The organism is Campylobacter sp. US33a (assembly GCF_004378855.1).
Lineage (GTDB): Bacteria > Campylobacterota > Campylobacteria > Campylobacterales > Campylobacteraceae > Campylobacter_D.
This window is the reverse complement of record NZ_RYYL01000013.1, coordinates 1-43342: the sequence shown is the minus strand read 5'-3', so window position 1 is coordinate 43342 and position 43342 is coordinate 1. Positions and strand designations below refer to the sequence as shown.

The 43342-nt window shown below is 27.8% G+C and carries 58 protein-coding genes; 11 read left to right on the top strand and 47 right to left on the bottom strand.

The features are described from left to right. Positions 1-44: 44 nt before the first annotated feature. Positions 45-455, top strand: coding sequence for a hypothetical protein (locus tag ELQ16_RS08895; protein WP_134239191.1), 411 nt, complete (start codon positions 45-47; stop codon positions 453-455). Between the two features lie 628 nt (positions 456-1083). Here ELQ16_RS08895 and ELQ16_RS08890 read toward each other — a convergent pair. From ELQ16_RS08890 to ELQ16_RS08880, 3 genes are read right to left on the bottom strand one after another with little or no spacing between them, the layout of a single operon-like run. Further along, a complete protein-coding gene (locus ELQ16_RS08890; RefSeq protein WP_134239190.1) occupies positions 1084-1290 on the bottom strand; it encodes a hypothetical protein in 207 nt (68 codons plus the stop codon). 18 nt (positions 1291-1308) lie between these two features. Continuing rightward, on the bottom strand, positions 1309-2043 hold the full coding sequence (locus ELQ16_RS08885; protein ID WP_134239189.1) for a nucleotidyl transferase AbiEii/AbiGii toxin family protein: 735 nt from the start codon (positions 2041-2043) through the stop codon (positions 1309-1311). After that, positions 2006-2422 carry a hypothetical protein gene (locus ELQ16_RS08880; protein ID WP_134239188.1) on the bottom strand — a complete coding sequence of 139 codons (417 nt, stop codon included), beginning with the start codon at positions 2420-2422 and terminating at the stop codon, positions 2006-2008. The genes ELQ16_RS08885 and ELQ16_RS08880 overlap by 38 nt, the downstream gene beginning before the upstream one ends. A gap of 150 nt (positions 2423-2572) precedes the next feature. On the opposite strand from ELQ16_RS08880, the gene ELQ16_RS08875 reads away from it, so the two are divergent. Beyond that, positions 2573-2908 (top strand): type II toxin-antitoxin system RelE/ParE family toxin, encoded by a 336-nt coding sequence (locus ELQ16_RS08875; protein ID WP_208335093.1) that lies wholly within the window; start codon positions 2573-2575, stop codon positions 2906-2908. Beyond that, entirely contained in the window at positions 2905-3183 is a 279-nt protein-coding gene (locus ELQ16_RS08870; RefSeq protein ID WP_134239186.1) for a helix-turn-helix domain-containing protein, read from the top strand. The genes ELQ16_RS08875 and ELQ16_RS08870 overlap by 4 nt, the downstream gene beginning before the upstream one ends. A 124-nt stretch (positions 3184-3307) precedes the next feature. Here the strand turns inward: ELQ16_RS08870 and ELQ16_RS08865 are convergent, their stop codons facing one another. The 37 genes from ELQ16_RS08865 to ELQ16_RS08685 all read right to left on the bottom strand — a co-directional run bounded on the left by ELQ16_RS08865 (position 3308) and on the right by ELQ16_RS08685 (position 31009). After that, the gene (locus ELQ16_RS08865; protein WP_134239185.1) at positions 3308-5644 is read right to left on the bottom strand and encodes a hypothetical protein; all 2337 of its coding nucleotides are present in this window, start codon (positions 5642-5644) and stop codon (positions 3308-3310) included. 2 nt (positions 5645-5646) lie between these two features. Further along, positions 5647-6384 (bottom strand): thioredoxin fold domain-containing protein, encoded by a 738-nt coding sequence (locus ELQ16_RS08860; protein ID WP_134239184.1) that lies wholly within the window; start codon positions 6382-6384, stop codon positions 5647-5649. Between the two features lie 9 nt (positions 6385-6393). After that, positions 6394-7542, bottom strand: coding sequence for a BspA family leucine-rich repeat surface protein (locus tag ELQ16_RS08855; RefSeq protein ID WP_134239183.1), 1149 nt, complete (start codon positions 7540-7542; stop codon positions 6394-6396). Continuing rightward, positions 7539-7889: a hypothetical protein gene (locus ELQ16_RS08850; protein ID WP_134239182.1), complete on the bottom strand. Its 351-nt coding sequence runs from the start codon at positions 7887-7889 to the stop codon at positions 7539-7541. The genes ELQ16_RS08855 and ELQ16_RS08850 overlap by 4 nt, the downstream gene beginning before the upstream one ends. Positions 7890-7900: 11 nt before the next feature. Then, the gene (locus ELQ16_RS08845) at positions 7901-8152 is read right to left on the bottom strand and encodes a hypothetical protein (RefSeq protein ID WP_134239181.1); all 252 of its coding nucleotides are present in this window, start codon (positions 8150-8152) and stop codon (positions 7901-7903) included. A 14-nt stretch (positions 8153-8166) separates the two neighbouring features. Further along, entirely contained in the window at positions 8167-8454 is a 288-nt protein-coding gene (locus ELQ16_RS08840; RefSeq protein WP_134239180.1) for a hypothetical protein, read from the bottom strand. Further along, on the bottom strand, positions 8454-8678 hold the full coding sequence (locus ELQ16_RS08835; protein WP_134239179.1) for a hypothetical protein: 225 nt from the start codon (positions 8676-8678) through the stop codon (positions 8454-8456). Before ELQ16_RS08835 ends, ELQ16_RS08840 begins: the two co-directional genes overlap by 1 nt. 9 nt (positions 8679-8687) lie before the next feature. Then, a complete protein-coding gene (locus ELQ16_RS08830) occupies positions 8688-9389 on the bottom strand; it encodes a hypothetical protein (RefSeq protein WP_134239178.1) in 702 nt (233 codons plus the stop codon). A 12-nt stretch (positions 9390-9401) separates the two neighbouring features. Continuing rightward, entirely contained in the window at positions 9402-9818 is a 417-nt protein-coding gene (locus tag ELQ16_RS08825) for a hypothetical protein (protein ID WP_134239177.1), read from the bottom strand. Between the two features lie 9 nt (positions 9819-9827). After that, positions 9828-10940 carry a hypothetical protein gene (locus ELQ16_RS08820; protein WP_134239176.1) on the bottom strand — a complete coding sequence of 371 codons (1113 nt, stop codon included), beginning with the start codon at positions 10938-10940 and terminating at the stop codon, positions 9828-9830. Between the two features lie 12 nt (positions 10941-10952). Further along, on the bottom strand, positions 10953-11291 hold the full coding sequence (locus tag ELQ16_RS08815; RefSeq protein ID WP_134239175.1) for a hypothetical protein: 339 nt from the start codon (positions 11289-11291) through the stop codon (positions 10953-10955). Between the two features lie 12 nt (positions 11292-11303). After that, positions 11304-11645, bottom strand: a complete 342-nt coding sequence (locus tag ELQ16_RS08810) for a hypothetical protein (RefSeq protein WP_134239174.1) — start codon at positions 11643-11645, stop codon at positions 11304-11306. Then, complete coding sequence (locus ELQ16_RS08805; RefSeq protein WP_134239173.1) at positions 11646-12044, bottom strand: hypothetical protein; 399 nt, start codon at positions 12042-12044, stop codon at positions 11646-11648. It lies immediately after the preceding gene. 20 nt (positions 12045-12064) lie between these two features. Next, a complete protein-coding gene (locus tag ELQ16_RS08800) occupies positions 12065-12400 on the bottom strand; it encodes a hypothetical protein (RefSeq protein ID WP_134239172.1) in 336 nt (111 codons plus the stop codon). Positions 12401-12414: 14 nt separating this feature from the next. Beyond that, a complete protein-coding gene (locus tag ELQ16_RS08795) occupies positions 12415-13062 on the bottom strand; it encodes a hypothetical protein (protein WP_134239171.1) in 648 nt (215 codons plus the stop codon). 12 nt (positions 13063-13074) lie between these two features. Beyond that, entirely contained in the window at positions 13075-13416 is a 342-nt protein-coding gene (locus ELQ16_RS08790) for a hypothetical protein (RefSeq protein WP_134239170.1), read from the bottom strand. Positions 13417-13429: 13 nt separating this feature from the next. Next, positions 13430-15835 (bottom strand): ATP-binding protein, encoded by a 2406-nt coding sequence (locus ELQ16_RS08785; RefSeq protein WP_134239169.1) that lies wholly within the window; start codon positions 15833-15835, stop codon positions 13430-13432. Then, the gene (locus ELQ16_RS08780; protein ID WP_134239168.1) at positions 15832-16401 is read right to left on the bottom strand and encodes a transglycosylase SLT domain-containing protein; all 570 of its coding nucleotides are present in this window, start codon (positions 16399-16401) and stop codon (positions 15832-15834) included. Before ELQ16_RS08780 ends, ELQ16_RS08785 begins: the two co-directional genes overlap by 4 nt. Continuing rightward, on the bottom strand, positions 16401-17213 hold the full coding sequence (locus ELQ16_RS08775; protein WP_134239167.1) for a hypothetical protein: 813 nt from the start codon (positions 17211-17213) through the stop codon (positions 16401-16403). The genes ELQ16_RS08780 and ELQ16_RS08775 overlap by 1 nt, the downstream gene beginning before the upstream one ends. A 14-nt stretch (positions 17214-17227) precedes the next feature. Continuing rightward, positions 17228-17863 carry a hypothetical protein gene (locus ELQ16_RS08770; RefSeq protein ID WP_134239166.1) on the bottom strand — a complete coding sequence of 212 codons (636 nt, stop codon included), beginning with the start codon at positions 17861-17863 and terminating at the stop codon, positions 17228-17230. Continuing rightward, on the bottom strand, positions 17860-18792 hold the full coding sequence (locus tag ELQ16_RS08765; protein ID WP_134239165.1) for a hypothetical protein: 933 nt from the start codon (positions 18790-18792) through the stop codon (positions 17860-17862). The genes ELQ16_RS08770 and ELQ16_RS08765 overlap by 4 nt, the downstream gene beginning before the upstream one ends. Next, positions 18785-19042, bottom strand: coding sequence for a hypothetical protein (locus ELQ16_RS08760; RefSeq protein ID WP_134239164.1), 258 nt, complete (start codon positions 19040-19042; stop codon positions 18785-18787). Before ELQ16_RS08760 ends, ELQ16_RS08765 begins: the two co-directional genes overlap by 8 nt. 9 nt (positions 19043-19051) lie before the next feature. Beyond that, the gene (locus tag ELQ16_RS08755; RefSeq protein ID WP_134239163.1) at positions 19052-19858 is read right to left on the bottom strand and encodes a hypothetical protein; all 807 of its coding nucleotides are present in this window, start codon (positions 19856-19858) and stop codon (positions 19052-19054) included. Between the two features lie 9 nt (positions 19859-19867). After that, complete coding sequence (locus tag ELQ16_RS08750) at positions 19868-20497, bottom strand: hypothetical protein (protein ID WP_134239162.1); 630 nt, start codon at positions 20495-20497, stop codon at positions 19868-19870. A 13-nt stretch (positions 20498-20510) separates the two neighbouring features. After that, complete coding sequence (locus ELQ16_RS08745) at positions 20511-20993, bottom strand: hypothetical protein (protein WP_134239161.1); 483 nt, start codon at positions 20991-20993, stop codon at positions 20511-20513. Beyond that, complete coding sequence (locus ELQ16_RS08740; RefSeq protein ID WP_134239160.1) at positions 20947-21681, bottom strand: hypothetical protein; 735 nt, start codon at positions 21679-21681, stop codon at positions 20947-20949. The genes ELQ16_RS08745 and ELQ16_RS08740 overlap by 47 nt, the downstream gene beginning before the upstream one ends. Then, on the bottom strand, positions 21678-22217 hold the full coding sequence (locus ELQ16_RS08735; protein ID WP_134239159.1) for a hypothetical protein: 540 nt from the start codon (positions 22215-22217) through the stop codon (positions 21678-21680). The genes ELQ16_RS08740 and ELQ16_RS08735 overlap by 4 nt, the downstream gene beginning before the upstream one ends. Next, positions 22214-22948: a hypothetical protein gene (locus ELQ16_RS08730; protein ID WP_134239158.1), complete on the bottom strand. Its 735-nt coding sequence runs from the start codon at positions 22946-22948 to the stop codon at positions 22214-22216. The genes ELQ16_RS08735 and ELQ16_RS08730 overlap by 4 nt, the downstream gene beginning before the upstream one ends. A gap of 12 nt (positions 22949-22960) precedes the next feature. Then, complete coding sequence (locus ELQ16_RS08725) at positions 22961-23827, bottom strand: ATP-binding protein (protein ID WP_166739679.1); 867 nt, start codon at positions 23825-23827, stop codon at positions 22961-22963. Positions 23828-24468: 641 nt separating this feature from the next. Beyond that, entirely contained in the window at positions 24469-26424 is a 1956-nt protein-coding gene (locus ELQ16_RS08720) for a hypothetical protein (RefSeq protein ID WP_134239156.1), read from the bottom strand. A 13-nt stretch (positions 26425-26437) separates the two neighbouring features. Beyond that, positions 26438-27217, bottom strand: coding sequence for a hypothetical protein (locus ELQ16_RS08715; protein WP_134239155.1), 780 nt, complete (start codon positions 27215-27217; stop codon positions 26438-26440). Further along, the gene (locus ELQ16_RS08710) at positions 27214-27516 is read right to left on the bottom strand and encodes a hypothetical protein (RefSeq protein ID WP_134239154.1); all 303 of its coding nucleotides are present in this window, start codon (positions 27514-27516) and stop codon (positions 27214-27216) included. Before ELQ16_RS08710 ends, ELQ16_RS08715 begins: the two co-directional genes overlap by 4 nt. Before the next feature lie 112 nt (positions 27517-27628). After that, the gene (locus ELQ16_RS08705; RefSeq protein WP_134239153.1) at positions 27629-27838 is read right to left on the bottom strand and encodes a hypothetical protein; all 210 of its coding nucleotides are present in this window, start codon (positions 27836-27838) and stop codon (positions 27629-27631) included. Between the two features lie 68 nt (positions 27839-27906). Further along, a complete protein-coding gene (locus tag ELQ16_RS08700; protein ID WP_134239152.1) occupies positions 27907-28278 on the bottom strand; it encodes a hypothetical protein in 372 nt (123 codons plus the stop codon). Between the two features lie 169 nt (positions 28279-28447). Next, positions 28448-29800: a BspA family leucine-rich repeat surface protein gene (locus tag ELQ16_RS08695; RefSeq protein ID WP_134239151.1), complete on the bottom strand. Its 1353-nt coding sequence runs from the start codon at positions 29798-29800 to the stop codon at positions 28448-28450. 10 nt (positions 29801-29810) lie between these two features. Next, entirely contained in the window at positions 29811-30752 is a 942-nt protein-coding gene (locus ELQ16_RS10340; RefSeq protein ID WP_243832621.1) for a BspA family leucine-rich repeat surface protein, read from the bottom strand. A 32-nt stretch (positions 30753-30784) separates the two neighbouring features. Further along, positions 30785-31009 carry a hypothetical protein gene (locus tag ELQ16_RS08685; RefSeq protein WP_134239150.1) on the bottom strand — a complete coding sequence of 75 codons (225 nt, stop codon included), beginning with the start codon at positions 31007-31009 and terminating at the stop codon, positions 30785-30787. A gap of 439 nt (positions 31010-31448) precedes the next feature. Between ELQ16_RS08685 and ELQ16_RS08680 the strand changes: the two genes are divergently transcribed. The 8 genes from ELQ16_RS08680 to ELQ16_RS08645 all read left to right on the top strand — a co-directional run bounded on the left by ELQ16_RS08680 (position 31449) and on the right by ELQ16_RS08645 (position 35092). Continuing rightward, positions 31449-31871, top strand: a complete 423-nt coding sequence (locus ELQ16_RS08680; RefSeq protein ID WP_134239149.1) for a YopX family protein — start codon at positions 31449-31451, stop codon at positions 31869-31871. Beyond that, on the top strand, positions 31868-32218 hold the full coding sequence (locus ELQ16_RS08675; RefSeq protein ID WP_134239148.1) for a hypothetical protein: 351 nt from the start codon (positions 31868-31870) through the stop codon (positions 32216-32218). Before ELQ16_RS08680 ends, ELQ16_RS08675 begins: the two co-directional genes overlap by 4 nt. A 1-nt stretch (position 32219) precedes the next feature. After that, positions 32220-32420, top strand: a complete 201-nt coding sequence (locus tag ELQ16_RS08670; RefSeq protein ID WP_134239147.1) for a hypothetical protein — start codon at positions 32220-32222, stop codon at positions 32418-32420. A 270-nt stretch (positions 32421-32690) separates the two neighbouring features. Then, entirely contained in the window at positions 32691-33227 is a 537-nt protein-coding gene (locus ELQ16_RS08665) for a hypothetical protein (RefSeq protein ID WP_134239146.1), read from the top strand. Position 33228: 1 nt separating this feature from the next. Next, positions 33229-33813 (top strand): hypothetical protein, encoded by a 585-nt coding sequence (locus tag ELQ16_RS08660; RefSeq protein WP_134239145.1) that lies wholly within the window; start codon positions 33229-33231, stop codon positions 33811-33813. An 11-nt stretch (positions 33814-33824) separates the two neighbouring features. Continuing rightward, positions 33825-34328, top strand: a complete 504-nt coding sequence (locus ELQ16_RS08655) for a hypothetical protein (RefSeq protein WP_134239144.1) — start codon at positions 33825-33827, stop codon at positions 34326-34328. Between the two features lie 43 nt (positions 34329-34371). After that, on the top strand, positions 34372-34869 hold the full coding sequence (locus ELQ16_RS08650) for a hypothetical protein (RefSeq protein ID WP_134239143.1): 498 nt from the start codon (positions 34372-34374) through the stop codon (positions 34867-34869). Further along, a complete protein-coding gene (locus ELQ16_RS08645) occupies positions 34859-35092 on the top strand; it encodes a hypothetical protein (protein ID WP_134239142.1) in 234 nt (77 codons plus the stop codon). The genes ELQ16_RS08650 and ELQ16_RS08645 overlap by 11 nt, the downstream gene beginning before the upstream one ends. A 19-nt stretch (positions 35093-35111) precedes the next feature. Here ELQ16_RS08645 and ELQ16_RS08640 read toward each other — a convergent pair whose 3' ends face one another. Genes ELQ16_RS08640 through ELQ16_RS08610 form a run of 7 tightly spaced genes read right to left on the bottom strand, consistent with a single transcriptional unit; the run spans position 35112 to position 43252 of the window. After that, a complete protein-coding gene (locus tag ELQ16_RS08640) occupies positions 35112-36974 on the bottom strand; it encodes a type IV secretory system conjugative DNA transfer family protein (RefSeq protein ID WP_134239141.1) in 1863 nt (620 codons plus the stop codon). A 10-nt stretch (positions 36975-36984) separates the two neighbouring features. Continuing rightward, entirely contained in the window at positions 36985-37539 is a 555-nt protein-coding gene (locus ELQ16_RS08635) for a BspA family leucine-rich repeat surface protein (protein ID WP_208335092.1), read from the bottom strand. A 10-nt stretch (positions 37540-37549) separates the two neighbouring features. Beyond that, on the bottom strand, positions 37550-38929 hold the full coding sequence (locus ELQ16_RS08630; RefSeq protein WP_208335091.1) for a BspA family leucine-rich repeat surface protein: 1380 nt from the start codon (positions 38927-38929) through the stop codon (positions 37550-37552). Beyond that, complete coding sequence (locus tag ELQ16_RS08625) at positions 38926-39777, bottom strand: hypothetical protein (protein ID WP_134239140.1); 852 nt, start codon at positions 39775-39777, stop codon at positions 38926-38928. The genes ELQ16_RS08630 and ELQ16_RS08625 overlap by 4 nt, the downstream gene beginning before the upstream one ends. Before the next feature lie 11 nt (positions 39778-39788). Next, positions 39789-40520 carry a BspA family leucine-rich repeat surface protein gene (locus tag ELQ16_RS08620; protein WP_134239139.1) on the bottom strand — a complete coding sequence of 244 codons (732 nt, stop codon included), beginning with the start codon at positions 40518-40520 and terminating at the stop codon, positions 39789-39791. A 10-nt stretch (positions 40521-40530) separates the two neighbouring features. Further along, positions 40531-42093, bottom strand: a complete 1563-nt coding sequence (locus ELQ16_RS08615; protein ID WP_208335090.1) for a BspA family leucine-rich repeat surface protein — start codon at positions 42091-42093, stop codon at positions 40531-40533. A 1-nt stretch (position 42094) separates the two neighbouring features. After that, positions 42095-43252, bottom strand: coding sequence for a hypothetical protein (locus ELQ16_RS08610; protein ID WP_134239138.1), 1158 nt, complete (start codon positions 43250-43252; stop codon positions 42095-42097). Positions 43253-43342 lie beyond the last annotated feature (90 nt).

The following is a 43342-nucleotide window of genomic DNA, read 5'->3' as shown; positions in this document are numbered from 1 at the left end:
GATAATAAATGAAAGTGAACTTTAAATTAGCGATAGGCTCTGTTTTGCTAAGTAGTTTTTTAGTTGGTTGTGGAGCAGAAAACGGAGTTGAGCTACCAGAAAAAATTGACAAAAGTATCTGCACTAATCCTATAGTTGTTCAAAAAGTAATCATCGATGATATTGAACCTGATTTAGCAAAAAAATTAAAAGAAGCTAAAATAGAAAAACTTGAGCTTAAGGATGTTACTAGTGAGTTTTACCTTACTACTAACTCAGAAAAAGATGCGAAATTATATGGACTTAAAAATACGGATATGAGAACTGGAGATTTTAAGACTTGTCATTATATTATTCCTAAAATTAAATTTGTTAAAAGCTTTGGTGTGTATCAAACAGAAGATGGTAAATATATAGGACTCAAAGGCAAATATTGGGAAGGTAAAGATAAGGCTCAAATTACAGAAATCAATTAAGTTTTTTCGATTTTTGCTTGTAATTTCCGCAGAGAGTGAAACACGCTCTAGATAATAAAAAGAACAAAGAGTAAGAAAATTTTTTTCAAACTAAAGCAAGCGAGATTTCTACTTAAATGATTTTAAATTATAGAGTTTTTGAACCACAAAAATATGTATTTTTAACTATTTTTTGCATATTTTTATGTAATAATTACTATATTTTAGTAAAAATTACATATTTTTAACTATTTTTTACATATTTTTATGTATTTTTATGTAATAATTACTATATTTTATGATATAATAATAAGAAAATTAATAGGAGGTAAGTTAATGAAAGGAATATTAATCATAATAGGTGTAATGTTTATATTAACATCAAATCCTGGTCATAAATTAATATTAACATATTCGATACTTATTGCTTTGGTGTTATTATTATTTTTAATATTTTGGCTAATAGAAAAATCATCAGTATTTTATCCCAATTCATTCGCTGGGTATAAAGATGATGTAATTCTACCGAAACTTATTGCATCTATTTGGTATTTATTTATTACGATAACCATAGCTCTCATAGTTCTAGGAATGGCACATTTTTTCCTAAACTGACCTCTTCTTTGAACATATCAAAAAATCTAAGTAGCTATTTGTTTCGTTTTTCCGCATCGCTTTTAAGCATCAAAACTAATATTTCTAAGTTATCTGCCAAATCTTTAATTTCATTTTTTGTGATAACTTCTTCATTATATTCAATCATTTTCAAAGAAATTACCCTCAAAGTATCATAAGTTTGAAACCATTCTTTACCATAATTTTCTACCTCCATTCTTTTTAGTATATTTGTGTCCATTTTTCCTCCTTATTGAAACTATATTCTCTTGTGCCTCGTAAAATTATTCTTTTCTTTGAGTTCTAAGTTTTTTTCCTCTTCTAAAGTATTTAAAAGAGTTTCTGATTTTTTTAAAATCTTTTTCGCATAATCATCAACTTCTATTTTTCTATCAGTTCCTATTAATTTATGTTCTTCTATTTCCTCTAAAAGCAACAAATCAAGCTCTTCTTCCCCAAAATAATTAATCTTAGCAATGATAGCTTCAAGCTGTGTTGCATTAAAAACATTAGGATAATTTTCTAATAAGAATCCAATATCAAAAAAATCTCTACTCTTATCTCTTCCTGTGAAAGCATTAATTTTCATTGCAACCAATCTATCAATATTATAGACATTCACTCCTTCTATCTTTTGGTAAAAAGCTTTTTCATCATTAATTAAACGCAAACGATTTCTTTCTCTACCACTTATTTCAACTTTTAAAGGATAATTTCCTAAATGAGAATTTGCACCGTAATCAATCATTGCCTTAAAAGAAACATCTGTATCTTTTTTGATATTAATATTCCAGTCTTTAAAATTTTTGTGCGATTTTAAGCAATTGATAAAATTCATATTTTGACTAATGCAATCAAAGTCTAAGTCTTCTGAATAGCGATTTAGTCCATAGAAAAGACTTAAAGCAGTTCCACCTTTTAATATGAAATTTTCGGAAAAAAGTGGCAGAATTTCTTTAATAAATTTCACTCGCTCTATCTGATAATTTTCCATTTTTTTCCTTAAAATATAGCTTTGTTAATTCATATTTTAAAAATCTTTGAACAATTTGTGTTTTGGGTAGAATTTTTAAATAATTAAATAGCTCCATTGCATCATCTTCATCTAAAAAATCATCTACTATGCCTTGCATTTGTGCTGTTTTATTAAAATAAAGTAAATCAGCAATTGCCCTTGCAAAAGAAGCAACATTGTATTCTTTTTGCAATGTTTTTACAAAGCATTTGCGTATGCCTAAATCTTTTAAAGGATTATTGTCGCTCTCATAAAACAAAATTTTTTTAGGATTTAAATAAATCTGTGGATGCCAGTCTGCTATCAAACCTTTTTGATTAGGAATATTAAGAGCTTGAAAACCTGATAGATATTGCATTGTTATTCAATCCTATTTTTATAAAAATTATAACATATTTTATGCGCAATGGCAGATCTAAAATACCTTCATTGTCATAAGGATATAGGATTAGACCATAAAATAATAAGAAAATTTTGGAATTAGTATCTTTTTTGATACAATATGCTAATGAAAAAGATACAAGCCAAATTCTATCAAAACCGAAACGGCAAAGAGCCTGTAAAAGAATGGTTGTTAGAACTAAGTAAAGAAGATAGAGTAATAATCGGAAAAGATATAGCGGTTGTAGAATTTGGCTTTCCTATTGGTATGCCTGTTTGTAGAAGTTTAGGCAATGGATTTTATGAAATCCGTAGCAATATTAGTTCAAATCGCATAGCGCGAGTAATATTTGTGATAATTGATAATTGTATGATATTGCTACACGCTTTTATTAAAAAGAGTCAAAAAACGCCATTAATAGAGTTAAATTTAGCAAAAGAAAGAGCAAAGGAACTAAAATGAAAGTAAAAGAATTAAACTCATTTGATGATTTTTTAAAAGATGAAAACATTTTTGATGAAGTCCAAAGCTATGCGGTTAAAAAGGTTATAGCCTATCAACTTCAAAAAGAAATGGAAGCGCAAAATATAACCAAAACAAAATTAGCCGAGCTTATGAATACAAGTAGAGCTTGTGTAAATCGTTTATTAAATCCAAACAATAAATCTCTTACACTTAATACTCTTGAATGTGCTACAAGAGTTTTAGGCAAACAATTAATCATAACTATCAAATAAAAAGAGGCGGATTTAAATATTTATATTATCTTTCATATTCCATCTTTTCTACTTGCCTCTTAGTTTTTCATAACTCTATCTTGTTTCCCAAAAACTTTATTTGCTCTTTTTTAAAATAAAAAAATCACACCATAAAGCTTTTTTGTTCCAACCTATTATTGATACCATCTGTAACAACATCACTGGTTTGATTGTCAATTCCAATCATTCTAAATACCCAATCAGGTCCTCCAATTATAGTTTTCCACATAATATAAGATCCTGCCAAATAACCTAATATTTTCAATATACCTTTCACTGTTTCAATAATTATGATCGCTGTTAAATCTTCTCCAGCTACTTTCAAGGCACCAAATTGCTCTACAGAAACAAGCACAAACAATTCTTTAATTAAAGTATTTAAAAATAAAGCTAGGTATACAAATAAAACAATAAGTATTGGTCTAAAAAATATTGTCATCCCAGTAATCAAAAAATGAACTATTTTATCAACCCGTTTTGTCCCCAAAGAAAAAGCAATTACAAATGGTGAAATATAAAAATATTTAGTTAAAGTTACCAAATAAGCAATAAAAGCTACAGCACCAGCTACTGTTGCAACAAGAACTGGTAAATTTTGTAAAACTAATTCCATAATCATAGCAGTAAACCAAGTAGCAAATACTGATGTAGGAAGTAAAGCAAAAACGGTTTTAACTCCATATTTTGCTATAAGTCCAGAAGCTGGAGTTCCTACAATGCTTACAATATTTGAAATAAAGAACCCCAATACTTCACCTATCTTTTCTATTGCATCATAGAAAAAATCATATACTGCCCCAGAACCTGGAAGGATAAAATACGCTAAATTGCCAATAGCAAAAGCTACCCCTTGCCTTAATAATCCATCTTGGCTACCACCAGAATCAATCTCTCCACTTTTAACAGCATCAATTGTCGCTTCTTGACCTTTTTTAGTAATTTCTTCCATTTCTTCATCATTTTGAATTACATTATCAGACATAAAATCTTGAAATTGAACCATTAATCCAGTTCCTGGCAAAAGTGTAGAATTAATCCAACCAAATTCCAATTCTCTATTAGCAATGTAATGATCAATTTGACTTAGTTTTTGCCCTAATTCATTGCTAGATAAATATTGCTCAATAGCTTGGATTTGCTTACTATATCTAACGACATCTGATTTTGTATTATAAATTTGATTCTGAAGTGCAACACAAGCCTGCAAAGAAATATCATTTTCAGTTCCAGCAACTTGTTTTAAATCCCATTTTTCTAATAAATCTTTCTTTTCTTGCTCTGTTAAATTTGTAAAAGGTATTCCAGCTGGCTGTCCAGCAAATCTTTCAGAGCATTTTTCATTATAAATTTCTATAGCCTTTTCATTTGTAAATTTAGCAAGTTCTAAGTTATTTTTAATTGTCTTTTCTCCTTCTTGACTAATGCCTCCAACCGATGAATAAAGTTTATTCATATAAGTATTTGCACCTTGCGCACTTGCTAAATCAGCTATATTATTAGCCTCATTTGTTGCAAAACGAATAATTTTTTGAAAAGGAGTAGCTTGCATCTCAACATCTCCAGCTTTTCCTTCAGGTATTGGAGCAAAAAATATAATAGTCATAATAAATGGAAGACTAAATCTTTCTAAATATTTCTTATCATCGTTAGGATCATTTTCTCCATTTTGAAGGTATGATAGAAGTTTTTTTCCACCAAAAATAGACAAATAAAAACCACCAACAATAATAAAAATAAGATTTTGTAAATGTGTATAAATGAAACTCATCGAGTTATATAAATTTGAGAAATAAGCTAAATTTGACTTATTAAATCCATCTGCAATACTAATTCTCTCACCGCTAGTAACAGGTTGAGCTGTTTTATCAAATGAAAATAAAGGTAACGCATTTGCAAGCTCTTTTGCTGGACCAAAAGCATCATTTTCAAATGAAAATAAATTAGCAATTGAACCTTTTGGATTAACTCCTGGTTGTAATTCTAACTGTCCAGTTAATGCGGTTTTTTCTCTATCTATAATTTCTGGATTTAATGTAGCAATTGATGTTAAAAATCGAGAAAGGGTAATTTCATTATCATCTATAACTTGTTTTATCTGACTTTTAACTTCTGTCTTTTCTCCTCTTGGAAAGAGTTGTGGATTTCTTTTAGCTAAATCCGTTTGACAAGCTAAATTTTTAGTATCAGCGTTGAATTTTAAAACTTTTTCGTGATCGTTTTTTTCAAAAATTACACAGTGAGTGATTCCTTCTGGAATATTAAACCCTACAATTTGTGTCCCATATTTCTCAGCAACCTTTCTACACCTAAATTCGCATCGCTCACCAGTTATTACATTACTTGGCTCCCTATAAACTTTACTTGCTTCCTCTTCTAAAGCATCAGCGCCAAATAATATCTGCGCACTTAATAAAAAAAATGATAATATTTTTTTAAACATCATTATTTCTCCGCTTTGATAATAGTAGGAACTGATTCTAATCCAGCGCTAGAATATTTTTTCAACAAATCTTTAGCTTCTTGAATTAATTTTTCATCAACCTTTGAATAATCAGTTGTTTTGCTATCATAGTAATGCTTTATGATTTTAAGTTTCTCATTGTCATCTTTAGCTTTTGAAGCTTCTTTATATATCAAAGCTATTTTTTCAAATGCACTTTCTCCGTGAACTGTTGTAAAAATAAAATGAATCCTATTTGTTTTAAGAATATTATCTATTTTAGCCAAATGTCTTCTACAATATGGACATTCTGGATCTGAAAAAACATAAATTTCAGGCTTTGATTTATCTCCTAAACTAATTTTTTTAGTTTCTTTTTGAGCTAATTCCAAAAGTGCTTTTTCAATTTTTTTTACATTTTTAATTTTTATTTCATTTCTAAATTTTTCTTTATATGAAATTTGCGATTTTAAATCTACAATATCTGGCATAATTATATTGCCTTGCTTAAAAAATATATCTTGTTTTTCTTGTTCTCCGAGCTTAATATTCACTATTACTTTCTCAAAATTCATATTAGGAATTTTTTCTATTGAAACAATATCTACTTTAGTCTCAGCATCTGGAAAAACTGCCTTTATTTTATTTTGGTAAAATTCAATTATACTGGCAGTATCACTGGCAAACAAATAACTCCCAATACATAAACTAACAATTGACAAAATTATCTTTTTTTTCATTTTCACTCCTTAATTATTCACTTTTTTAATTCTTGACCAAATATTTTTAATACTAAAACTTTTACTATAACTTTCACTTGAAAAAACTTTTTCCTTATCATTCAAAGGTATAAAATTTTTACCGATAGAACAATTATTAAACATATAATTTTCCAAAATTATATTACTCATATCCCAGCCACTAATATCTTGGTTGAAGCTCTTAGCATTATCAAACATATGATACATATCTTTTACATTACTTGTGTTCCATTTGTTTAATGGTTGATTGAAATTTATGGCATTTTCAAACATACTACGCATATTTTCAACATTATCCACTTTAAAATCATTTAAAGACTGATTAAACTCAATACAACCCTTAAACATCTCACTCATATCTTTAACATTGCTTGTATCCCACTTATTTAAAGGCTGATTAAAGCTCTCTGCACCTCTAAACATTGCACTCATATCTTTAACCCTGCTAGTATCCCAAGAACCTATGTCTTGATTAAAGTTTATAGCACCAGAGAACATCTCGCACATATTTTTGACATTACTTGTATTCCAACTCTCAATGCCACTAAAGTCTTTACGAGTGGAATCCAAAAACAATCCTGACATATCAGTGATAAGACTAGTATCTATGTCCTTAAGATTAATATCTTCATTTGTAATTAACGCTAATAATTCTTCTTTATCCTCTGGAATATATTTTTTAATCTTTACTTCATTGTTGCGTTTTATTATGCAATTTTTAAATATATTTTCTTTATGTCTAACTTTATTAATATTCCAACCACTTAAATCTTGATTGAAACTCTTAGCATTTTCAAACATAGAATCCATATCAAACACATTACTTGTATTCCATTTTGAAATATCTTGATTAAACTCAATACAACCCTTAAACATCCCAGCCATATCAAAAACTTTACCTACATTCCACTTTGATATATCTTGATTGAAGTTCTCAGCTCCATAAAACATTGCACGCATCGAAAAAACATTACTTACATCCCAATTCTCAATACCACTAAAGTCTGTTCGAGTTGAGTTTAGGAACAACTCGCTCATATCAGTAATGTTGCTTGTATCTATGTCTCCTAGATTGATACTATTGCTATCAACTAAAACTATGAGTTCTTTTTTTGTTTTTGGCTGTATTTTTTTCATTTATTCTCCTGAGATTCTTTTTGAATACCTAATATGTTTTCATAATTACCTAATAATTTTTTTTCTTGCTCTAATAAAAAAATCATATTTTTATTCTCCATAGTTGTTTCAATTTCCAAAGCATTTATTTCTTTAATCAATTGTTCTTTTATTAAAGTTTGTTCTTTAATTTTTTCTATAAGAGGCTGAATCTCCTCACTCCATTTTCTTTTTGATTCTTCATTTTTTTGATCAACTAAATTTGTCAAATTATCAAAAGAATTTCTAATTCCATCATCTCCAGATGAGCTCCAAACAGCACCATATGAATGTATTAAAAACAAACAACTAAAAAGAATTTTTTTCATCATTATCCCTACTATTTTTTATTTGACTTTAAATTGATTTGATTGTGCAATAACTTATTTCTTTTGTTAATTAAAAAAGAAAGATGATTCTTTTTTACATAAATAAATTTACTTAATTCAAGTGCAATATTTAAATTTTTATTCTGTCTTTCAACCAATTCATTTCCTTTTTTTTGACTCTCGTTTAATTTGTTAATTGCAGAAGTAGGATTTGCTAACAAAAAAATAGTTACTGAACTTAACAATAAAATACTTTTAATCATTTGAACACCACTTTTTACTTAATATTTTTTCGACTTCTTATCTTTTTAATAACCATACAAACTTTTCTTATAAAATAAGGCTTAAACTGATTGCCATCTTTTGTATATGAAAACAAAAACCTATATCCAATTAAGCTTAGCAGAGCGAAAATTGCAATAAAATTAATAAAACTTTCAATTGTAAAATAAGATAGAATAAAAAATAAAAAATTTGTTCCAGAGGCTAAATAATATCTATAATTAAGCTTGATTTTAAATTGCTCATTGCTTAATATTTCGTTAATAGTGTATTCTTTTTGCATTAATTAATCCTTTTCCAAATGAATACACCATCTTCTGTTTTATCAGATGAGTAAATTATCTCTTGATTATTGTTATATTTAATACCAATAGCTTGGATTTGCTCAGAGTCTAAATTATTTGCATCACAAAGTTTTTTAAACATTTTTGGCGCCTTATGTTTATGATAAATCAAAAATTTTCCTTTTTTTAATTCATAATTAGCTTTATCATCTTGTATATCCATATATTAATCCTATTTTAACTTTAAATTATTTTTAACGGTGTTATTTACTATATTTGATGTCTGCAATATATCTTTATTGGTTTCTTGATATTTTTCTCCCATTGCTTGATATATATCCTCATTTGTTAAAACATCATTATTCAAAATCGTTTCCTTAGCCTTATCAAAGTCAAAAGTCCCATCTTCTTTAAAACTTTTCAAAATCTCATCATTAAATCTATCTATCGAGGTCTTTGCAATATCATAAATGAGATTTTTATTATCTTCATTATTTAATTTTGCCAATTCTGCATTTTTTAAATCTTGACTAAGTTCAATATTTTCCTTAATTTCACTCTCTATAGAAGAAACAATAAGCTCTTTAGATAATTTTTTATTCTCTTTTAAATTCATTCCTAAAGACATATTATCTTGTGCTTCTATTAAAGTATCAATCGTTTTTTTGTGTTCAGATAGAAAATCTCTTAATGCTTCAAATAATGTTTTTGTCAATAATAAATCATTCGAATTTTCAAAACAACCCTTTCTATCATTCTTGTTTTGTTCAAATGTATCACAAAGTGCTTCATAAGAATCTCTTATATTTGCTACACCCTGTTTAATTCTATCCACTGGAGTTGGGGGTGACTCTTTAACACCATAGGCTATACCATCATTAAAACTAGTAGTTTCATTTATTATATTATCTTCCATTGTTTTATTATCTTCCATACATATTCTCCTTTATCTCATTAACAACACTGCTATTATGGCTATCAAACCAAAAACAAAAACACCATTCATACACCATTGCAAATATGAAATAGGAATATGTTTTAACTTAGTTTCCTCTATATATCTTTCAATATCTTCAAAAAGCTTATTTCGACTTTCTTCATTATCTTCTCTAATTACTTTTTCAATAATCCTCGCATAATCTCCTGCTTCATCATTTTCTAATTTATCTAAAACTCCACCAAGAACATTACGAGTTCCAATTTCTGTTTTATTTGCTGTATTGGCTAAAGTTTCGATTTTTTCTTGAAAATTTTGTCTTATGAATAATAAGTGTTGCGATAAAACATTATTATCTCTTCTTAAATCTAAAATAAGTTTTTTTAATCTATTAATTTCATTTTCAGTATTTTCAATATTAGTCATTATCTGCCTTTATGGTATTTGTGGAATATCGCTAGAATCATTAGCACCAGCAATAATTTTCTCAATTTCTTTTCTTGCGCCTTCTTCATCAAATTTTTGGCTCATTATTACCTCTTTATCAGCAATCAGCGAAGCGATAGCTCTTTTTCTTTCCCATTTTTCAGTTATATCTGCAATGATTTTAGCCTCTTCAATTTGTTGTTTTCTGATATCGTGAACCATTTGAAGCTTCAAATCACTTCTTAAATATTGATAAACATCTTCAGTTGGCAATGCAATATAGTTTGGATTATTATTAGCATAAATTGCAAGAGCATTTCCAATCTCATTTGCCTTTGCAAATTCAAAATCTTGACTCATACCATTGATAAGGTTTTGCGCTAACTCATCTCCATTGGAAGTATTTTTATTTCCTCCATTGCTTTGAATTTGTTGTTTTGTTTTAGCTGAAATACTACTTGGCGACATATCTTGAGAGCTTATATAAAAACTTTTTGCCAATTCTTGTCTTGATTTTCGGTATTCAGATAAATCTGATGGAGCTTTAATTTGAGACGGATCAATTTCAGCAATACTTCCTTTACCGCCTTGAATTTTGTCATAATCCATTAACATTTTTAAACTTTTATTGTCGTTTTTCATTGCTAGTGATTTGACTATGTTGCCATCATCTCCAAGAATATCTTTAGCATTCCATCTTTTGAGATATTTATCAACAGTTAAACCATTTGGTAATGTCGTTTTATCCGATAATCCAGTGTCGTCAGCCAAATTTTCTGCAACATTTTTCATTGCAGTTGAAGAAATGTCTGCAAATTCTCTTACATTCTCCCTACAAAGTGATTTTAAACCACTAAATGAAACATTGCTTTTTCTTTTTTCAAATCCAGGAATAGGTGGCAAAATAGCACACGCATCAAAAGATAAATCCGCATTATTGACAATGCTACAAATATCGCCAGAAATACCAGTATTACTTGGTCTATAGCACAGTCCAAAAGTTTGATTTGATTTGTCATCCGCAATATCCCAAACATCATCAATTACATCATCTAAATCAACTGCGTAAGAGCTACAATACATTGCTCCTATCAATCCAAATGCAAAAAGTATTTTTTTCATTTATTTCCTTTCTTAATACGCTTCTAAAGTGTTAATATTGTTTTGCAAACTATTGAGCTGTTTTAATAAAAACTCTATTTGAGAATTATTTAGCACTTGATTTTGTTTTAAAGATGACAAGATATTAAGCTCTTTAAGATTGCTATTTTCAGAATCAACGAATGCTTCGGCAAAAATATTATTTATCTCTTCAATTTTAGCCTGTGTTTTAGATTCAAACTCATTAAATTTTTGCGTTGAGCTATTTGATAAATCAGAAGGCAACATTGGATCTCTACATCCACTCCAACACCCAAAAACATCCACTGAAATTAACATTAATAATCCAATTAACATTGGTATTTTTTTCATTTATTTCCTTTCTTAATACGCTTCTAAAGTGTTAATATTGTTTTGCAAACTATTAAATTTTTTTAGCAAAAAAATAATTTCTTTCGTATCCATCAAATCTTTTTGCATTAAAGCTTTTCGTTGTTTTAATAACTTGTTTTGCTCAGTTATTTGCTCCAACTGTTTTTCGTATTGCTTTCTTAGCTCATCTAAATTAGCATAGAGCTTCGCATAAGCTTGTTCTATGCTATTTTTAGAAGATTCTTCGCCACTTTTAATATTACCACCGCAATAAACTTTATGACAGCCCCAAGCAAAAGCATTATTTACAAAAAGGAATAATAAAAAAATCGCAAAGAATTGTTTTTTAATCATTTAAAGTCCTAAAGCTTCTTTATAGAAATCTGTTACAACAGTGGCTGCATTTGTCATATCTCCAGTAATAACTTGGAATATCAACATAGTTACGACAACATAAACAAATACCCCTACGAGTGCACCAATAAAAACAGCTGTAGGTATTCTTGAATGTCCATCTTGAGTTTGTTCAACTTTTTTCTTTGCAATGGTGTAACCCAAAACCATAAAACCACCAATACATATCAAAGGAAAACCGATTGCAAAGACCCATTGTAAAACCACACCAACTGATTGTTTTCCAGCAGTTGAGGCATCATTGATAATATTTGTTACCTCATCCATATCATTAGCAAATGCGTTTGTATAAATAAAAAGCAAAAACGCTAAAAAACTTATTTTACTAATTAATTTCATTCGTTCTCCTTGTTTTTTTCTTATAAAAGATCCGTTGAAGGCTTTTTTTCAGCCCACTCTACTCGAGTATAAAACGCCTCATTTTCCTTATCAAGATACAAAGTATCTCCTTTGGCATTTTTTACACCCTCACCATTTAACAATTTTTTAACCTCTGCCCTATTTAAAGTTCTTCCTATTGATTTTGATTGGTTGAAAAAAATTCTAAATTTGCATTCTCCTACATCAACAAATTCTTTTCCTTGTTTTTCAACCTTTTTAAATTCACAATGAATATATGAATTGTCAGGACTCACTTTAATTCTTCCATTTCCGCAAATTGGACACAAAATTCCTTCTTTATTTTCCTCTGCCATTTTTTCTCCTTTAATTAATTTAATATCATATTTCGATATGCTTCTTGCATTTTTCCAATAATGGTTTCACCATTTGGTATAAATAAAGCTATTTCTGCAATCTTTGCCCAAACAATAAAAAGCAAACTAGCACCTAGTGTTGAAACTATAGTCCAAACTAAGGTTGTTAGATAATCATTACCTTGTCTATAAGTATCTTTTTTAGATTGAAAAGCACCATAAGCACTTCCTAAGGAAAGAACCAAAATTGGCAAAATAATAAAACTCCAATCCCTAATTGTTTGAACAGTATATAAAATCACAAAAGAACCTTCTGCGACAATATTATCTCCAGCTCCAGCCATACTCAATACACTTTGTTTGTTTGACTCCCAGAATAATGGAAATACTTTCTCTTGAAAGTAATTAGAACCATATATTCGAGATTGAGCATCGGCTATTTTTATAAATAATAAAAATAATATACAAGAGATCGTGTGAACCAAAAATGCAAATAGAATTACACTAAAAATACTGGATGGCAATCTATCTGGTTTTCTGTGATCTATCAAACCTTTTATAATCACAATTAAAAAAGGAGCAACAGCAAACACAAGAGATGTTGCCCCAAAAGTATATGCCGTTGCAATAAGTTGTTCTCCCTTTGAACTCAATTCTCCCATTTCGATTTCACCTTAACCAAGTAATTTTATAGTTTCTTCTAACTCTTCCATAGCACTTTTGACTTTGATAATAACCTTCTTTATTTTTTTCCTATCTAATTCTTTTGATTTTTTAATACTCCTCCTTTCAACTAATTTATCTATCTGTTCTGCTTTATTTAAAATAAATAACTGCTTTTCATTAACTAAAACAAAATTTTTATGTTCTTTTTTGCAAACTCTCAATTCGCCTTTTTTCATTCTATTGTAAGCGGTTTTTTCTGTAATTCCAGCAAGTGAGCAATATAAACTTAATGGAACTTCTATAAATTCAGAGTTAACAACGCTGTCATTATTTTTTTCTGATTTTTTCACTATTTACTTCCTTTTAAACATTTGGGTTTGTATTAAATACTTTCATTTCACTATCTGATATCTCAAATCTCATATGAAATACACCTCTTTGATACCAAATACAAAGTTCATATCTATCTGTATTTAATAGCGCCTCTTTAACATCTTCGGTAATACTAAAAACCTCATCAGCCTCTTTAATCACATCAAGCTTTGAGCCTGCCTCCAATAAAAATATTCTGGTGTCAATATTTTTTGATATAAATTTAGGAAGATGATCTGCGTTTTGAACAATAAAACAAAGATGAACATTATATTTTCTTGCTTCCAAAGTAACCTTATCGAATAATTCAGCTAGAACCAAACTATCCTTATCTCTAAAGAAATTTTTAGCCTCTTCAATAGCATAAAAAAGTTTAGGTGATGGGCGATTTTCAAATTTACATCTAAGTGCAAATTCCCTATCTCTTAAATAAGTTTTTTGAAAGATGCAAAAGAAAATAGGAACAAATAAAGAGCTCTCTTTAAAATTATTTAAATCCATACTCAAAACATCAGCTTCAACAATTTCAACCCTATCAAAAGAACTAAAAATACCTATCTTATTAATAGCTTCCAACTTATTAACAAGGCTTTTAAAGCTCTCTCTTTCTATATCCTTAATTTGCCTATTTTCAGATTGAACATTAACAGCCATAATCACATCATTTAATAGAGGCTTTTTTAAAAAATCGTATTTGCTTTCTTTTATACTTGATATAGCATCGCTTTTTTTATAACCGAGTTCTATAAGCTCATCAAACAAATCCTGATGCTCTTTTGCAAGTTCATTAATCTTATAATCATTATAATTCTTCTCAACATATAAGGTTCTTATCGTATCCTTCAAGGCGCTTTTTTCCAAAGAAGTTAAGCTATTATCAGAAGCACCTTTTGAAGAGCTGGATAAAATCAAATCTGCTAAATCCACAGCAAATTGAATATCAGCCTCAAAAGCTTCTAATTCATCTGCATTCATTTTATAATAATCCATATTTCTAGTCATTTCAGTTGATACGAGATTATATTTGAAGCGACTAAAGGAATTTTGTATATGAGCAACCTTATTTTCTTTATTATTTTTAATGATTTCAATAAAATTTTTATCCGAAAAGCCTATATCATAACTTCTTAACTTTACATTTCCAGGATTTGAACCTAAATTATGCGCCTTACCTGTTTCAAAATCAAGTTGTATCATTTGAGACATAATTTTTTGTTTTGAAACAGATTTTCCAGCACCAGGACGGGCAATAATCACTGAATGTGGATTGAAGTTTTCTGCAGAAAAAGAAAAATTTACAAATCCGCCATTTTTATCAATTCCATAAATATCAGCTTTTGGTGTAGTAGCCTTATGACAAGAAGCAATAAACCTATTAAGAAATTCAGATTTAACTAAAAAATCATAATCCAAGTCTCTTTTCTTTAAAAGAGTTTTTTTGAGTATTTCGGATCTAAACAAATCTCTTGGTATAAAAGATGTTTTTAGATTAGAACTTAAAATAGAAGCTATATCTTCTGGATATTTTTTAAATAAAGCCAAAGAATTCATCAAACAAAGTTGCTGATTACCTGAATCATATATTTTTTTAAGAGTTGTAAATGGGAGTTTATTTCCAGAAACTTTTGTTTCATTAATAAGCTTATTAATATGAGCCTTAATTCTTGACACATTAAAATCGAGTAAAAACCATATAGAACCTTCAAAGTTTGATTTGAACAATTTTAAGATATTTGTTTCTGCAACATCTAGGTTTTTAAATCCCTGAAATATTTCCACATCATTTAATGATTTATACAAACTTTGTCTGATAGCTTTCTTAAATAGCATAAATTCAGGCTCTTGTTCTAGCGAATCTTTTACTATAGTCATATCTCTAAAAATATTTTTCTTATCGTGATCCACTGAAAATGAATTTTGTAAATATAAATCGTGTATCACATTTAAAAGTTCAATACCACTCAAAAGTGGTGAAGCATATCTATCTGATAATATTTTAATCATAGGTTTAGAATAAGATAATAAATATTGTTTATGCCATTTACCTTGTTTGTGTATTACATAAAACAAAATGGAGTTTGTATTTTCTTTGTAGGAACTAATAATCTCATCAATGAAATTTTTTTCCAAAAAACTATGTATATTGCTATTTGATTTTAATTCAATTCCAAAAATCTCTCCATTATTAATAGGCGTATTTAAGTTAACACTGTTCTCGTTTATATAATCAATCATTAAACCAGAATTACTATGGTATTCGTTTAATAAAGTGTAAATTGGTATTGCCAATCTTTCAAAAAAACAAGAACCAAGTTGAATACTTGGATCTTTCTTTTTAAAACCCCAATAAGTAGCTCCAAGTCCAGCTACTCCTAAAGTTAGTAGTGTTAAACTCATATAACACCTCCAAAATCTTTATTAAAACTTTCTTTAAATCTATTAAAATAAGTTAAAACTTCTCCTTGTCTATAGCCTTTGTTATAACATTCAATAGTATTTTTTATATTTTGATATTTAATACCGCAAAGTTTTAATATTTCTGTAGCTTTAAGAATATTTGTTTTCAACTCAAACATTTTTTTAATTTCACTTTTAGAAAAATTTTGTGAATTAATTTGCATTAAGCCCACATCCACCTTATAACCATCTTCAATTAAGTCTTTGGTAATGTTTACGAGCTTTTCTACATCTTTTGACTCAATGTTAACAATAAATTTGTTGTTTTGATAAGGTTTAATGGTTGTCTTAACCACTTTATCATAATTAAAATTTTTATTTGTTGTTGACACAAAAGAAATAATAAAAGGATTAAAACCGCTCTCTATTTTTGCAACAGTATAAAGCACCCTTGCATCTATTTGACTATACAATGCTTGCTTTTTAAGCATATAAGCTATTTCTTCTTTACTATAAGCAAAACATTCAATTATAGATATTAGTAATAAACTCATTAAACGCGACATTAATTAACCTTTGGTTTTATTACTGGACTGATTTTTAGATTAGTCAATCTGAATCCATAAGGGTTTATATCTGTTGCTTTTTCAAGATTGAAGTTCCCTTTGGCTCCTATCTTAATTATCCCTTGATTGTTGGCATATTCATTTAGTGCAATAATATAGCTTTGCGCAATGACTTTAATGCTGATTTCTATATTAAAAGAATTACCATTATATTCATACTTATCGATGCTATAATCTCTGATTGAAATATATTCTGGTAATTTGTCTTGAGCCACAGCTGAAATCAACCATTGCAAATAAGCTCTAAATTCGCCAACAGCTTGCTTATCTTCAATATTGACAAAATTTTTAAGAAAAGTCCCCAAAGAAGGAACAGTTGTTAAAACATCGTTATAATCTTTAAAATTTGGTTTTGTAAAATTATTTGTTAATTGCGCCCTTGAAACCACAAAGTTATTGACCATAGTGGAAACAGCAAATTGCTTTAAATACTCAGCTTTAATAGGTTCTTTAATAACTCTAATTGCTCTACCATCTGTAGTAGTCAAAACAACCTTTCCATTATTATCAGCAACAGTTTTTTCCAAGTCCTTAATACTATTTTTCATAGAATTAATTTGAATGACAACAAAAAGCAAAGAAAAACCTACAAAGAATCCTACATATTTCCAATTTTTCCCAAAAAACTGCTCACATTTAAAATTGAAACTCTCTCTTCCGTTGTATTCTGTAGTTTTTTCCTTTTTATTGCTCTTTTTGAGTTCATTTTCATTGGCTATCTCAGTTAAATTATTTTGAACATTTTCACTCATATTAGATTTTCCTTTTAATTACATATTTTGTATGATTTGCAAAAATCCCTTTTTTCTTGTGGAGTAAAAAATAAAACATTATAAACACTACCTTCATCAGAGAAAACAACATTTGCTTTCTTTAATACATCAAGATTTTTAGCTGTTTTTGTAATGCTTAAAGTAGTTGTCTTAACATCTTCTTCGACATTTTGTGGCATATCATTAGTATTTGAATCTCTATCGCTTAAATAAACACTATTTCTTTCTTCAACACTTAATTCCAAAGATGGACTCTCTAATCCATCTTTAAGAGGTAGGGTTGAAAATTTTGTAAATAATTCATCAATATTAATAGGTCTTTCTATTTTTGAAGGCAAGATTCTTAATTTAAAAGTCCCATCTTCACTTCTTTCTTGCCATACTTCTGGATAAGTTAAATATCGAGTTGTCACAAGATATTTTCCAACTTCATACGCTGTAAGTTGATCTTTATATTTTTCTAATACATTTTTAGCTTCCTCAAAAGCTCTCTTTACGCCTTGTTCGAACCCTTTGTTATAACCGCTTTCAAAACCTCTTTGATAGAAAAAATCTTCTGTGCTAACTCCAAATAAATTGGTATTTAAAATAGCTATAGTGAATAAATTAATTAACGCTATTTTTTTCATTTTACATACACTCCTTGTTTATTTACTTTCAAATCTATCCATATCTTGCTGTCTTTGCTAACATAATAAAGATAAGGCAAGTCTTTCCTAAATATATCAGCTGTATTTTTGACAACTGAAGCAGTTACATTAATTGCTCCTTTGACTAAATAGTCTAAAGGATCTGGCTCTTCCGTATTTGTCATAACAACAGCCTGTGGATAGCTGTTCCCAGCACCATCTCCAACATTAATATAGCTGATATCTTGTTTTGTTTTGGATTTCTCGAGAGCTTGCAAATATTCATTTGAAGCTGTTTTAAATTCATCAGAGCCAACACTTAAAGCACCCCAACCAATTTGTGCAATTTTTCTATCATTCACAAAAGTCGCTATATTGTAAGAAGTCTTATTCTCGTTTGTTACAACAGAACTTTTAACATCAAATCTCACGCCATTTTTTTCAATATAAACAGGATCAACCACTAAGCTTGCCTTTTCATTGACAGTTACTAAGTTAGAGAACATAGTAATTGCACCAACATTAGTTTGACAATCAAGCCTTAAAGAGCCAGGTTGTTTGCCTACGCTAATATCCTCTGTAATGTAACAATAACCTTTAACCACCGCTAAATCAGTGGCATTATTATCAACATTGCTTGCATTATTTTCTTGCGGAACATAAGCAACAACCATTTTTTCTTGCTTGCCAACAGACTCTATGCCTCTTGGATTACTATTACTGAAATAATTAACCCAGTTATAAACCGTTTCGTTGTAGTATTTAGGCTTTTCTTTATTTAATAAATTACTGCCACTTAAATTATTCTCTTGAATGACTTGTTTTCCGTAAGATGAACCCAAAACTATATTATTTGCTTCTCTTCCGCTATTTGTTGCACCATACATCAAACCAAAAACAAGAAGCATTAATAAGATTTTTTTATTCATAATGCCCTCTTTCCAAACCTATGCTCCATATACTTTTTATGGCATTTTTAGCATCTGATTTAAAAAATTTTTTGACATAATCATCATAATCAACAATGTATTTTTGAGGAACATCTGTTGTTGGCTTATAATCAATGCTTTGCTTTGGAAAAGAATATTTTTTCGGATCAGGAATAGGATTAGTTTGAACTTTTCCAGAGCAAGCACTTAAAAAAATCAGCGAAAAAACACCTATTAAAATCTTTTTCATTTAAACTTCCTATTTACTAATCAAAACATCACGATCTGAAAAATACACATTTTTATTTGCAACTTTGTAAAATTTTTCACCTTGTTTTGTTACGATAGGTTTTTCACTTTCAAGCGCAAAATTGCCGTTAGAAATCAAACTCTTTTCTTTATAGTTTTTAGAATCCTTATTGTCTCCTTTAACACTATAAAACATTGCTTTTTGGTTTTTTAGTCTAAAAAATTTCTTTTCTTTTTTTATTAGCTCATTTTCAAATTTAACTTGTTGAGTTTTCTTTGGTTTCTCCTCTTTCTTTGGTTTTTGCTCAATGGCTTTTGGTTGAACCTCTATAACTTCAACCTTAATTAAATAACCATCTTTTGCGACTTTATCAATAATATGCGTATAAAAATCACCCCAAAGTTTTGGATATGTAACTAATATTTCATTGCCTTTATTTTTATTGATAACGGCATTGATTTTAAACTTATCTTTTAAAGTTTGCAAAGCATCCTTAGCATCAGCTTCTCTTTCAAATTCTCCAAAAAACAACTTATCTTTTGTAATATGAGTGTCAAAGCCTTCTTTTGCGGTTATATTTTGAAGAAATATGACATCATTGTAAGGCATTTTGGTTATGTTGTAAGTAATAAAATATTCCTTTTGAATCTCAACTTTTTTTGGAGCATAGCCATCGTTTTTCCGTTGAAATTCCAAAGCCTTTAAACCTGCTTCAAAACCTTTTTTAAATATTTCTTCATTTGCCTTAAGTTCGTATTGAATAACATTAGCATTAGCAAATACACAAGCAATTATAAGTGTAAATATTTTTTTCATTTATTTCCTTTATATAAATCTCAAATTATAGGCATAGCCATTTTCTTCATCTATAAAACGAATAAAATTTTCATTAATCTCTTCAATAATCCACCAACCTTTGAAAACATCTCCTGATTTATATGTCCTTCCATCAAAGGAAAAATAATCATTTAAAGGATTAAAAATCAAAGTTTCCTTTTTGGCTTTTAGATAAACAATCATATCCTCTGGCTTAATTTCCAGCTTAGAACCATCTATATTTATGCCATCATTTTTACTTAACTCCTCAATCATTTGTTTTTGGGAATTATTAAGTGAAACATTCTCATCATCAAATTGTGGCTTTTTTAATTCCACTTCTTGTGATTTATTTGCTTCAAGCATATCTTTTTTTATTTTGTCCATATTAAATTCCAACTTAGGCGGAGGAGGAGGAGCAACATTGGTGGTGTTCATTTCTTGCTGTTGGGCTATGTTTTTTGACATAGTTTCTATATCTTTTTCTTTATTTGATTTTCCCAAAACAAGAAGTAATGAAAGAAAAAGTATTAGTATAAATACACCGCCAGCTATTAATATTTTTTTGTTTTTAAACAAAGATGGTTTTTTATCTTTGTTGTCTAAATTTTTCTTTTTGATTTGATTAAACATTGCCATTATTTTTTCCTTATTAGTCAATTAATGTAAAATGATTTTTTTTAAATTTTGTATTAGAAACATCCAATTCCTTCATATCCTCTTTGATATTTTTCTTTTTGAAAAATAGTGGTTTTTTGCTTTTTTCTTCCAAAACAGATAAGTGTTCTGATATTAAATCTATGCACGATTTGAAATATGCAATATTATTGTCAAAAGAACTTTCAAGTTTTTTTATATCAGATTTTATACTTTCCATTTGGGATTTTAAGTCATTCTCTGAAAAACCATCTTTAATACGGTAACCATTATTTTTTTGATCAAATTCACATATTTGTTTTAAATCATTTTCATTCTCTAACATAGTAAGAAAGATATCAGCATTTTCTTTTTTTATTTTCAACAAAAGTCCAGCTAATGCTCCTATATGTTTTTGAAATTCAACAAATTCCCTACCCTTTAAAAAAGAATCATTTGTATATGACATTGTTGTCCACCCTATAATTTTTATTTTCAATAGAAATATTTCCATACTGATTGTCTTCAACGATACGATAGTCAATCCCATCTATTTTTATATAGTTGTATTTTTTGTCAGGCAACTTCCCATTTTGCATACGATAAGCTTGAATCACATATAATGGATCTCTTTTTTCTATATTTTTATAAGTAATCACTTGATTCAACTTTTCTCCATCTCTAACACTGTATCTCTCGGCTAGAATATTAAGTATTTGATTTTTTTCATCAAGTTTGTAAACTATTGCCAAATTTGCAATATCAAAATTGCTTTTTGGTCTTAACATCAACATATTGTTTTCATATTTTAAAATAGCCATTTCCACAGAGCTATCCACATAACTTATAACAGCACCTTCTGGCAACAAAATAGAATGTGTAAAATACGGATGTAATTGAATGGTATCCATAGAAGAAATAGGTCGTATGACTGGCTTATAGTTTATTTCTTTTTGTGAAAATTGATATAAAGCATCTTTAAGCTCTTTATCTCTCGACTGAATATTTCTAATATCATTAACATCCATATTTAAATAAAATTCATTTGTTTTTAAATCATTTAAATCTTTATTTTGATTCTGCTCAATAGCTTTTGGTTGAATGAAATTCTGCGGAGCTAATGGATTATTTGCTTCGGCACAAAATAAATATGATGTTACACAAATTGCAAGCAAAATTTTTCTCATTGTTTTTCCTTGTTTAATATTTTTTCATTACTTAAATTTCCTATAACAAAAGACGAGACAATTTTTTTATTTTCAATAAGCCAAAAGGCTTGATTTTTCAAGTCTAAAAACAACATAAAAAATCCAAAAATAAAAATAAAATATTTAATAGCATAAGAGACGATATTTAGATTATTCATATAAATACTAACTGCTGAACAAATAAGAATTACTGTGACCATAAACATACTTCTGATTTTTTCATTATCAATTAGTGTTATTGGAAGCATAAAAATTAAAGCAAAAATATAAGAAAGAATTTTTGATGTGTATAAACCAAAATCATACTTATTGAAAAATATTGCAACTAATATAAAAAATGGAAAATATTTTAAGCAAATAAATTGCCATTTTTTAATCCTTTGAATTTTATAGCTTTTAATTAACCCATCTGAACCAACAAAACTAATTTGCATATCTTTAAAATTAATATCACAATCTACGCTCTTGCGATTTGCCCAAAAAAAGAAGGGAAATTTCATAAATCTAATTTTCATTTAAAGCCTTTTTCTTTTAAATAAAAAATCCTAGAAACTTTTTCATAGTTATTTAAAAATTCCAAACACTTATCTTTATTATCAAAATCAATTAATTCAGAAGCTTCTTCAAGAGTTATTCTGTTTTCAAAAAATAAAAAAACTATACTAAACGCAAACTTTTTTCCATAAGACATAATTTTTTCTATGCTAGAATCAGAACTCATTACGAAAAAATTAGTAATTTTTTTACAATATTCCTTTTTTTCAAAAATATAATCTGATGTCGTAATTAAATTATTTAAAAATTTCATTGCAGATACATAATTCTCGCCAATGTTATTGTTGTTTTCAAATGGGTTTATAAAAATAGTTTTTTTTAATGTAATTAAAATAGAACCCATTATAATTAAATAATTAAAAACTTCTTTTACTCCATCAAACCTTCTTGATATTTGTGTTTCAAAATAATTTGTCAAAACTCTTTTTTTATTAATAACAACTAAATTTGCATTTTCGGTAGCTGTGGTATATATAGCCCATTTTGCATCATCTTCTACAAAAAGAAAATTCGTATTTTCAGAAACATCAAAAATTTGCTTTAATATTTTTTTTATAAAATAATTTACACTTGCCAAATCATTAATTTCTTCAATTTTGTAATTACGGAAAAACAAATTATTTTCAATATAAAAATTAATTTTTTTCAAATTTTTATTTTCTATACAATCAATTAATTTTAAAAAATACATTTATGCCTTTCTCTATATTTCAACAAAAAGATCTTTTTGAGCAACCATACCACTTACAGATGAAAAAGCTGTTTTTGAGATTGGAAAAATATCCTTTATGCAACGCTTTATGTCTTGCTTGGCATCAAATTTTTCTTTTTTAGATATTAAAAAAAAGCTGATTCTGTCACAGAAGCTCTCAATTTCGGCTGCAGTATAAGGAAACCTTCCATCCAATGAAGTTCTACTATATTCACATATAATATCACTCATTAAATCTTTCAAATCTTGCTCTTCCTGAAAGATGGCTTCGAGCTTCTTTTTTTTGATATAAATTCGAAATATCTCTTCAGCAAATTCTTCAGTTGGCAAATGAATAAAAAATAATTCATTCCATCTACCTCGTCTTAAAAACTCTGGATTTTCAGAGAGAATATTTCCGAGATTATTAGCTGTTGCAAAAAATATGGCATCAAAATTAAATTCAGAAGCTTCAGTGTGCATATCATTTAAAACAGTCAACAATCTTCCTAATATTTGCTTTTCTCCTGAAGATGCAGATGAATTTCCAATCATCTTTTCAATCTCATCAATTAAAATGATGTATTTTGAGGTTGGATAAAGTTTTTGCATCTTTGTTAGAAAGAAAAATATTGAATTGAGTTTTGCAATTGGTTTATCGGATTCTATAATTTCAGAAAGATTAAGTTGTATAATAGGTCTATTAAGTTCACCAGCAAAACATTTTGGGAAAAAAGTTTTTCCAGTTCCAGGAACACCCACTAAAAATATTCCTTTGCATTTATATCCACATTTTTCAGCTTCTATTACATTTTTAGCATATTCTTTTAATGCAAAAGCACCGCCAACATCTGATAGTTTATAAGGGGAATTAATCACAGAAATTCCTAAACGCCTTTGCAAAGCCTCACTAATTTCAATATTGGCATTGAACTGCTGTGTGCTTAAAAAACCTTTTTTTAATGGTAATTCTTTGATAATAAAAATGCTTTCTAATTTTTTTGAAGGATATTCTGTGCTGAGCACAACGAAATGTTTATCTGGATAATTTGATCGTTGTGAAATTTTCTGATATATTTCATTTTCTTGGGGAAAAATTAGTAACTCTTGATTCTGTATATCTAAGGAGAATTTTTTTACTGTATCTTTATAATAATCAATATCTTCGGATATTAACCATATGTCATATTCTAAATTTTGGAGATTGGGATAATCAACCCCCCCCCCCCCCGATAATCACAGGAAGTTCTTCGGTATTACTCATACTACAATCCTCATTCTATAAGATACTTTTCATAGTTTAAAAAATAAAGGAAAATGATAGCTATTTTAAGCTTAAATTTTTTTTAAATAAAAACTATTGTTAACCTTATATTAATTAATAAATCTATTACAAATACCTAAATATAACCATTTTAAATAATAATTACACAGATTACTTTTCTTAACAAATAAAAAAATATACCGAAAAAATAATATAAAATATAACTTAAATTATATTATTTTTCAGAACTCAACTTTCATTTTAATTTATGTCCCAATATATCTACTGGACTTTTCAATTCATCATCTTTGGTGTTTGCAACAATTTTTTGCATAAGATAATTTGTTTCTTTTATTTGATTCTCCAAATTTGCAATCTTATCTCTTAAAAATTTTTCTTGCATCTCCAATTCTTTAACCCTAACACCTTCTTCTTTTAAATTTTTAACTTTATTCTTTAATAGTTGATTCTCATCTTTTAAATGAACTAATTCTGTAATATTAGCAAGCTTATCACCCTCTAAAGAAAGTTTTTCTTCCAAGATTCTTTCATACTTGCTTTCAAGTTCTTTTGATTTCATTTCGTTTTTCTGAACCTTATCTTCCATTGCTTTCATCATAGCAATACTTGCTTTTTTATCACCCTCTAAAGAAAGTTTTTCTTCCAAGATTCTTTCATACTTGCTTTCAAGTTCTTTAATACGCTCATCTTTTCTTACAACCTGATCCTCATAAGGAGTTAATCTATCAATAATCTTAGATTGCTCATCAATGATATCATTGGCTTCATTTATTTTGCTATTAAAATCAGTCTCTAGACTTTTAATATTTTCTTCTAGCTCTTGTTTCATTTTATAAATTATTTCATTATAATGTTCCTTAAGCAAATTCATTTCGTTACTTTTCTTAGTAAGAGCAGATTGAAGATTGGTAATATTTTCTTCTTTTTTCACAAGATCAAGAGAAAATTTCTCAATCTCTTTTTCTAACTCAGTATTTTTTACACTTAAATCGGTAATTTTAATGTCTTTGTTGGCAACATTTACAATATCTTTTGTAAGCAACAATGATGCAAACATTACAGTTTCATCTTGTCTATATTGCTCTTTTATCCTATTTAAAGCTTCTAAAATAGGTAAACCAGCTTCAATATGAGATTTTAAAGTTTGATAAGCGTTTTTTCCTTGTTCTTTGGCTCTTTCTAAAAGAATATTCTTTTTTTCTATCTCCTTTTTACAATAATCATCAAAAAGACCCATAACATACTCATCACCTATGTTCAAAGGCTGTGGATTAATTTTAATTTCATTAACCAATTCTTTGCTCATTCTAATTTGCGTTTGAGCTTTTTGAATTTGTTCCATATTTGAATCAGGCGATAAAGAAATCCTATTTAAATTGTCTTGTTGTTTAATTTCTTCTCTTGCTTGTTGTTTAATTTCTTCAACTTTTTGAAGTGCCTCTCTTTCTTGTTTTGTTTTTAAAGATTCAGCGATCACTTCTTCTGCTGTATATGTTGCATCATACTCGTTATATCCAACAGTCATTCTAACATTAAATTTAATTCCAGATAAATCGGATTCTTGCATCATTGTTGCCATTTTTAAAATAAAATCACTTGAAATATAGTTATTGTCTTTAGCGCTCTGAAAATTATTTAAAAGAGTAATCCTATCTCTTGCAGTTGCAATAGATAATTTTGCAATTGAGTCATCATCATTATCTTTTGTTTCTGCTATGCCTCTACGAGAAATAGTTAAAAACATTTTATCTTCACAAATTTCTTTAAATTCTATAAAACTTTTACTTTTTACACTAAGAAAAATATCTTTAATTTTGTTCTTAATTTCTTCATTGTCAAACCCAGAAATATCAAACAATAAAACTTGAAATTCTTTTTGCTCGAAATCTCTTAAAAATCTAGGTTTAAAAAGCGAAGCAAGCTTAAAATCAAATTTCTCAATTTTACCTTGTTGTCCCATCTTGATTAAATTTGCAAAAATTTTATTAGAAAAGTCCAGCAGTTCTTCAACATTATTAATTGTAGTTTCTGATGGCAAAATCTGATTGTCTAATAAATATTTTGTAAAACTATCTTCATCACCAGTCCAATACTCAGATAAAAGTCCAATCACAGGAAGTTTTGAAGATGTATTCATATGTAAAGTATTAGCATCAAAATGATGTTGCTTTACTTCGATTGTGTTTTCCATAATTTTTTCCTTTTTATCGTAATTTATTTCTAAAATTTTCTATTTTTTGTTTTAAATCTCGCTTTAAACTAACTGTTGATTTTTTATAATAATCATAATCTTTACGAACTTTTCCAATCCTAGTGTTTTCAATTAAACTTTTAGATAAACCTACTTTTGTGTTAAGAAGTTCATAAAATTTTTTTCTCTCTATTTCTATTTGCTCATAAAATGAAACTCCATCGTTCTCTATTAATTTAATTTGCCTCTCTTGTTTTTCAAAGCTCAATTGTTCTGATAAAGATATTGTTCTTGCTTTAGAATTTTCTTCATAATAAGGAATAAAATTTTTCTTACTCATAGCGCTCTCTAAAGATATTTCATATCCAAGTTCGACCACAGTTTGAGCTATTATAGTCTCAGCCTCTTCTGCTTTAATTCCAACAAATTGTAAATGCGGAGAATTAATTTCTCTATCTTGTAAATGTATCTCTAAAACTCCAAAAATATTTTTTTCATCTAATTTTTTGGCAAGAATATTTCTTAACTCATTAATCTTATCGATTTCCACAATTAAATTTCTACACCATACATTAGCAGTTTTAACCTCTCCATATCGTTTAAGTAAAGCTAAAAGTTGTTCTCTAGCTTCTTTTGCGCCTGTATAAGTTTCGTTATTTTTGCGTTTTGCTACAACATTATTAATAAGAGACTGAAAATAATTGATATTTTCTACACTATCTAAAATCAAAACACAATCTTCAGCCTCTCTTAAAAAGCTTCTTGAATTAGAACTTCTAGCTTGCTGTATCATTGCGCCAACTGGAGTTTCTTATTGAGCTCAAAAATAAAATATTCCTTTTTTAGAACAATTTCTTTTTGCGCTTTATTAAATTTCTTTAAAATATCATTTTCTTTTTTTAATAACTCAACACTTTTTTCTATGCTAGGAATATTGTCATTTCCAATTGCTTGAGTTTGAGAATTAATCGAGTGCGTGACATTTGAAGTAAATTGATTAAAACCATTGGCAATTTGCCCTGCACACAAACACCCAAAAACATCCACTGAAATTAACATTAACAATCCAATTGACATTGGTATTTTTTTCATTTTCTCTCCTTTAAAGCACTAATCACTTTTTCTGTAAGTTCTTTTTGTTCTTCTTTGTATTTTTTCATTAAGCAATCTACTTCATCTAAAAAATTATAATAATCTGTTTTTTTCATTTTAAATTTCCTTGTTTTAAGAAAATTTCCACATCTAAAAATGCTTTTTCAAGTAAACTCATTTCACTAAAATAATTTGGTTTTTTGGGGCTTTTTTTAAAAAGATTAAAAGCCTTTTGAATATCTTGTTTGCTTATAATATAAGCAAGTCCGCATTTTGTTCTTTCTTTTGTTAATTCTATATCATTTGCCTTTACGAATCTCACAAAACTTGCCCTTCTATCATTAAAAGGTATTATAGAACTCAAGATAAATATTTTACTGTTAATCATTTTTACAAGTCCAGTGGGACTTCCACTCCAAATCCAACTATACCAACAAGCTTTCCATCTTTTTCATAAAGTTTAAAATTATCTTTAAAATTGATTTTTTTAAAATCAAAATAACATAGCTTCACAGAGTCTATATCAATGTCCTTTTCTTTGGCTAAATAACTGATATTTTTACTAGGTGCAACCCTAACGATAGCATCTTCTGGTTTTACTTGAGCCGCCAAATCTGCTCTCATATTATCAATTACGAGCTTTTGAATAATCTTAGGATTGGAACAAATTTCATCATCTTCTATATCTGTTGTTGCTCCACAACCAACTAAAAAACTACTTAGCAAAACAGAGCCTATCGCTAATTTAAAGTTCACTTTCATTTATTATCCTTTTAAAAAATTGTAATACATAATTATACCACAATTTTTAGTAATTATTGCATAAAAATACATAAAAATATGTAAAAAATAGTTAAAAATATGTAATTTTTACTAAAATATAGTAATTATTACATAAAAATATGTAAAAAATAGTTAAAAATATGTAATATCACTTTAAACTTATATGCATAGCTTCTTTTTTATCATTGCTCACATTTACGGAGTTATATAATAGCTCATAAATTTCTGAAATAAAAACCTTTGTTTTACTTTCTATATCATTTACAATACCAACATCTAAAGATTGTTTGTGTTGATTATAGAATTCACTGATACTATTTAAATTTAAATTATCGGATTTTAAATTTTGAAGCGCTTCAAAGAATAAACTTTTAGAGTCACTGGAATTATCTACTGTATTATCATTCCTATCATTTTTATTTTCTTTATTAAAAAATAAAAGCGGAACAAAATCCATTTTTATAACACAATTATCAAATGCTCCTTCACTATCACTAACCCTACTCATATCCCAGCCACTAATATCTTGGTTGAAGCTCTTAGCATTATCAAACATATGATACATATCTTTTACATTACTTGTGTTCCATTTGTTTAATGGTTGATTGAAATTTATGGCATTTTCAAACATACTACGCATATTTTCAACATTATCCACTTTAAAATCATTTAAAGACTGATTAAACTCAATACAACCCTTAAACATCTCACTCATATCTTTAACATTGAATACATCCCAAGAACCAATGTCTTGATTGAAGGATATTGCGTTTAAGAACATTGCACGCATATTCTCAGCATTACTTGTGTTCCAAGAACCTATGTCTTGGTTGAAGCTAATAGCATTTTCGAACATATGTGCCATACTCTCAACTTTACTCACATCCCAACCTGAAATATCTTGATTGAAAAATTTACATCCCAAGAACATAAATGCCATACTTTCAACTTTACTCACATCCCAACTCTCAATGCCACTAAAGTCTTTACGAGTGGAGTTTTTAAACAAAAAACTCATATCGGTGATATTGCTTGTGTCAATATCGCCTAGATTGATATTTGGATCATCAACAAGTTTTTTTAAATTTTCTAAATCTATAGGTATATATTTTCTTTCAAAATTTTTTGCTTTATTACGAAAGTCTATCGAACATTCTTCGAACATCCAAGCCGTAAATTTATTTTCAACATCCCAACTACTTATGTTCTGATTGAAAGATATAGCATTATCAAACATCCTATTCATATACTTTACATTCGTTATATTCCATTGTGAGATGTCTTGATTAAAGAAAGATGCAAAAGAAAACATATGAGACATATCTTCAACATTACTGGTATCCCAACTCTCAATGCCACTAAAGTCTTTACGAGTGGAATCCAAAAACAATCCTGACATATCAGTAATGTTGCTAGTATCAATATCACCTAGATTGATACTTTCATCTTTAACTAATGCTTTTAATTCTTCTTTAGTTTGTGGTGTATATCTTTCAATCATATTTATGTCCTTATAATCTTTGTTTTCTAACAAAATTTTGATCTTTTTGATCTTGTAATTCTTTAGGTTTGTTTGAATTGTCTATAGGACAATTTTCAAACATTCCAGTCATATCCTCAACATTGGATACATCCCAACCTGAAATATCTTGGTTGAAGGATGTAGCTCCATCAAACATTGCACTCATATCTTTAACATTGCTTGTATCCCAACTCTCAATGCCACTAAAGTCTTTACGAGTGGAATCCAAAAACAATCCTGACATATCAGTGATAAGACTAGTATCTATGTCCTTAAGATTAATATCTTCATTTGTAATTAACGCTAATAATTCTTCTTTGGTTTGTGGTGTATATTTAGGCATAATAATTTGATTTAACACTTCATCAAATCTGCTAAAATCAAAATCTAATTGCAACGGTTCTACCTTATAAAACTTAACGAAATTATTAATAATTTCCTTTATCAAATCATTTTGCTTATTGAAGTTCTCAGTATATCTATATTCCATATATTTTTCTATTGGAAGGATAGCCTTTCTAGAGGTATATATATCTACAATAGGGCTAATAGGGTTAATAAAACTTGTCTTTCTAATAAACTTTTCATCAATATAAACATTATTGGCAAAAAATAATGAATTATTTTCATCAACTTCAGCCATAATGCACGCAAATATCTTGTCATTTTTTCTATAGAACACAGCATCTGCCGTCCCTTCATAATCAACTTTACTTAATGGGCTTGCGTATTTAATGAAACTTTCTTCTATAAAATATTTATACTGGGGATATTTCTCCCAGAATTTATCCTCTGCCAAAGATTTAATTCCAAACAAAATATTGTAACCTTCTTGCCCATATACAGAAAAAAAGCTATTTCCTTTAATATTTTTATTAAAATTTTCATCAATATTAATATTAATAATATTAGTAACTGTCCTGCAACCCATTTTTTCTCCTTATTGTTTTGATTTATTCTTGCTTAAAATTTTGTTCCGAGACTCTGCTTTTGTAAAACTTTAGTTTCGTTTATTTCTATTTCCTTTAAGATTTCTTCTAAATCATAGAAATTATCAGTATTTCTAAGAGCAAATTTGGAATATTCATTAAGCTTGTTTCCATTTATAATGTAATATTCAAGATCTTGCAAAAGTTGATCTGCATCACTACAAAGAAAACTCACTTGATATTTTCCATTAACATTCATTTGAACATCATTGATAGCAAAATCACCATTAGCTACACCTAGCTCCTGAGTTAATATCTCAGGAATGCTAACTGTATATAGATTATTAATTTCACCTATTGTGCTATAGGAACCATTTTCAAAATTTCAGTATTTTTGATCATTCCATATCCTTATAATATTTCCCATAATTAAATCATAAATCAAAATTCAAAATCTTAGAAATAGCTGAAGCTCTGTAAATTTACAGTGTTTATTTTCTTAATTTGTAGAGTGTTTGAACCACAAAAATATGTATTTTTAACTATTTTTTGCATATTTTTATGTAATAATTACTATATTTTAGTAAAAATTACATATTTTTAACTATTTTTTACATATTTTTATGTATTTTTATGTAATAATTACTAAAAATTGTGATATAATTATGTATAAATTAAAAACTTTTAAAGGATAAACAATGAAATTACAAGATTTTGATTTTAGGATTTGGGATAAAACTAAAGAAGAGTTTTTAAAGAAAGAGCCGACTTTAATTAAATTAGATAACGAAAGAGTGATTGCTGGGCGAATTTCAAGATTTTACGCAAATACTGCTGATATCTCAGATATGTTTATAGGAAATAGCAATGATTTAGAAATCGAGCTATGGACTGGACTTTATGATAAAAATGGTAAAAAAGTATATGAAAATGATATTGTTAGAGTTAAAAGTCCATACGATTTCTTTTTAGCAAAAATTAGCACTCATAAAGAAGGGACTTTTTATCTTGAGAGTAAAAGTGGAGATTACATAGGTTCTTTAATTTATTTAGTTGAAGATGAAGGATATACCATTGAAATTATCGGCAATATTTACGAAAACGAGGGACTATTAAAATGATCTACCTTTACGATAATATTAAAATCCAAAAGTATAAAGGACTTAAATACTTTATTGAAAAAGTTAAAGAGTTTCATTGTGGATATATTATTTTAGATAAAGAACTATTTAATTCTTTAGGATTAAATTATTGCAAAAATCATACTAGTGATGAAAGTGGAAATATTACATACATATTTAATCCGGATAAACTCGGTTTAAAAGGATTAAAACATAATGAAACATTCTTTGGGTTTGATTTAAATCATATATATTCTTACAATAGAGACTATGACAAAGCTGAAACTATAGCTAAAGAGTGGATTAATTGGATAGTTAAGAAATTGGAAAATAAAAGAAGGAATTAAAATGGAAAACAAAGAAATTAATCTAACTTTATCTTACAATGAAATGGTTATTGTTAAAGAAGTCTTTCAGAATTTTGTAAGAACAAATCAAAATATAAATTTTGAGCTTGGAAGAATGAAAGAAGTCGAAAGTTACTTAGAAATTTTGAAAAAAATTGAAAATGGCTTAAATCAAGAGTTAAAGATACGAGTTGAGGATTAAAATATGGTTTCGCAAAATTTATTTTATGATTTTTTAATGAATGGTATTGCTAGTTTGCCATTTTGGATCTCCGCATTTTTAATTGGAATTATTGTGTCTTTATTATTCATTGTTGGTGATAATACTAAAAAGATATTTGTAAGCAGAATTTGTGCTTTATCAATGCTTGGTGTTTTTATTTTTTACTTCACAAGTATATATTATACATTTAAATTAAAAAGAAGCTAAAAAAACAAAAAGAGTTTGAAAATTCTAACACAGGAGAATCAAATGAAACTATTGAGTTTAATTAAAGAAAAAATAATGTTTTCAAGAGTTGTTTATGTTGGCACTATAGCTTTCTTATCTTTTTATACTTTTTGGGTTGCAATAATTGGTATTTATTTTTATACATACTTCAATGGACAAGAACTAAATGAACAAGAAATACCTACATTACAATTTTTATCATTTCTTTCTTTTTTTGTGTCTATTTTTATATTTGGCAATTTAGAAACAACAGAGGAAAGAGATTATGATGATTTTATCAAAAGCTTTAATCATTCTTTGCAAAATGAATTAGCAGATGAGCTTTCAAAACTTCAAGAAGATTTTAAAATTGATATTCTTCATTATAAAATTTTTGCATTAAAATTTTGTCAATACAATTATCATCAAGGAAAAATAAAAGAAAATTTATTGAATAAAACTAAAAAATATTATATTGATTTTTTTAGAAAACAATTAGTAAAAAAGTTAAAGGAAGAAAGCCAAAAACTTGATTGTAAATCAAATCAAGAAATGATTTTAAAGAAGTTAGGAGTATAAAATGAAGCTGTTAAGTTTAATCAAAGAAAGAATTATGTTTTCAAAAAGATTATATTGGTTGTTAGAAACTAATAAAATTGCAATTTATGGAACAATTGCTGTGGTATTTTTAAATGCATATTTTTTTCAAAAATATTCTATTAACAGAGAAATGTCTTTAGAATTGTTTATAATTACAATGACTCTCTTTTTTGTTTTTTGTCTTTTTATTTTATTGGTATCAAAAAGTCCTAATTATGACAAATCTTATTTATCTTGCGAAAAAGAAACTATTGAATTTATAAATATTTTTAATAATTCTATTAAAGAAAGACTTGATAAAAAGTTTCCAAATATTAGAATAAGTGTTTTTGAAGTAAATGCTTTTGAAAATAAAAAGATGACTTTTGCATTAGTTCAATGTGAAAAATATTATAGAAAAGGCAAAATTGATAAAAATTTATTTAAAAAAACAAAAGATTTTTATGTAGAGTATTTTTCTAAGTTATTTAGTAAATATGAAAAGAGTTTGAGAGAGTATAGAACAAATCAATCAAATTTACAAAACAGTCAAATGAAAATTTCAAATATTTTGAAAGCAAAGTAAAAGGAGAAAGAATGAAAAAGATTATAATAGTAGCATATGCGATATGTTTTTTATCGGGATTGTGGTTTTTATTTAGTGCTATTAAAGAGCATTTTAGCATTTTATCTTTTATTCTTGGAATTGCACTTATTTATTTTGGTGTTATTAATATAAAAAGAATATCAAGCAAAATCTATAAAAATAAAACGGAGTTTGAAACTCTACTTAATACAACAAATGATATTTTTGCATTGTTTGGTTCTGTAATGCTTTTAGTATTTATCATCTTTTTTACATTTCAAAATGAAATAAATATTAAATTCTTTTCAGATCAAGGACTTGTAATCAATGATGATAAAAAAATATCTATTTATTTTAAATCTAAAGAAGTTAAAACTCTTGATAGCTCTAAATATGAGGATATATCAACAATGTATAGCGATGATTATGTTAATGTTATTTTCAAAAATAAAGATGATAACAGTATCTTAATTCTAAGATGCGATGAAGGTGGTTGTAAAGAGGAGAAAAAATGAGAGAGAATGTATTAATAAAAAAACTTTTAAAAGGAGAAATAAAATGACAATAGAGAATTTAAATTGGTTTAGTTTAGGAATTTGTCTTGTTCTTATTGTTTTGACTTTAAAAAATTATATAGAAAGCAAAATAGAAAACAAAATGTATTCTAAAAAATTGGAGCATTATAAAAAGCAAGAAAAAAACAAGCACTTTGATATAGATCCGAATTTAATAGATACTACTTCAAAAACTTTTTTTAGTGATGAAGTTAAAAATCTATTTTGCAGAAGAGAAAAAACAATTAAAGCAATTACAGATGATTTAAAATGCTTTTCATTAAATGATGAAAATTATTTACAACTTAGAGAAGCATTAGACAAAAGAAGTCTTAGTGAAAAAAATGTAGGTGATTTGCAGGCAATTTTAAGATATGCAAATGCACTTTACAGCTACACGAGAGAATTTTCAAATATCAATGAAGAATTAGAGACTCTTATTAAAAAAAATAATTCAACATTTATTTATTACTTGGAAATAGGCAATAAAAATGCAAAATAGTATTTTACAAAAAGAAAAAAAGAGATTTTATTACTCTATTATAGCCTTGATTATCGACATTATTTTAATGATTACCATTTTTGCTTTACACGGCAAAGAAACATATTCAAGTATGGTTTTTTTAGGAATTTTAGCCATTATCTTTATTATAAGTATATTTGATAGCTTAAAAGGAATTCGTTTTATGGAAAAACAAATTGAAAAGATAGGAAACGGTGTCTGAACACCGTTCTATAATAAAATTAAGCACTTTTTTTGTCGAATTTAAAAACATTATTTAAAATAGGATTTTCTAGCAAATGCGTTACTTCTGTAAAAAACTCTGACTTAGAGACATATTCAGTAATTGGAAGTGGACTCTCATCATAAGTTGTTTTCTTTCCTTTGCTAAGCAATGAACTTTCAGCTCTTGCCACTGCTCTATGTAATTTTCCATTAGCAATAACCATCATTTCGCCATTACTCATATTCATAGCTTCTTGAGGTTTTATGGCATCCTCTTCTTTTAACCCATAGCTATCTTCAGCATTTCCAGCAGTAGTAGCACCTTCTCTTCTTTGACTATAGTTTCTTTCCAATATCTTGACTTTAGGAACCATCTTAGAATAAAATTCACTAGTTTCAGGATGCAATGTTTTCATTATAATATGAACTCCAGTAACATCTATCATTTGTCTTCTTTCATAATCATTTTTAGCAACAACATCTATTTGCGAAGGTGATTGAAAAAATGGCATCATTGCCATCCCTAAAGAACGAGATTTGGATTCGAAAAGAGCAAAACCTTCATTTACAAAAGAACCAAATTCGTCCAAAACTGTCAAAAATGGTATCACGGGTTCATCTGCATCTTTAACCTTCTTTCCAGCTACAGCTTGGATTAATGAAAGAATAATTCTTCCAAGTTGTTTTGGAGTTTCAACAGAATCCATTGAAGGCAAAGTAATAAAAATAAATTTATTTCTTTGACTTGCCTCCCAAAGCGAAATATCAGGATTTGGAACATTAAAAACTCTACCATAATCACTTCCTAAAGTCATTAAAGGTTTACTCCAAAAACCAACCCCTACATTGATTGAATATACGCCAGGAGAACCATCTCCTTTTGCTATTTCTTCATCTATTTTTTTAATTATTTTTTCATCATTTGGATCAGCTGATAAAAATTCATTGTAATCAAACCCAAATGATTTTGAAGCCCATAAACAAAAATCTTCAATACCGATATCAAACTTTGGATTTTTTCTATCAGCTAAATGTTTATATTCTAAAGCTAAATTACTCAATGTTTTTGCATTTAAAATCTTTTGTATATAAGAAAAATTTAATACAAAATCTTTTTCATTGTCTCTTTTATAAACACAGAGTTTTAATACAACAAGCATCATTTCTTTTGCTTTTGACTTCCAAGTATCTTCTTCTCCAGTTAATAATGGCAATAAAATTTCAAACAAAGCATTAGCATTACCACTAGTTAGCGGATTAATGGTATGAGTATGTGCCATATCTAAGAAGTTTATGTGGAAAAAATCATCTTCTCTTCCTAAGCTAGCAAAAAGTCCATACATCTCTCTTGCAAACTCATCAGTTCCTTTGGCATCTACAGCGACTCCACCTCCACCTAGTTTAATATACTGTTCTAATAAACCTTTCATAAACACGGTTTTTCCAGCACCAACAGTAGCCATACATAGAAAGTGTCTTTTTACGGTTTCAGCATTTACCAAAAGCGGTCTTAATTGATTGTTTTTAACCCTAGCAGTTTTAACAGCATCACCATAAAATTTTTGAACTTCATTTCCCAAATTTAGCAAATATTTTTTATTGGGTTCATTTGGAATTATTGCCTCCATTGTATCAACTTTTTCAACACTCATATAAAGTCCCAAAATTAACGATATATGCAAAACAACAGAAGTCCATATAAATACCAAAATGTTCGCAGAAAGAGTGAAGCAAGCAACTATACATAAAATACTTGCTACAAATCCAGTAATATAAAACAACCAAGTGAAAAAAGTATCGCTTCTAAGAAATTCAAGCGTGTTATATCTCTCTGGAGCTATAGAGACAGTTTTTGCTGTTTCTTGACTATAATTTTTCATAATCTTTTCCTTATAATTTATATTTTTTATTTACATTTAACTCCGCAAGACTGCTATCGCTTATATTACTTAACTTTTCATTTAATATTTCCTCAGCCCTCTCAAACCAAAATTCATTCAACATTTGCTGATCTGAAAAGCTATGTAAATACTCGCTGTATAGTTCTTTAACACAATCTTTAAGAATATTGTCTTCAATATTAATATTTTCTTTTTTTTTAAATTCTAATTCTTGTTTAAATAAGGCTTGAAATACTAATTTACTTGGAAGTTTAGATAAGATTTTTTCAACTTTTTCTAAAGTCATATCATTATTAAATATTTTTTTTAAAAAAAGTGGATTATTGAAATTGTCTATAGGACAATTTTCAAACATCCCACTCATATTTTCAACCTTACTCACATCCCAACTCTCAATGCCACTAAAGTCTTTACGAGTGGAATCCAAAAACAATCCTGACATATCAGTAATGTTGCTAGTATCAATATCACCTAGATTGATACTTTCATCTTTAACTAATGCTTTTAATTCTTCTTTAGTTTGTGGTGTATATCTTTCAATCATATTTATGTCCTTATAATCTTTGTTTTCTAACAAAATTTTGATCTTTTTGATCTTGTAATTCTTTAGGTTTGTTTGAATTGTCTATAGGACAATTTTCAAACATTCCTCTCATATCTTTAACATTGCGTGTATCCCAAGAGCTTAAATCCTGATTGAAACTTTTTGCATCTTGAAACATCCCATCCATATCCTCAACACTCAAAACATCCCAAATTCCAATATTTTGATTAAAAATTTCAGCTCCAAAAAACATCCCAGCCATATTCTCCACATTACTTGTATCCCAAGAACCTATGTCTTGGTTGAAGCTAATAGCATTTTGAAACATAAAAATCATAACCTTAACACTAGATACATCCCAAGAACCTATGTCTTGGTTAAACTCAATACAACCATTAAACATCCCAGTCATATCCTCAACATTGGATACATCCCAAGAACCTATGTCTTGGTTAAAGGATTTAGCTCTATAAAACATATAAGACATATCCTTAACTTTGCTTGTATCCCAAGCGCTAATATCTTGATTGAAGGATATAGCTCCATCAAACATTGCACTCATATCTTTAACATTGCTTGTATCCCAACTCTCAATGCCACTAAAGTCTTTACGAGTGGAGTTTTTAAACAAAAAACTCATATCGGTGATATTGCTTGTGTCAATATCGCCTAGATTGATATTTGGATCATCAACAAGTTTTTTGAGTTCTGATTTGATTTTTGGTGTATGTTTATTTTCAAAATAAAATACACTTTTTAACTTTTCAATAATATTAGAGATAGAAAGATTAAAATTGGGATTAATTTTTTTTAATGTCAAAACAGAAATCAAAGCTTGCTTTTGTAGTTTGCTGTTCTCATCAAAATCAATAGCATTAATTAAGCTATTTATATTTTTATATAATAAATTGGAAAATTGTTCACTTTGATTAATTTTAGATGTATGATTACTAAGTATAGAAATAAAGTTATTAACTTCTATTTCGCTTATTATATTATTATCATATATTAGCTTGCTAAATCTGGAAAAACTTTCTTCATCGCTTTTTGAATTTCTTGTTGTAGTGAGCGTTCTATTTCTTGAGCTTGAATTAATAGAATTTGTCTTTGTATCATTAGGGCTGATAATTCCAAATCCTGATCCTTTGCTATCTCTAGCATCTGCTTCAATTCTTCCATTGAATAAGGACTCAAATCTGTATTTGTCAATATCCTCTTTGTTGTCATTTCTAAATCCATTGTTTTCTCCTTTTAAAATATTTATAATTTTATCATAATTCGCTTGTGAGTTTTCAAAAAACATTTTCATTTCAGAAATAACACTATTATATTTTTCACGCTCTTTTTGTTTTATTTGCTCTATTAAACTAATAATTTCTTCTTTACTCATAAGAAATTACCTTCTAGTTCTTTATTCTCGCGGGTAATATATTTTACATCTCTATTATAAAAAACCATATATCTATAATAAAGCGCAGAACCTCTTTTTTTGACAGAATTTAAATCAATATTATCCAAAGCTCCAACAAATTCTTCCTCTATTTCTCTTTCAGCTAATATTAATAAGTTAGAATTTGAAATATTAGTTCTTTGCGTATAATTTTCCCAAAGAAAAAGCAAGAAAAATTCAGCGTAATAATTATTATTTTTTAGAACTTCTTCATAATCAACCATTTTTTCTGCTTGTTTGATAATACCTTTAATTTTTTTAAAAACGATGTCATATAAATAATATTTTTTGAGTTCATCAGTATTTTTAACTACAGTAAATTCATTCTCGATTCTTTTTAAAGTTTTGAAAAAACTAAGCGAAATATATCTCTTATTTTCATTTTGATTTATTTCGAATATTTTAAAAAATTTTTTATCTTTGACATTTACACTAACCGATATTCTTTTTTCTTTTTCTTTTTTTCTATGTTGATAAAAATTATCAACATCTTCTGGTTTAACCTCTTCCCAGTATCTTTGCTGATCAGCAACAACTCTTAGATCTTTCATTTTTTTTCTATATCTTGTATAGAACATTGATGCTAAAAATAGTGGAATAAATAAAAGATAGTATTCAGATGAAGTTTTATCATTCTTTATTAATAAAACAGATATGCCAAAAGTCATAAATGATACCAAAAACAAAATTAAAGCATAATGTCTTAAAATATTTCTAGATAAAAACACCGAAGAAGAATATATCCATAAAACGCCACCTATAATGCAAAAAAATAACATCATTGCCATAAATATTATCCTTATAATCTTTGTTTTCTAACAAAATTTTGATCTTTTTGATCTTGTAATTCTTTAGGTTTGTTTGAATTGTCTATAGGGCAATTTTCAAACATTCCAGTCATATCCTCAACATTGGATACATCCCAACCTGAAATATCTTGATTGAAGGATGTAGTGCCATAAAACATTCCACTCATATCTTTAACCCTGCTAGTATCCCAAGAACCTATGTCTTGATTAAAGTTTATAGCACCAGAGAACATCCCACGCATATTCTCCACATTGCTAGTATCCCAACCGCCAATGTTTTGGTTGAAAGCATAAGTTCGAGCAAATAATGAATCCATATTTTCAACTTTGCTAGTATCCCAACCTGAAATATCTTGATTGAAACTTTCACATCCCCAAAACATACCTTCCATACTCTCAACATTACCTACTTTCCATTTAGATATATCTTGATCAAATAAGTGACAACCGTGAAACATAAAATCCATATTTTCAACTTTGCTAGTATCCCAACCTGAAATATCTTGATTGAAAAATTTACATAGCGAAAACATATGCTTCATATTTTTAACATTTGAAGTGTTCCACTTTTCAATCCCTGAGAAGTCAGTTTGAGTGAAATTTGTAAATAAATAACTCATATCAGTAATGTTGCTAGTATCAATATCACCTAGATTGATACTTTCATCTTTAACTAATGCTTTTAATTCTTCTTTAGTTTGTGGTGTATATCTTTCAATCATATTTATGTCCTTATAATCTTTGTTTTCTAACAAAATTTTGATCTTTTTGATCTTGTAATTCTTTAGGTTTGTTTGAATTGTCTATAGGACAATTTTCAAACATTCCAGTCATATCCTCAACATTGGATACATCCCAACCTGAAATATCTTGGTTGAAGGATGTAGTGCCATAAAACATTCCACTCATATTCTCCACATTACTTGTGTTCCAATTCGAAATATCTTGATTAAAGTTTATAGCACCAGAGAACAACCAACTCATATCTTTAACCCTACTCATATCCCAGCCACTAATATCTTGGTTGAAAGATGTGGCATCTTCAAACATTCCTCTCATATTCTCAACCTTACTCACATCCCAAGAACCAATGTCTTGATTGAAGTTCTCAGCTCCATCAAACAACTCGCTCATATCAGTAATGTTGCTAGTATCCCAAGAACCAATGTTTTGATTGAAGGATATAGCTCCATAAAACATTCCAGTCATATCCTCAACATTGGATACATCCCAACCTGAAATATCTTGGTTGAAGGATATGGCATTATGAAACATCCTATTCATAGATTTTACATTACTTGTATCCCAAGTATCTAAAGGCTGATTAAAGCTCTCTGCACCTCTAAACATTGCACTCATATCTTTGACATCAGATACATCCCAAGAGCTTATGTTCTGGTTGAAATAATATGCTTTACGAAACATCCCACTCATATTTTCAACCTTACTCACATCCCAATTCTCAATACCACTAAAATCTTTACGAGTAGAATACTGAAATAAATAACTCATATCAGTAATGTTGCTAGTATCAATATCACCTAAATAAATACTTTCATCTTCAATTAATTCTTTTAGTTCTACTCTTGTTTTTGGTGTAAAATATAGATATGGACTTAAGGCTCTTTGAATATTTTCAGGAAGAGAAGATTTAGTATAATTATCATTCAAAGTATCTATTAAATCATAGTTTACTTCTAATTCTTCATAAATTTCAGTGTAAGAATGTTTAAAATGGTTAATTGCTTTTTCAATGTAATCTAAGGCTTTATGGTAATATTCATCCTTATAATTATCATTTAATTCCACACCATTTTCTGATAAGAATCTATCAAATATATTTTCTGCTATATTTTCTTTTGCTTTAAAGTATTGATTTACTTTTTCTTCTAAAGAGCAAGATGTAGAATATGCAAATGCGCATAAAATTTTATCTTTAACAAATTCTTGCTCATCAAAAAAATCTTCCAAAGTAAGCTCTAAATGTTTTTCTAAAAATTCTAAAGAATTATTACAACCAGTCTGGAAAGCTTCATCTTTTATCCAATCTTTCATTTCTTCTCTATGATTATCAAAAAAACTTATAGTATTATCGTTATCTTCAAACAAAGAAATATCATTCAGATTGCCTCTAATATTCATATCAAGCTCTTCCATAAAGAAATTATCAGGCATTATAGCTATATCTGTTCTTTCATAATAGATATTTTCATATAATGTATGTAGTAGATTAAAATGTGGATATTCTTTAATTGAGCGCATTATTTCTTCTTTCATTGTATCTATTGTGTTCATTTTACATATTCCTTCTATGTCTATTTATCTTTTCCTCTTTAATCATTGTGTAATCCTTGATATTTATTGCTTCTTTGAAAGATTTTATTTCCTTAAAAGCTTCATATGCAAAATAATCATCAAGTTTCTTACTGTCTATTTCATAATCTTTTTCAATTTCCAATTCTTTTAATATTTCTTCTTTTATCTCATCATTTTCATTGTCTTTATAGAACAACTCTCTGAAGGTTAAAAAAAGAGTAGCATTGTAATATTCAAAATCCACTTTAATTTCACTACGAAATTCTCGAGTATTTTTATCTATACAATTTGCCAATAACATTGAATTATCATTACATCCATTACGATCTATTAATTTAATTGCATCTCGTATCTCAAGAAACTCTTTCCATTCTTTGCCTGTCATAGAATGGATATTTTCTTCTAGTGTTTTCATTTTTATCTTTTGGTTTATTATTTCATTAAAATGATCACTAGAAATTAATCCACTACTTCTAAGCTCTTCTGCAATTTCTTCATTATTGCATTCTTGTGCATTTTCAAATAATTCTTCAAAATCTTCACTTGTAAAATATTTATGTTCATCGCCATTAATCCAAGCTAATACTTCTTCATTCTCTCCATTTTCAATTTTTTCTTTGAGTTCATCTTTCTTCTCTTCTACTAATTCAAGGATACTTTTATATTCAAAATCATCAATAGATACACTATCCATTAAATTATAAGTTGAATTTTCTATATAAACCCATACCAAATCATTCTTTAAATGTGTTCCATCATTTAAAAGAGCATCTTCAATATAATCTCCACCATTTTTAAATTTAGAAACAAAAGTATCTAAATCTTCTCCAAGCCCATATGAAAAATCCTTAAGATAATCTACTATTTTTTCTGCATTATCCTCAAAAAAATTATTTGTTTCTGTATAATAAACAAAACCTCCAAATCCAGCACTCATTCCATTAGGCGATTTATATATATCCTGTAAATACCTCATAAAACCAGCAACATCATCTTTGTCTTCTAAATCAAATCCAGCTTGATTAGCAACTTCTCTAAAAAGAGGAAAATTATTTTCACAAGCTTGTATGAAACTATCTAAATCTACTTCATTTTTTTCAAAAAACTCATCAAAATCTATCTCATACAAATAAGCCATCTTTATCCTTTTTATTAATATTTCCCATAATTAAATCATAAATCAAAATTCAAAATCTTAGAAATAGCTGAAGCTCTGTAAATTTACAGT

Coding starts and splice junctions, on each gene's coding strand:
- ELQ16_RS08675 (WP_134239148.1), top strand. CDS start 31,868: ATGATCTACCTTTACGATAATATTAAAATCCAAAAGTATAAAGGACTT.
- ELQ16_RS08820 (WP_134239176.1), bottom strand. CDS start 10,940: ATGAAAAAAATACTTTTTGCATTTGGATTGATAGGAGCAATGTATTGT.
- ELQ16_RS08825 (WP_134239177.1), bottom strand. CDS start 9,818: ATGACTAATATTGAAAATACTGAAAATGAAATTAATAGATTAAAAAAA.
- ELQ16_RS08885 (WP_134239189.1), bottom strand. CDS start 2,043: ATGGAAAATTATCAGATAGAGCGAGTGAAATTTATTAAAGAAATTCTG.
- ELQ16_RS08695 (WP_134239151.1), bottom strand. CDS start 29,800: ATGATTGAAAGATATACACCACAAACTAAAGAAGAATTAAAAGCATTA.
- ELQ16_RS08765 (WP_134239165.1), bottom strand. CDS start 18,792: ATGAATAAAAAAATCTTATTAATGCTTCTTGTTTTTGGTTTGATGTAT.
- ELQ16_RS08780 (WP_134239168.1), bottom strand. CDS start 16,401: ATGTCGCGTTTAATGAGTTTATTACTAATATCTATAATTGAATGTTTT.
- ELQ16_RS08770 (WP_134239166.1), bottom strand. CDS start 17,863: ATGAAAAAAATAGCGTTAATTAATTTATTCACTATAGCTATTTTAAAT.
- ELQ16_RS08710 (WP_134239154.1), bottom strand. CDS start 27,516: ATGAAAAAAATACCAATGTCAATTGGATTGTTAATGTTAATTTCAGTG.
- ELQ16_RS08715 (WP_134239155.1), bottom strand. CDS start 27,217: ATGATACAGCAAGCTAGAAGTTCTAATTCAAGAAGCTTTTTAAGAGAG.
- ELQ16_RS08855 (WP_134239183.1), bottom strand. CDS start 7,542: ATGAAAAAAATACAGCCAAAAACAAAAAAAGAACTCATAGTTTTAGTT.
- ELQ16_RS08615 (WP_208335090.1), bottom strand. CDS start 42,093: ATGAACACAATAGATACAATGAAAGAAGAAATAATGCGCTCAATTAAA.
- ELQ16_RS08775 (WP_134239167.1), bottom strand. CDS start 17,213: ATGAGTGAAAATGTTCAAAATAATTTAACTGAGATAGCCAATGAAAAT.
- ELQ16_RS08735 (WP_134239159.1), bottom strand. CDS start 22,217: ATGAAAATTAGATTTATGAAATTTCCCTTCTTTTTTTGGGCAAATCGC.
- ELQ16_RS08805 (WP_134239173.1), bottom strand. CDS start 12,044: ATGAAATTAATTAGTAAAATAAGTTTTTTAGCGTTTTTGCTTTTTATT.
- ELQ16_RS08635 (WP_208335092.1), bottom strand. CDS start 37,539: ATGATTGAAAGATATACACCACAAACTAAAGAAGAATTAAAAGCATTA.
- ELQ16_RS08795 (WP_134239171.1), bottom strand. CDS start 13,062: ATGGGAGAATTGAGTTCAAAGGGAGAACAACTTATTGCAACGGCATAT.
- ELQ16_RS08840 (WP_134239180.1), bottom strand. CDS start 8,454: ATGCAAAAAGAATACACTATTAACGAAATATTAAGCAATGAGCAATTT.
- ELQ16_RS08655 (WP_134239144.1), top strand. CDS start 33,825: ATGAAAAAGATTATAATAGTAGCATATGCGATATGTTTTTTATCGGGA.
- ELQ16_RS10340 (WP_243832621.1), bottom strand. CDS start 30,752: ATGGGTTGCAGGACAGTTACTAATATTATTAATATTAATATTGATGAA.
- ELQ16_RS08830 (WP_134239178.1), bottom strand. CDS start 9,389: ATGGAAGATAATAAAACAATGGAAGATAATATAATAAATGAAACTACT.
- ELQ16_RS08740 (WP_134239160.1), bottom strand. CDS start 21,681: ATGAGAAAAATTTTGCTTGCAATTTGTGTAACATCATATTTATTTTGT.
- ELQ16_RS08865 (WP_134239185.1), bottom strand. CDS start 5,644: ATGTTTAAAAAAATATTATCATTTTTTTTATTAAGTGCGCAGATATTA.
- ELQ16_RS08680 (WP_134239149.1), top strand. CDS start 31,449: ATGAAATTACAAGATTTTGATTTTAGGATTTGGGATAAAACTAAAGAA.
- ELQ16_RS08860 (WP_134239184.1), bottom strand. CDS start 6,384: ATGAAAAAAAAGATAATTTTGTCAATTGTTAGTTTATGTATTGGGAGT.
- ELQ16_RS08760 (WP_134239164.1), bottom strand. CDS start 19,042: ATGAAAAAGATTTTAATAGGTGTTTTTTCGCTGATTTTTTTAAGTGCT.
- ELQ16_RS08880 (WP_134239188.1), bottom strand. CDS start 2,422: ATGCAATATCTATCAGGTTTTCAAGCTCTTAATATTCCTAATCAAAAA.
- ELQ16_RS08620 (WP_134239139.1), bottom strand. CDS start 40,520: ATGATTGAAAGATATACACCACAAACTAAAGAAGAATTAAAAGCATTA.
- ELQ16_RS08670 (WP_134239147.1), top strand. CDS start 32,220: ATGGAAAACAAAGAAATTAATCTAACTTTATCTTACAATGAAATGGTT.
- ELQ16_RS08835 (WP_134239179.1), bottom strand. CDS start 8,678: ATGGATATACAAGATGATAAAGCTAATTATGAATTAAAAAAAGGAAAA.
- ELQ16_RS08645 (WP_134239142.1), top strand. CDS start 34,859: ATGCAAAATAGTATTTTACAAAAAGAAAAAAAGAGATTTTATTACTCT.
- ELQ16_RS08875 (WP_208335093.1), top strand. CDS start 2,573: ATGAAAAAGATACAAGCCAAATTCTATCAAAACCGAAACGGCAAAGAG.
- ELQ16_RS08700 (WP_134239152.1), bottom strand. CDS start 28,278: ATGAAAGTGAACTTTAAATTAGCGATAGGCTCTGTTTTGCTAAGTAGT.
- ELQ16_RS08665 (WP_134239146.1), top strand. CDS start 32,691: ATGAAACTATTGAGTTTAATTAAAGAAAAAATAATGTTTTCAAGAGTT.
- ELQ16_RS08625 (WP_134239140.1), bottom strand. CDS start 39,777: ATGGCAATGATGTTATTTTTTTGCATTATAGGTGGCGTTTTATGGATA.
- ELQ16_RS08750 (WP_134239162.1), bottom strand. CDS start 20,497: ATGGCAATGTTTAATCAAATCAAAAAGAAAAATTTAGACAACAAAGAT.
- ELQ16_RS08815 (WP_134239175.1), bottom strand. CDS start 11,291: ATGAAAAAAATACCAATGTTAATTGGATTATTAATGTTAATTTCAGTG.
- ELQ16_RS08870 (WP_134239186.1), top strand. CDS start 2,905: ATGAAAGTAAAAGAATTAAACTCATTTGATGATTTTTTAAAAGATGAA.
- ELQ16_RS08640 (WP_134239141.1), bottom strand. CDS start 36,974: ATGAAAAATTATAGTCAAGAAACAGCAAAAACTGTCTCTATAGCTCCA.
- ELQ16_RS08720 (WP_134239156.1), bottom strand. CDS start 26,424: ATGGAAAACACAATCGAAGTAAAGCAACATCATTTTGATGCTAATACT.
- ELQ16_RS08785 (WP_134239169.1), bottom strand. CDS start 15,835: ATGAGTTTAACACTACTAACTTTAGGAGTAGCTGGACTTGGAGCTACT.
- ELQ16_RS08850 (WP_134239182.1), bottom strand. CDS start 7,889: ATGAAAAAAATTCTTTTTAGTTGTTTGTTTTTAATACATTCATATGGT.
- ELQ16_RS08845 (WP_134239181.1), bottom strand. CDS start 8,152: ATGATTAAAAGTATTTTATTGTTAAGTTCAGTAACTATTTTTTTGTTA.
- ELQ16_RS08650 (WP_134239143.1), top strand. CDS start 34,372: ATGACAATAGAGAATTTAAATTGGTTTAGTTTAGGAATTTGTCTTGTT.
- ELQ16_RS08630 (WP_208335091.1), bottom strand. CDS start 38,929: ATGAGTAAAGAAGAAATTATTAGTTTAATAGAGCAAATAAAACAAAAA.
- ELQ16_RS08610 (WP_134239138.1), bottom strand. CDS start 43,252: ATGGCTTATTTGTATGAGATAGATTTTGATGAGTTTTTTGAAAAAAAT.
- ELQ16_RS08660 (WP_134239145.1), top strand. CDS start 33,229: ATGAAGCTGTTAAGTTTAATCAAAGAAAGAATTATGTTTTCAAAAAGA.
- ELQ16_RS08685 (WP_134239150.1), bottom strand. CDS start 31,009: ATGAATGTTAATGGAAAATATCAAGTGAGTTTTCTTTGTAGTGATGCA.
- ELQ16_RS08810 (WP_134239174.1), bottom strand. CDS start 11,645: ATGATTAAAAAACAATTCTTTGCGATTTTTTTATTATTCCTTTTTGTA.
- ELQ16_RS08800 (WP_134239172.1), bottom strand. CDS start 12,400: ATGGCAGAGGAAAATAAAGAAGGAATTTTGTGTCCAATTTGCGGAAAT.
- ELQ16_RS08730 (WP_134239158.1), bottom strand. CDS start 22,948: ATGTATTTTTTAAAATTAATTGATTGTATAGAAAATAAAAATTTGAAA.
- ELQ16_RS08755 (WP_134239163.1), bottom strand. CDS start 19,858: ATGAAAAAAATATTTACACTTATAATTGCTTGTGTATTTGCTAATGCT.
- ELQ16_RS08890 (WP_134239190.1), bottom strand. CDS start 1,290: ATGGACACAAATATACTAAAAAGAATGGAGGTAGAAAATTATGGTAAA.